This window comes from Cryobacterium sp. TMT2-17-1 (assembly GCF_004402765.1).
GTDB lineage: Bacteria > Actinomycetota > Actinomycetes > Actinomycetales > Microbacteriaceae > Cryobacterium > Cryobacterium sandaracinum.
This window is the reverse complement of record NZ_SOGC01000018.1, coordinates 57,297-100,998: the sequence shown is the minus strand read 5'-3', so window position 1 is coordinate 100,998 and position 43,702 is coordinate 57,297. Positions and strand designations below refer to the sequence as shown.

Here is a 43,702-nt window from a genome sequence, read left to right as displayed (position 1 = left end):
GCCCTCATCGCCCTGGCCATGCTCAGCCTCGGCGGCCACAAACCAGTGCTCCCCGGCCGGGTTTAACCCACAGAAGCAGCAGGAGAGCCAAAATCTCCGTCGAATTGGTTCTACACCGGCTCAGGGGAACCGACGGGTCACTCCGGGGGGTCGTTCGCCTGCTCGGCGGCTGCGGCCAGTGCGGCGCGCTCGCTCTTCGAGAGCCGCGCGACGTAAGCGCGCTTGAGTTCGGCCCAGCGGGGCATCGAGACCTGGTTGGCAGGTACCTGCTGGTCGGAACCGGTGGGAGTGGTGCGGTCGGCCATGGGGTACTCAGCGACGCTCGCCGATTGGGGCGGCGCTCGGCGGGGACTGGCGGGACAGGAACGCTCTCTTCAGGGACGCCCAACGCAGCAGGGAAACGTAGTGGGTAGCGGTGGATCCGGATGTATCAGCCAATGGTTCTCTCAGTCTCAAACGTGGTTTGAACGGCACGCCGCTGAGCCTGGTTCAATAGAAGAGCGATCGAGATTGTCACGGTAGAACATCGGGATCTGTCACGGTTGAGCATCGAGATGAAGACCGGCCCACCACCATCAGCGGACGGGATCGCAATTCACCAGTATACCGCGTCGCCTCTCAGGTCCACTGTCTCTAGCCCGGCATCCGCCCAGACGTTCGGGCTAGAGTCGGCGGATGCAACCGCCTCGCCCTGACGCCGACACCGCCGCCTCGACCCGGAACGCTCCGTCGACCGCACTAGGGAACGCGCCATTCGCGGGCTACGTGCAGGTGCGCGGGGCTCGGGAGAACAACCTCCGGAACGTTGATGTCGACGTTCCCCGGGACGCCATCGTCGCCTTCACCGGGGTCTCCGGCTCCGGAAAGTCGTCGCTGGCGTTCGGCACTATCTTCGCGGAGGCCCAGCGCCGGTTTCTGGAGTCCGTCGCGCCCTACGCGCGTCGGCTGATCCAGCAGGGCCACACCCCGCAGGTTGACGAAATCATGGGGCTGCCGCCGGCCGTGGCCCTGCAGCAGCGCCGAGGCGCGCCCAGCTCCCGCTCGAGCGTGGGCACCCTGACCACCCTGTCCAACTCGCTGCGCATGCTGTATTCCCGGGCCGGCATGTACCCGGCGGCTGCCCCACGCCTCGAGTCCGACTCCTTCTCCCCCAACACCGTGGCCGGCGCCTGCCCGCAGTGCCACGGCCTCGGCACGGCGCACACCGTGACCGAGGCAACCCTCGTGCCCGACCCTGCCCTGAGCATCCGTGACGGCGCCATCGCGGCCTGGCCGGGCGCCTGGCAGGGCAAGAACCTGCGGGACATCCTGATCACCCTTGGCTACGACGTGGACACCGCCTGGCAGGACCTGCCGCGCTCTGCGCGGGACTGGATCCTGTTCACTGAGGAACAGCCCGTGGTGGAGGTCACCCCGCAGCGCGACCGCATCGCCAAGCCGTACCAGGGCCGATTCTGGAGCGCGAAGAGCTACGTGCTGCACACCCTGGCCGACTCCAAGAGCCAGAGTCAGCGGGAGCGCGCGCTGCGTTTCGTCGAATCCGGCCCGTGTCCGCTGTGCGACGGCAGCGGTCTCACGCCCGCGGCCCTGGCGGTCACGGTGGCCGGCCGGTCGATCGCCCAGCTCAACCTGCTGCCGCTGACCGGGCTCGCCGAGCTGCTTCGCCCGACGCTCCGGGCGGGCGGTGCCGAGCGCACCGCCGCGCCTGGTTCCGCGGAGCCGCACACCGCGAGGCCGCACTCCGCGGAGCCCACGGAGGCCGCCGTGACCCTCACCCGGGACCTGCTCGCCCGCATCGAGGTGCTGCTCGAACTGGGCCTCGGCTACCTGAGCCTCGGGCGCGCGACGCCCACCCTCTCCCCCGGCGAGATGCAGCGCCTGCGCATCGCCACCCAGCTGCGCTCGGGCCTGTTCGGCGTGATCTACGTGCTCGACGAACCGTCGGCCGGGCTGCACCCGGCCGACGCCGAACCGCTGCTGCTCGTGCTGGAGCAGCTGAAGGCATCCGGCAACTCGGTCTTCGTCGTCGAGCACAACATGGACATCGTGCGCCGCGCCGACTGGGTCGTCGACGTGGGCCCGCTGGCCGGGGCCGGCGGCGGCGTCGTGCTCTACAGCGGACCCATCGCAGGTTTGGCCGATGTGTCGGAGTCGGTTACCCGGCAGTTCCTGTTCCCGGCCGCGCCGGAGCCGGCCGCGCCAGCCACGCTCCAGCCCGACGCGCCCCAGCCCGCGGCGCTGCGCACACCAGAACGCTGGCTGGGCCTGCACGGTGTCACCCGGCACAACCTCCGAGGCGTCGACGCCGGCTTCCCGCTCGGTGTGCTGACCGCGGTGACCGGCGTGTCCGGTTCGGGCAAATCCACCCTGGTCAGCCAGGTTCTGGCGGATGCCGTGCGGCTCGCGCTGCATCCGGAGTCCGACGTCGCCGTCGCCTCTGATCCGACGGCAGCCGCAGGCGCCATCGACGACGACGGCAACGACGGCGACGACGGCGAACGCGGCGACCCCGAGCCGCGGGCGCGGGTCGACCGGATCACCGGCCTGGAGGCCGTGGACCGCCTGGTGCGCGTGGACCAGAAGCCGATCGGGCGCACTCCGCGCTCCAACCTGGCCACCTACACCGGGCTCTTCGACGCGGTGCGCGCGACCTTCGCGGCCACGGACGAGGCCCGGAAGCGCGGCTACGGCGCCGGGCGGTTTTCCTTCAACGTGCCCGGCGGCCGCTGCGAGACCTGTCTTGGAGAGGGCTCGGTGAGCGTCGGGCTGCTCTTCTTGCCCGGCAGCTACACGCCCTGCCCGACCTGCCTTGGCTCGCGCTACAACCCGGAGACCCTTCAGGTGACCTATCAGGGCAAGTCCATCGCCGACGTGCTCGGCCTGAGCGTCGAGGAGGCCGCCGGCTTCCTCGCCGACGTGCCGGCCGCTGCCCGCAGCCTCGCCACCCTGCGGGAGGTCGGGCTCGGCTACCTGCGTCTCGGCCAGCCGGCCACCGAGCTCTCCGGCGGCGAGGCCCAACGCATCAAGCTCGCCACCGAACTGCAGCGCGCCCGCCGCGGCCACACGATGTACCTCCTCGACGAGCCGACCACCGGACTGCACCCCGCGGATGTCCGCCTTCTCCTGGCCCAGCTGGGCCGCCTCGTCGACGCCGGCAATACGGTGATCGTCGTCGAGCACAACCTCGATGTGGTGGCCGCCGCCGACTGGGTGATCGACCTGGGACCGGCCGGCGGAGATGCGGGCGGCCAGATCGTGGCGACCGGAACCCCGGATGCCGTCGCGCGGCACCCGCACAGCCGCACCGCGCCTTACCTTGCCCGCCGCTTGGCTGATCGCTAGTTCGGCGACGCAAGTGCCATAGATTGGGAAGCGTACGTGTCGGCGCGAAGGAGCACTCATGACTGGTTGGCGGATCCGCGACTTTCACTCGGACGACCTCGACGGCATCCTTCGCCTCTGGGAAGAGATCACGGCCGCCAAGACGGAGCCCGTCTACGGCCTGTCCGAGGTGCTGGCCTCCTGCCAGAAGGATGACGCCGTGGTCGCCCTTGCCGGCGACGAGGTCGTCGGGGCCGCCGTGGGCCGCGCCGCCCACGCCCAGGGCTGGGTCGTCTTCCTCGCCACCGCGCAGCGCTACCAGGGCCGCGGCATCGGCACGGCCCTGCTGGCCGCCCTTGAGAAGAAGATGTCCCGGCACGCGTTGACCAAGCTGTCCGCGCTGATGCCCGAATCGGCCACGCGCGTCGACGCCTTCGTGAAGCGGGGCTTCGAGGTCAAGCAGCACCTGCGCTACTTCGAGCGCCACATCCCGGTGCAGCGCGAGGAGCTGCGATCGCTCAGCGAACTGGGCGGGCGCATCCTGCCGCGCGATCTCTGGGAGGGCGTCGGCGGCATGCGCGCCGAAAAGGAGCTGCTCGAACGAAGGCTCGTCATGCCGCTGGCCAAACCCGACATGGCCGAACAGTACGGCGTCGTGCCACCGAAGGCGGTCGTGCTCTTCGGGCCTCCCGGAACGGGCAAGACCACCTTCGCAAAGGCCATCGCGTCGCGGCTGGAATGGCCCTTTGTCGAGGTCTTCCCCTCGCGGCTCGCGGCTGACCCCAAGGGCCTTGCCGGTGCGCTTCGGGAGACCTTCCTGAAGATCTCCGAGCTGGAGCACGCGGTCGTGTTCATCGACGAGGTCGAGGAGATCGCGGCGCAACGCGGCGGCGAGCCACCCTCGGCGCTGCAGGGCGTCACCAATGAGCTGCTGAAGATCATTCCCGCCTTCCGCGAGCAGCCCGGCCGGCTCCTGGTCTGCGCCACGAACTTCATCCGCGCCCTCGATTCCGCCTTTCTCCGGCACGGACGCTTCGACTACGTCATCCCGATCGGGCTTCCGGATGTCGCCGCCCGCCAGGCCATCTGGGAGCGCTACATCCCCGAGGGCAGGAAAAGCACGGTCGACCTGAGCGCGCTCGTCACCGCAAGCGACGGGTTCTCACCAGCCGACATCGAGTACGCCGCCCGGCGCGCCTCTCAGCAGGCGCTGGAACGCGCACTGTTCGAGGGGGAGGACGAGTCGACGCCCGGCGGCCCGGGCACCGAGGACTACCTGGTCGCGATCCGGTCGACCCGCACGACCGTGTCGGCCCAGGTCGCCAGCGAATTCCTGGAGGACATCGAGCGGCTCGCCCGGCTCTGAGCACGAGGTGCCGGGCAACGGACACCGCGCCAGGCCGGCAACCTCAGGCCCCGAGGCCCCGTTCGGCGCGGCCCGATTCCTGGATGAACTCGGTCAGGGTGGCTTCGATCGTGGCATACGACCAGCGGTACGCGGCATCCTCGTCGCGCGCGAACAGCGCCTCGGCCAGCTGGTTGTGCCGGTGGGCCGACGGCGGCGTGTACTCGGTGATGGTGAAGCGCTTCTCCTCCTCGCGCGTGCGGAGGAGCGCCGCGACCGTGCCGGCGAAGTGCCCCATCACGCTGTTGCCGGAGGCGATCAGGATCAGGGAGTGGAACTCGATGTCGGCCTCGAGGAACCCGCGACCGTCGCCGGCAAGGTCAGCCGCGACCATGCCCTCGGCTGCCGCCCGCACCGCGTCCAGCTGCTCGGCGGTCATAAGGCGCGCGCTCAGTCGGGCGGCCACAGGCTCGATGCCGAGGCGCAGTTCGAGCATCTCGCGCATCTGGGTGAGATAGTCGGTGCCGCGTCCGCGCCAGTAGATGATCTGCGGGTGCATCAGGTCCCAGGAGGTGCGGGGCAGCACCTGGGTGCCCACCCGCTGCCGCGGCTCGACCATACCCAGCGACTGCAGCACCCGCAGTGCCTCGCGCAGCACGGAGCGAGAAACCGCGAATTCCTCGCTGATCACGTCCAGGTTCAGGATGTCGCCGGTCAGGTATCCGCCGTCGACGATCTGTTGGCCCAGCGAGTTCACCACCCGCGCATGAAGCCCTCGCTCACGCCACACTCCTGCGCCCGCCCCACGGTTCATCTCAGCTTCTCCCTGCGGACTGGCCGCGCGCGTCGTCGCGACGTCGCCCATCGTGATCGTACCGGCGTTGGTCCCGGAGTCGCGATTCGTGTGCCACACTCAAATATCTGATTAATCAGATTATTGGACGATGAGGTCGCAGTGAAGCAGCCTCGGAATGGAAATTCAGATGATTCTTCCCTACGCGGCTCCGGTGGTTCCGATTGAACCGGCCGGCAGCGACCTCCAGCTCATCCTCGCCGCCCTCGTCGGCGTCGCGGTGATCATCCTGCTCATCACCTGGCTCAAGGTGCATCCGTTCCTCGCCCTCTCGATCGGCGCCGTGGGCGTCGGCGTCGGGGCCGGCCTCGCTCCCGCCGCCGCCGTCACGAGCTTCAGCGCCGGCTTCGGCGCCACCATGGCCGGCGTCGGCATCCTGGTCGGCTTCGGCGCCATGTTCGGCAAGCTGCTGGCCGACTCCGGCGGAGCCGACCGCATCGTCGACTCGCTGGTGACGCGCTCGAGCGCCCGCACCCTGCCGTGGACGATGGCCCTGATCGGCGGGCTGATCGGCCTGCCGATGTTCTTCGAAGTCGGCCTCGTGCTGCTCATCCCGGTGATCATCCTGGTGGCCCGCCGCAGCGGGCTCTCGCTCATCCGCATCGCCATCCCGGCCCTCGCCGGCCTGTCCGTCATGCACGGCCTGGTGCCGCCGCACCCCGGTCCACTCGTGGCCGTGACCACTCTCGATGCGAACCTCGGGCTCACTCTCGCGATCGGCGTGCTCATCGCCATTCCGACCGTCATCATCGCCGGCCCGATCTTCAGCCGGTTCGCGAGCCGCTGGGTCTCCGTGCCCGTGCCGGCCCTGTTCCTCACCAACGAGGATCAGGGTCTGGGCGAGAACATTCGGCGCCCGAGCTTCCTGATCACCATCTCGGGCATCCTGCTCCCCGTCGTGCTGATGCTCGCCCGATCGATCGCCGACGCGATCGACCCGGGCTCCACCTCGCCTCTCAACGCCACGCTCGACTTCCTCGGCACGCCGATGATCGCCCTCGGCATCGCTGTGATCTACGCGATGATCGTCTTCGGTCGCGGTGGCGGCATGGACCGCGCCGGGGTCGCCAGGTCCCTCTCCGACTCCCTCCCGCCGATCGCGGGCATCCTGCTCATCGTGGGTGCGGGCGGCGGGTTCAAGCAGGTGCTCATCGACACCGGCATCGGCACCGTCATCGCCGACGCCGTGGCCGGCAGCAGCGTCTCGGTGCTCGTGCTGGCGTGGTTCGTCGCCGCCCTGATCCGCGTCGCTACCGGGTCGGCCACCGTCGCCACCGTGACGGCCGCCGGCATCCTCGCCCCCGTCGCGGCCAGCCTGGGCAGCACGGATGTCTCGCTGATGGTTCTCGCCATCGGCGCCGGTTCGCTCTTCCTCTCCCACGTCAACGATGCCGGGTTCTGGCTCGTCAAGGAGTATCTCGGCACGACCGTCGGGCAGAATCTGAAGACCTGGACCGTGATGGAATGTCTGATCTCCGTGGTCGGCCTTGCCGGCGTCCTCCTGCTGAATATCGTGATCTAGCATGTTCGAGACTCAGCAGCCCGTGCTCGTGATCATGGGCATCTCCGGATCCGGCAAGTCCACCGTGGCGGGGCTCCTCGCCGGCCAGCTGGGCTGGGATCTCGAGGAGGGCGACGACCTGCATCCCCAGGCGAACATCGACAAGATGTCTGCCGGTCAGCCTTTGAACGACGAGGACCGCGCGCCCTGGCTCGACACGGTCTCCTCGTGGATCATCGAGCACACCATGGCGGGGGCGCCGGGAATCATCACCTGCTCGGCGCTCAAGCGCCGTTACCGCGACGTGCTGCGCGAGCACAACGTGATCTTTGTGCACCTGACCGGGTCGACGGACCTGATCGGGCGCCGGCTTGCGACGCGCCTCGACCACTACATGCCGACCTCCCTGCTCGATTCGCAGGTGGCCACACTCGAGGCGCCTGACGCCGACGAGCGCGCGATCTCCATCGACGCCGGCCGCGCTCCGGCCGAGGAGGCCGCCGAGATCGTGCGGCGGCTCGGGCTCACGCCCCGGTCCGGCTCGTCGAGCCTGGGCGCGCGAGAACCGGGCAAGTCCTCGGTGCCGGGGTCGCGAGCAATTTCCTGATCGGGTCTGGCGAGTGTCGGCGGCATGAACTACACTCACAGAATCGAATAGATGTTCGAGAAAATCAAGGGAGCCACGCATGCCTCAGATCATTGACGCAGTCGTCGACGTGGAGCTGTCCGTCGACGGCGACCCGCGGGCGTTCATCTGGAACCGGTTCGAACACACCGTCATCGGCCAGCCGCAGGCGATCTTCACCCGCACCCGCTGGTGGGAGAATGCCGGCGGCGTGCCGTCCCGCATCGACACCGAGCTCTGGCGCCTCGATGCCTCGCGCGGCGACGAGGAACAACACCGCTACGACCTGCGCCGCGACACCGACGGGTCGTGGGTGCTCGCGCTCGACTGGGGGTGAGCCCCGGCCCGGGTGTCGCCCCGGACCGAGGCTGCTCCCAGCTGACGCCGATCCGCCCGGTATACCCTGAGGGGGCATCCACGGTGAGCGACAGGCCGACGGAAGCCCAGACCACAGTTCGGACGGAGGCGGCAAGCTGCACACACGCGCTGCGATCTCGCTCCGTGGTGGACGCCGGGTCTTCCACTCCGCCCTGCTCATGATGGCCGCGCTGCTGCTCTGCCTGCTCGCGGCGCACACGGCCGGAACCGGACACGGGCCGGCGCACGGACCGGGCGGCCTGTCCTCGGCCCCGACCGCTCCCGCTCCCTCATCAACAACAGCGTCAACAACCATGACCACTGCGATGACCGCCGACGCACACTCCGCGGCCGGGCACACCGCATCATCCGCCGCGCCTCTCGCTGCATCCCTCGCTGCATCCCTCGCTGCATCCCTCCCCGCATCCCTCACCGGCCCGCTGCTCGAGCGCATCGCGCCCGCGACCGCGACCGTGGTCGCCCTGTCCGCCAGCGCACTCGGCAGCGCCGACACCCACGCGATGTCCGGTCTGGCCACCCTCTCGATGACGTGTTCCCTGCTGCTTGTGCTGGTCGGCCTGATTCTGCTGGCACGGCGCCCGTCGGCCTGCCGTCGCCTGCTCGAGGCCGGCAGCTTCATCGTCGGCTCCTTTTGGGAGATTCCGCTGCACCTGCATCGGCCCCGCCTCACCCTGCTCTCCATCAGCCGCATTTAGGCCGAAACCCTCGCCAGCGCACCCCACCGGCCTGCGCGGCCCGGCCGCACCCCGGCCCCCGGTTTCTCAACCTTTTGTCAACGAATGGAACACCAATGCTCCGCACCATCCGCACCTCGCTGATCGCCGCCGCCGCGCTCACCACGGCGCTCACCCTTACCGCCTGCGGCGACCCGACCCCGGCCGCCGACGCCCCGGCCGCCGACGGACCCACCGCCACCGCGTCCGCCAACGCCAACGCCGCGGATGTCGACTTCGCCCAGATGATGATCCCCCACCACGAGCAGGCCGTCGCGATGAGCGACGACTTCCTCGCCAAGCACGGCACCGACCCGCGCGTCGTCGCCCTGGCGACCAAGATCAAGGCCGCGCAGGAGCCCGAGATCACCCAGCTGACCGATTGGCTGGGCGAGTGGGGCGCCGAAACGGGCGGCATGTCCGACATGAACCACGGCACCGACGGCATGATGAGCGAGGCCGACATGATGACGCTCGGCAACGCCTCGGGCGCAGACGCCGACCGGGTGTTCCTCAAGATGATGATCGCGCACCACGAGGGCGCAATCGCCATGGCGCAGACGCACATCGACGAGGGCAGCAACGCCGACGCCCAGACCCTCTCGGCCACCATCGTCGCGTCGCAATCCGCCGAAATCGCCGTCATGACCGACCTCCTCGCCGCGTACTGACCCATGACGACGTCCAGCAGAACCCTCCGCCTCGGCGGCGCCGCCCTGATCACCGTCGGCCTCGCGGCCGCGCTGGCCGGTTGCGCGCCCACTCCGGCTGCTCCGCCAACCGGCACGTCCGCCCCCACCACGGCGGCTTTTGAACACATTCACGGCCTCGGCGCCGACCCGTCCACCGGCAAGACCTACGCCGGCACGCACCAGGGCGTGTGGCAGGTCCCGACCGACCTGCTGCCCGACAGCTACCTGGCCGGCGCGCCGGAGGCCGGGCTCACCCAGCCCACCCTGAGCGATGGCCCGGCCTTCGACGCCATGGGCTTCACGGTGGCAGCGCCGGGCCTGCTGCTGGCCTCCGGGCATCCGGGCTCCGACGAGTCCACGTTGGTGGGCCCCAACGTGGGACTGATCAGCAGCGTGGATGCGGCAGCCACGTGGTCGAACGTCTCTCTCGCCGGCAAGACCGACTTCCACGACCTCGACGCGGTGACCCTGCCGCCGGGAGCCTTGCGCGTCTACGGCTACGACGCCGCCGCCGGCAGGGTCAGCATCAGCGACGACGATGGGGCCACCTGGTCGCCCGGAGCCGCGGTGGCGCTGCGCGACCTCGCCGCCGACCCGGCGACCCCCAACCGGGTCTTCGCGACCACCGAGAACGGCCTCGCCGTGAGCAAGGATGCCGGGCGCACGTTCGCGCTGGTCCCCGGCGCACCGATGCTGTACCTGATCGACGTTCAGGATGCCGCGGCCGGCGGCGGTGTCGTCGGCATCGACCCGGAGGGCGTGCTCTGGCACGAGGAGGCCGGAAGCGGAACCTGGACCCGCGGAGGACAGACCGACGGCAGCCCGGAGGCCTTCGGCTTCGTCGGCGGGAGCGTGCCCTGGCTCCTCGCCGCCGACCGACGCGGGGTCGTCGCGAGCGACGACTTCGGTCTCACCTGGACCGTGCTCGTTGCGGCCCAGGCCTAGCCCGGTGCGACGGATGAAGCTATGACCACCACGCTCCCAGCCGGTTCCCAGCCGCGCCGGGCAGAACCCGCTGCTCGCCTAGAATGAGCCGGAAAGAATTGAAGGACATGAAGCACACTGGGTTGTTCCGGCGCACGCCACCGGTTGCGGTCGAAACCGGCCGTCTCGCCGATTTCGCTTACCTCGAACCCGGCGCGGTCTACCTCGACTCCGCCTGTCAGAGCCTCCGGCCGCAGCCGGTCCTCGACGCCCTGACCGAGTACTACACGGAGTACAACGCCTGCGGCGGGCGCGTGAAGTACGCCTGGGGCACCCGCGTCGACCGGGAGGTGCAGGACGCCCGCCGGGCCGTGCTCGAGCTGCTCGGCCTCTCCGGCCGGGGTCACGCGGTCTCCTTCACCCTCAACACGACCTTCGGGCTGAACCTGCTGCTGCATCAGCTGCCGCAGGGCCGGTTCGGGCAGATGGTCACGAGCCACATCGAGCACAATTCGGTCTTCCTGCCCACCATGACGGCGGCGACCCGACTGGGGGTGCCCCGCCTGGTGCTCGACCGCGCCCCCGACGGCGCCCTGGTCTACCGGCCGGCCCAGCTCGAACGCGCGATCGTGGTCGTCAACGTGGCCTCCAACATCGACGGGCGTCTGCTTACCAACCTCACCGACCTGGTGCGCGACACCCACGCCCGCGGCGGCATCGTCATTCTCGACGCCGCCCAGGCCATGGCGCACGAACGCACCCTGCTGGCCAAAACCGAGGCCGACGCGCTCTGCTTCTCCGCCCATAAGATGTACGGCGCCAGCCTCGGCGTGGTCGTCGCCACCCACGAGCTGCTCAGTTCCCTCGAGCTCACCTTCGTGGGCGGCGGCATGGTGGCGGATGTCCGCGAAGACTCCTACGACCTTCTCGCCAACGACCCGGGCGCCCTGCTCGAACCCGGGCTGCAGGCCTGGGGCGAGATCATCGCCCTGCGCCGTGCGATCGAGTGGCTGGGACAGGTGCGCCCCGGCGGCCGGCCCGCGGCCGAGCACCTTCAGGGTCTCTCGCAGCGTCTCTTCGAGGGTCTCGGCGACATCCCCGGCCTCACTCTGGTCAACACCGCGGCCAGCCCGGTGATCAGCGCCTACGCCCCGAAACAGGATTCGCACCGGCTCGCAGTGTTCCTCTCCCAGTCCCACATCATGGTGCGCAGCGGCTACTTCTGCGCCCACCACTACCTGAAAGACCAGCTCGGGCTGCCGCCGCTGCTGCGCTTCTCGCTCGGACTGCACTCAACCACGGCCGATGTCGATCAGGCCGCACAGGCCCTCGCGCGCCTGATGAAAGGCCTCTCCTAAGTGTTCTGCATTGCCGCATTCATCGTTCTCGTTCTCATGGGGGCCGTGTCGGCACGATACCGCCGCTACCTAGGCAGGGCGTGGAACTGCACCCTCCGCCGTGTCACGTTCCGCCCCTGCGACACCACCTTCAAGCAGGACATCAAGGACCACCTGCTCGCGCCGCTGGCGGTGCGCCGTCCGAAGCTCGTCGGCCCGGCATCCGTCGCCCTCGAGGTGGTCGCGCTGCTCGTGGTGCTCACCACCGTCTGGAGCGCATACGTCGTCGTCAAGAGCGGTGTGAACCTGTACGTCTACGGCACCTGCAACAAGCAGGATTCCGCATCCTGCAGCCTGGGCGCCGAGGCCTGCTCGATCCCCGACCAGACGCCCACCTTCGGCGAGTCCCTGCTCTCCGGCGACGTGATCGGCGCCTTCGGCAACGACTTCGCCAGCCTCGGCGAGACGTTCTCGGCGATCCCCTCCCGCATGCAGAACTGGGAGGCCGAGGAATACCTGCCCGCCAACGCCAGCTACCTGGGCGTCTACGACGCGAAGAAGGAAACCGCGCTCGAGGTCATCGACCCCGGCTGCACCTACTGCCTGCAGCTGTTCAACAACATCGAGGAGGCCGGGTTCGACGACCGGATGAACCTCACCTACATCGCCTACCCGATCGCCGCCGCCGACGGCTACAAGTTCCAGAACTCGCTGCTCGTCACCCAGTACCTCGAGGCGCTGCGGCTGAACCCTCTCGCCGACGCCGCCACGCCGGTCGACTGGGAGATCCTGCGCCGGATCTACACGGAAGTCGATGACAAGGGCGTTTCCTGGCAGAGCGTGATCAACGGCGCCGAGCCGGCTGTCGCCACCGCGCTGCTGCAGGACTGGTCGGCCGAATTCGGCCTGAGCCAGGAACAGGTCGCCGACGTGGCATCCGTCGCCGCCTCCGACGAGGTCGCGGACATCATCGCCGCGAACACGCGGCTGGTCGAGGAGAGCATCCACACCGTGAAGATCCCGACGATCATCTTCGATGGCCGCCGTCACGACGGCCTGGTCTCGGTGGGCGACCTGGACTAGCCCGGCGAGACTGTGAACGGCTAGACCGGCTTGACCACCATCAGCACGACCACGACCACCAGGAGCAGCGAGACGATGCCCGAGCCCATGGCCACGCGCGAGTAACCGGCGACCTTGGCGCCGGCGACCCGGGTACCGCTGGCGGACTGCTCGGCGAGGAGCTCCGAGACCGACTTCATGGTCGGAACCACCAGGAACAGGCTGAGTACGAGGGCCACCGCGTAGAGCACGATCGACAGCCAGATCCAGGTCGACGCGAGGGAGGCGTTGTCCCTGAAGCCCGCCGCGCCGAAACCGAGGAACACCACCAGCAGCGACAGCAGAGTGAAGAGATTGGTGGACTTCGCCAGTGAGGCCACCTGGCCGGCTTCCCCGGCACGCATGGAGCGCATGGCGGTCATGGGGAGGATGGCCATGGGCCCGACGATGAAGACGCCGGAGACAATGTGCAGGGTGTTGAGGGGTTCCATTTTTCCAGCGTAGGCCCCCGCCGTCCGCTCGCCGGTGCACCGACACGTTTGAGGGGTTGGCGGCCCGCACCTCTCACGGCTGTCGTCTCGAGGCCCGCACCTCGGGGTGGTCGTCGGGCAGGGCGTGCCGGGAGCCGGCGCGCAGCAGCACGAGGTTCTTCCGCTCCCAGTCGAGCACGGCCTGCCGCTGCGGATCGATCGCCCGACCTTCCGCGCAAGCCGCGGCGGCGCGCCCGCAGACGCAGGCCAGCGGCATGCCCTCCACGGCGTGGTGCAGCTGCCCGATCCGCCAGAGCACGGCCATAGCCCAGTCGAGCTGACGGTGCGCGAGCTCGGTCTTCCGCTCGGCGCGCCGCACCAGGTCACTCTCGAGGAGCGCGCGCACCCCGGCGCTCTTCGTGCGGTCGGACTCGCCGGCCACGACGCCGCGCAGCTCCACCACCTGGGCCGTGAGCCCGTCGATCACCGCCTGCTGCTCGGCATCCGCCCCCGCCGACTTCTCGGCGAACTGCCGGTGGTTCTCCTGCTGGTCGGCGTATTGCCCGACCCACAGCTTGATGTGCTCCGCGTCCCGGCGGGTGGCCTTTTCCGCCCCCAGGTGGTGCAGGCAGGATGCGCAGACCACCTGGTCGGTCGCCGAGGTGAAAGTGAACGGCTGCAGCGACTGGCAGCAGAAGCACTGCGCCCGGATGGCCACATACAACGGATACGGGTGGGTCACGGTTGGTCCTTCGTTAGCCTTCTTGAGCCCTATCGCCGAGCGTACCCAATCGACGGGAGGCCGGGGTCACCCGCGGATGGCGGCCATCCGCTCGGCCAGTTGCGCGGGCGTCAGTGGTGCGCCTCCCCCGATGAAGGACCTCCCTGGGCCGCGGGATTTCCTGCTGGGGATGAGGGTTCCGTCCCCGGCCTCCGGGCCGGCCCCTTTTCGCAGCATCCCACCGGGCACACATCCGTCCATGGTCCGAGCGCGGTGAGCGCGCAGCGTTCCGGGGTCGTTGCCGGCGTCAGTCGCTCAAGCAACAGGTCGACGAGCCCCGCCACGAACGCCGGGTGCAGGCCGGGGGTCGACACCCGGGTAAACCCCAGGTCGTGCGCGGCGGCAGTGGCCGCCGCCTCCGTGTCGAGGTCCCAGGAGACCTCCATGTGGTCGGAGATGAATCCGATCGGCACCACGACGACGGCCCGCGTGCCGGCCGCGGCGAGCACGACGATGACGTCGTTGACGTCAGGTTCGAGCCAAGGCATTTCGGGCGGACCCGACCGCGACTGGAATGCCAGAGACCAGGCCGGGGTGGCGTCGGCCACTGTGTCGTCGTCCGCCGCCGCTGAAACGGCGGCCATCACCACCTCCGCGACGGACCGGTGCTGCGCCTCGTAGGCCCCGCCGGCACCGAAGGATCGCTCGCGTGGGCCACTCTGCTCGGCATCCGCCATCGGGATGGAGTGGGTTGTGAAGAGCACGTGAACGTCGTCCGGGGCCAGGCCCTGCCGCGCGAAGTCGGCGAGGGCGGAGCAGACGCCGAGCACGAACGGGGCGACGAAGCCGGGATGGTCGAAGTAGGGGCGAACCGCGTCGATGCGCACGGCGTCGCCGAGCCCGGTGGCGCACCGCGCCTCGGCCAGGTCTTCCCGGTACTGCCGGCAGCTCGAGTAGGAGCTGTACGCGCTCGTCGTGAGCGCGAGCAATCGGGTGTGGCCGGCGTCGACGGCCGCAGTCACGGCGTCTCGCAGGTACGGAGCCCAATTGCGGTTCCCCCAGTACACCGGCACGAAGGTGTCTCGGGCGGCCAGTTCGGTTTGGAGCGCGTCACGGAGCGCCCGGTTTTGGGCGTTGACCGGGCTCACACCACCCGAGGAGCGGTAGTGGGCGGCCACGGTTTCGAGGCGTGCCTCCGGAACTCCGCGGCCCCGGGTGACGTTCCGTAGGAACGGGATGACGTCGTCCTGGCCCTCGGGGCCTCCGAAGCCGAGGAGGACCACGGCGTCGTACCCGGCTGGCTCCGCGGAAGGCGCGGGCACGAGGCCATCCACTGGCTGGGACTCAGGCACCGACGTGGGCGCCGGCCGCGCCGGGCTGGAACGGGCAGGCCGGGTCTTCCCCCAGCGGATCGCCGCTCGACGCGAACGCGCGGGCTCGGGAGCCCCCGCACAGGTCCGCGTACTCACAGCTGCCGCAGCGGCCGGTGAACTCCGTGGCCCGGATCTGTTTGAGTAGCGGGTTGTCCCGATAGATCTCGGCCAGCGGGGTCGTGCACACGTTCCCGAGGCCGAGTGGCAGGAACCCGGCCGGGTAGACCTCGCCGTCGTAGGCCACGAAGACGATGCCCTTGCCGTCGCGGGTCGACGCGGTCTGCGCCCGTGGCAGGCCCGCGGGCGGCCCCATCAGGGCTTCCAGCCTCGCGGACAGGGTGTTGTACGGTGCGCTCATCGGTGCAGGGTCACCGGCGCGTCGGCGGGCGACGATTCGCCGGAAAAAGGGTGCCTCGACCGTGCGCACGATGAAGCCGTGCTGGGAGGCGTCGAAGAGGAAGTGGCAGATGTCTTCGTGCTCCGCTGGGCTGACGGCCTCGGTCGAGACGCCGCGGCCGACCTGGACGAGGAAGAAGACCTCCCAGATAGCGGCGCCGGCGTTCTTGATCAGGGCCGCGACATCTGCGAGCTCGTCGACATTGGCGCGCATGACGGTCGTGTTGACCTGGACGGTCAACCCCGCCGTGGCGAGAGCCCGGATCGCCGCCATGGTGTCGTCGAAGTGGCCCGGGATCCCGCGCACGCCCTCATGGGTCGCGGCGACGGCGCCGTCAAGGCTGATCGACACCGCCTTGACCCCGCTCGCCACGATCCGTTCGATCATCTGCGGAGTGAGACTCGGCGTGACCGACGGGGACAGCGCCGTCGGCAGTCCAAGGCCGGTGGCGTAGTCGACGAGTTCGAACAGGTCAGGGCGCATCAGGCAGTCGCCGCCGGTGAGCACCAGGATCGGGTACGGCCGGCCGAATCCGGCCACCTGGTCAATCAGGTCTTTGCCCGCTGCCGTGGTCAGCTCGCCCGGTAGGGCTTGCATCGTGGCGCTGGCCCGGCAGTGTTTGCAGGCAAGCGGGCAGGCGCGGGTGGTTTCCCAGAACACCAGCATCGGGCGCTGCGCGTAGTCCGGGCCCTTTCCACGGCGGGCGGTCGGCAGGGTCGGCAACACGGCGGTCTCGCCGAGGGGGATGCTGAGCCCGCTCATGCGGGCACCTCGCTCGCGGGACGCGCATCGGTCAGAAGCTGCGCGAGCTTGTCGGCGGTGCGCTCGGCATCGGCCACGCAGCTGGCCAGCCCGACCCCCCGGTAGGCGGAACCGGTCAGGTAGAGCCCCGGCAGCCGACCCAGAGCCACCTCCGCGGCGGCGAGCCGGCCCTGATGGTCGACGATGTACTGCGGCATCGCCTGCAGCCAGCGCTCGATGTGCTGCTCGGTCGGGCGCCCGGTCAGACCCATGGCCTCGACGAGTTCGGCGTGCACCTGGCTGACCAGGGTGTCCTCATCGAGGTCCATCCAGCGCTGGTCGCGGCGCCTGCCCACCATGCAGCGGATGATCATGGTTGTGTCATCGGCGAGGTGCGGCCACTTGGCGCTGGACCAGGTGCAGCCGACAATGAGTTTGCCTTCCTCCGGCGGCACCAGGAAGCCCGTGCCGACGAGGTTGTGGGCGACGGCGGAGCGCGGATAGGCCAGGCAGATCGTGGCAACATCGACGTAGGGAATACCCGCCAGCGCGGCGGCCAGGTCGGGGGCTTCCTTGCGCACCATGTCCGCCGCAGCGAACGCGGGAGTGGCGAGCACCACCGCGTCGGCCTCGAGCACCGTGCCATCGCTCAGTTTCACCTCATAGCCGGCGGTGCCGCGCGACACGGAGACGACCGCCGTACCGAGGCGCACATCGTCGCCCACGACGTGGACGGCCAGTGCGTCGATCAACCGGGCGAGTCCCCCACGGAGGGTGACGAGGACCGCACCTCCTGCTCCGGCGGGCTTGGGTGGGGCATTCCGGCGTCGGCGCCGCAGTCCGAGGTAGAGGCTGCGATTGCCGCGGGCGAGAGCGTCGATGTCAGGCGCGGTGCTCCGAGCACTGAGCTCGTCGGCCCTGCCGGCATGCACACCTCCGAGCAGCGGATCGACGAGGCGATCGAACACCTGCCCGCCCATCCTCGGGCGAACGATTTCGGCGATTGTGGGGTCGTCTGGCAACCCCGCCGGGGCCGCCTTCACGAGGTCCAGGGCAGCACGGGCAAGACCGAGCGGCGACAGCAGTCGGGATTTCATCAGGGGCAGCAGCCGATCGGGGATGCCGAAGAGGGTGCCGGCCGGGAGCCGTCGCAGCTTACCGCGCGACCAGATGCGTGCGCCGGACCCGGCGGGGGCCACGACGAGGTCGCTGACCCCGAGATCCTCGATGAGGGCTGCCACCACGGGTGCCCGCACCATCAGCGCGTCAGGTCCGACGTCAACGAGGTGCCCGCCGAATTGCTCAGTGGAGATCTTGCCTCCCAACCGCGCCCCACCCTCAACCAGAGTGAGACGCACCCCGTCGCCAAGCCGGCGGTGCAGGTAGTGTGCTGTCGCCAATCCGCTGATTCCGCCGCCGACGATGACGACCCGTGGTTGAGCGAGCATTCGACATACCTCCAGTTGCCGGTGAATCCGGGGCAACCGGCAACCTGTGGCAATCCTTGTTACTTCGATCCTACGACCGTCGTCTCCAGCGGCCTCTCGCGGGCCGTCGGTGGCGGCCGCCGATCGGAGCACGAATCGCCGCCCGGACCGGGCCCGGGCCAGCCCTGGAATCAGCCCGGACCACGGCCGTATTCACGCCTTCTCATATTCCGTCGGACGGTTGCGCGCGACCGCCGCGCAGGCCCGTTCGACGGCAGCCACGGATGCGGCGACGTCGTCCGCATCCGTCGACCAGTTGCTCACGGAGACCCGCAGCACATCCCGGTCCTGCCAACGCGAACCCGACATCCAGGCGGTTCCCTCCTTGAGTAGTTCTTCCGTCACCCGTCGGGTGCGCTCGTCGTCGCCGAAGCTGACGCAGACCTGGGTGAAGACCACGTCGTTGAGCACCTCGGCGCCGGTGATGCGACCCAGTCCGTCGGCGATGGCCCGGGCGTGATCGGCCAGCCGCTCCACCAGCATCACGGTGCCCGATCGGCCCAGGGAGCGCAGAGCCGCCCAGACCGGAACACCGCGCGCCCGGCGCGACAGCTCGGGCACCTTTTCGTAGGGGTCACCCGGACCGGTCTCGTCGGCGAACAGGTAGCTCGTGTGCACCCCGAAGGTGGACCGCAGCTCGGCGGGCCTGGCCACGATGGCCATGCCACAGTCGTAGGGCACTTGGAGTGTCTTGTGCGCGTCGGTGGCCCAGGAATCGGCGGTGTCGAGGCCTGCCAGCTGCTCGCGGTAGCGCGGGCTCACTGCGGCCCAGAGGCCGAAGGCGCCGTCGACGTGCACCCAGGCACCATGCTGGTGGGCGAGGTCGGTGAGTTCACCGACCGGGTCGAAGGCGCCGGAGTGCACATTGCCGGCCTGAAGGCAGACGATCGCGGGGCCAGTGCCCTGGTTGAGCGCGGCCGCCAGGGCCTCGGGGAGCATGCGGCCCTGGTCGTCGGCCGGGACGACAATGGGGGCGCCGAGTCCCAGGTAGCGCAGGGCCAGGTCAATCACCGCGTGGCGCTCATCGCCCACGTAGACGGCGACGCGGGGCGCCCCGGCCAGACCGGCGATCGCGACGTCCCAGCCGGCGCCGCCGAGCACATGATCGCGTCCGGCCGCCAAACCTACGAAGTTCGCCATGGTGGCCCCGGTGGTGAAGCCCACGTCGGCGCCGTCCGGCAGACCCAGCAGATCGAGGATCCAGCCGCCGGCGGCCTCCTCGGCGGCGGCCGTGGCCGGGGTCGCGAAGCGCATGCCGGCGTTCTGGTCCCACGCGCTGACCAGCCAGTCGGCTGCCAGGGCTGCCGGCAACGTGCCGCCGATCACCCAGCCGAAAAAGCGGCCGGACGTCATCGCCATCAGCCCCGGTTCGGCCAGCCGGGCCAGCTCGTCGATCACCTCCGCCGGGTCCGTCGGCTGCAGCGGCAGCGGCGCTGCGAAGCCCGCGGCGAGGGTGTCGGCGTCGACGCGTGGCCCCACGGGCCGGGTGGGCAGGGAGGAGAGCCAGTCCAGGGCATGGGCTTTCGCTCGCTCCAGGGCCTGACGATAGTCATCCGGGTCAGCAGACATGCCGAGATTTTATGCCCGCCGGGAGACCACCGAAAGAGCGCTGTTTTCCGGGCGCGGGTCGTCGCTGGCGAGGATGACCCATCGGAGGCGATCGCGACCCCCGTCCCGGCTCCGACGGCGATGCCCCCGTCGGCCTGCGTCGGCGAACACGCGGTCGATGCCCGGTTCCGCGGCGACCGGCCGGTTTTGTTCCGACATGGGGGCTCGTCCAGCCGAAATTCAGCCCATCCGCCGTACCGTGGTCAATGGAGTTCCCCCACTCCAAACGAATCGGCCCCGGCAGATTCCTCGCCTCCCCCCAGGCGCGGTGAAGCCGGGGCTTTTTCGTGGCGGTCAGCGAACTCCCTTGAACAAATCACGGCCGATCGGCTCTCGCGACCGCTCTGAGAATCAGAGTCGCACTTCCCCCGGTTGGGGCGGCTCTGGGGTGACGCGCAGACCGGCGGGTGTGTTCGAGATGCGGACGAGTTACTCCACCCTTGCCCGGTTCAGGAGAGGTTCTTTGCTGCCTTGAAAGTTGAACTGCAACGGGATGGTGGGGTGGATCCAGATGGAGCTGTGGCCGCTGCCAGCCGCCGCCGTGTACTCCCAGGAGAAAGAGAAGCTCTCCCCTCGACGCACCTTGGCGAGGATGACGATCTTGAGCTGCGAGACCCCGATCATCGAACTCGACAATGACAGAGGGATTTCCGTAGACAAATTCGCCCATGATTATTGTCCGAGTCCCACGTCGATGTCGCCCATCATGGCATCGAAGTCCTTCGCTGTTGCCTCTGCGTCCCCGTTTTTTTCCACAGTTCCTTTGATGCCCACTTCCGGCAGCTGCGGAACGGGAAAACGACGTGCCTCCTCTTCTTCACCGTCGCCGACATCGGCGATATCCCTGGCCCCGAAGCCACGGCGGGTGTTGTTCGGGACGCTCCAGCGCCCTGCACGGAGCAGAAGGCCCATTGCGCGAAGCGTAGGGGGCCTCCTGTACGGACGCCGCGTCAAGGGCAGATCCGGTCCGTGCACCGAGTCAGTTAGCGGCGGTTGTCGCGCTCGTCACGGTCGCAGTTCTCACGGCTTCCCGATTTGGCCAGGCCGCGGCTAATCATGTAACCGATGGTGAGGAGCGTGGCGGACAGCCAGGCGGAGCTGGCCCCGAAACCCTGCCCGTCGTCCCCGTTATCGACCATGGCGGAAGCGATGAACGCACGACGAGAATCAGCATTCAGGCGATGAATTCGGTCGTCTTGAAAGCAGCCTTCGTCTCGGTCGAAACGCTCACGGGCTCAGATCACACCGCTGTCTGTGTTCGACGGAACCTGGTTCTGACACACCACGCGTTGCTCCTGCTCGGCGCCGGACCGCACGGACCGACTCAGCGTCCGGCGTTGGCCTCCGGGCGCAGACGGATGAGCCGATGCGGGCCATCTTCCTGCAGCTCGGCCACCTCGCTGCGCGAGGAGAGGAAGTCGGTGAAGGAACGGAAGCCGAGCGGTTTTTCGTTGAACGAGGGGTCCATCCGGCGCATCTGGTTCTTTACCGTGCCGGTGTTCAGCCACTCGTCATCGTCGCCCTTTGCGTGCCCGATCTGCAGGGCACGCACGAGGAGCTCCGACGCGATTGTCTGAGGGTCGATGTCCTCGGCCGGTTCCGGCTCCGGCTCGTCGAATTGCGAACTTGTGGTGTGCGAGAACATCGGGATCGTCGTCAGGGTGCGGGCTTTGACGGGCACCGTCTTGGGCGGCACGGTCGCGGGTTCTGCGGCCTTCCTGCCCGACGGGGGCTTCTGCACGAGCGCCACGGGGGCGGGCGCGGTGGCGGCGACCTTCGCTATGCCGGGGAGAGAGTCATAGTCTTCGAATTCGTCGCACGCAGCCGCGAGGGATGTGCTGGTCGACCCGGCCACTCCAATGCCCACCACGAAGCGACCGAGACGTTTCGACTTCTGGGCGAGGGCGATGTAATCCGAGTCACCGGCGACGATGATGACGTGGGTGAGGTCGGGCAGCCGGAAGAGGTCTTCGACCACGTCGACGGCAAGACGGATGTCCGCCCCGTTCTTCGTTCCTCGCGTGGTCGTGGTGAATAGCTGGGTGAGGTCAACCGCTCGGGACATGAGCTGGCGTTGGTAGCTCGCATTCACGGGCACGGACCAGTCGGCGTACGCGCGATTGACAACCAGCGTGCCGAACGACGCGGCGAAATCAATGATCGCGTTGAAGTCGACCGTCGCGGCGTTCAGCTTCGCGGCAACCTCGGGCTCGGCATCCGCGCTCGATCTGTCGAAATTACGGATGCCATCGCGCTGGAAGGCATTTCGTCCGTGTAGTTGCTGATAGCGAGAGACGACGATGTTGTCGAAGTCGATGTAGAGGCCGACGCGTGCATCATTCGGTTCAGTCATGGTGGGTTCCTTAGCTACCGGGCGGACGAATCAGTCGCAACCCCAGACTCAAGTCTGCTGCGCACGATGCGACGACGGCAACTCGCGGAATCGACTGCGGCGCTCAGTACGCGCGCACCGATCCGCGCCGAGCCTGCCGGGAGGTACACAATGAGGTATGGCCACTGACGATCCATGCCCGGTTTTCTTTCTCTCGGATAGCACCGGAATCACGGCGGAAACGCTCGGGAGCACCCTCCTGTCCCAGTTCCCCACCGTGGAGTTCGACCGCACGACGATCCCGTTCATCCTGAATGTGGACCAGGCCCAGGCCGTGGTCGACCTGATCGACGCTCTGGTGGAGCGCGGCCAGAAGCCGATCGTATTCTCCACGGCCGTGACCAGCGACATCCGCCGCACCCTCGGCACCTGCACGGCCACCCTGATCGACCTGCTCGGAACCTATCTCGGCGAGCTCGAGGAGACCCTGGCGACGCAGGCCAGCAACGAACCAGGGCGCGCCCACGGCCTCGGCAACGCCGCCCGCTATCAGTCCCGCATGACGGCCGTCGAATACGCGATGGAGCACGATGACGGCCAGAGCCTGCGAGCGCTCGAGAAGGCGCAGCTGATCCTGGTGGCCCCGTCGCGCTGCGGCAAAACCCCCACCACGATGTACCTGGCGCTGCAGCACGGCATCTTCGCGGCGAACTTTCCTCTCGTCGACGAGGACTTCGAGCGGGAGGGTCTCCCCAAGCCACTGCGACCGTTCGTGGACAAGTGCTTCGGGCTCACCACCAATCCCCTGCGCCTGAGCCAGGTGCGCACCCAGCGCCGGGAAGGTTCGCCCTACGCGTCCCTGCGGCAGTGCGGGTTCGAGCTGCGCAGTGCGGAGCGACTCTATGCCTCCCACGGAATCCCGTTCCTCAACTCGGCGAGCATGTCCGTGGAGGAGATGTCGGCCATGATTCTGCAGCAAATGAACCTCAAACGCTGACTCACATTCAAAACGCAGACAAGTAAACATGTCAATCAAGTAAACAAATTGCGCTCAGGCCGGATAGACCTGTCACTATGGGAACAGGGCGCTTATCCATGAGGTGAGCCTCCTCACCTCGTGGCCTCACCTCTGGTCGCACACTGCAAGGGAGCAGAACACATGACGACAGACATCCTCTGGTTTTCCGAAATCGGACTCACGGACCTGGACCGGGTGGGCGGCAAGAACGCTTCCCTGGGCGAAATGGTGCAGAATCTGACGTCGGCCGGCGTCAAGGTGCCCGACGGATTCGCCACCACCGCGGACTCCTACCGCCGGTTCCTGTCCGATTCCGGTTTGGACCAGCGGATCATCGAGCGCCTGCGGGGCCTCGACATCGACGACGTCACCGCGCTGGCAACGGCCGGCAAGGAAATCCGCGGCCTGATGCGTGACACGCCCTTCCTGCCCGAGTTCGAGTCCCAGATCCGGGCCGCCTACGCGGCCCTGGTCCTGAAGCACGGCGGCTCCGACGACATTTCCTGGGCGGTGCGTTCCAGCGCCACCGCCGAGGACCTTCCGGATGCGTCCTTCGCCGGTCAGCAGGAGACGTTCCTGAATGTGCGCGGAATCGAGAACATCCTGCCGGCCATCAAAGATGTCTTCGCCTCCCTCTACAACGACCGGGCGATCGCCTACCGGGTGCACCACGATTTCGAGCACGCCGAGGTGGCGCTGTCGGCCGGGATCCAGCGCATGGTGCGCTCGGACATCGGCTCCTCCGGGGTCATGTTCACGATGGACACCGAATCCGGCTTCCGCGACGCGGTCTTCATCACCTCCTCCTACGGTCTGGGCGAGGCCGTCGTGCAGGGCGCCGTCAACCCCGACGAGTTCTACGTCTACAAGCCGGCACTCGAGGCCGGCCGTCCCGCCATCCTCAAGCGCACCCTCGGCGAGAAGGCGCTGCAGATGACCTTCACGAAGAACCGTGAAATCGGCCGCACGATCGACTTCGTTCCCGTGGACGTCGACCTGCGCAACCTGTTCAGCATCACCGATGCCGACGTGGAGGAGCTGGCCCGCCACGCCCTCTCGATCGAGGCGCACTACGGACGCCCGATGGACATCGAGTGGGGCAAAGACGGCATCGACGGCGGCATCTACATCCTGCAGGCCCGCCCGGAGACGGTTCAGTCGCGAGCGACCGCGGTGTCCCAGAGCCGGTTCAAGATGAACGAGACCGGTAAGGTGCTGGTCGAGGGCCGCGCCATCGGCCAGCGGATCGGCGCCGGAAGCGTGCGCATCCTCTCGTCCATCGACCAGATGGCGAGCTTTGCCACCGGCGACGTGCTCGTCGCGGACATGACCGACCCCGACTGGGAACCGATCATGAAGCGCGCCAGCGCCATCGTGACCAACCGCGGCGGCCGCACCTGCCATGCCGCGATCATCGCCCGCGAACTCGGCATTCCCGCGGTCGTCGGCACCGGGACCGCCACCGACATCCTCTCCGACGGCCTCGAAGTCACGGTGTCCTGCGCCGAGGGTGAGGAGGGCCTGATCTACGAAGGGCTGCTCGACTTCGGCATCGAGGAGACCGCGCTCACCACCCTGCCGCCGGCCCCGGTGAAGGTCATGATGAATGTCGGCACCCCGGAGCAGGCGTTCACGTTCGCCCAGCTGCCCAACCACGGCGTGGGTCTCGCCCGGCTCGAATTCATCATCAACCGTCAGATCGGCATCCACCCCAAGGCCTTGCTCAACCTGGCCGACCAGCCCGCCGACGTGGCCCGCGAGATCAACACCCGCATCGCCGCCTACGGCAATCCGCGCGACTACTACATCAAGCGCCTGGCCGAGGGCGTGTCCACGATCGCGGCCGCCTTCGCGCCGGAGACCGTGATCGTGCGGATGAGCGATTTCAAGTCCAACGAGTACGCCAACCTCATCGGCGGACCGGCCTACGAGCCGCACGAAGAGAACCCGATGCTCGGGTTCCGCGGGGCGTCCCGCTACCTCGAGCCCTCGTTCCGGGACTGCTTCGACCTCGAATGCGAGGCGCTCTCATTCGTGCGAAACGAGATGGGGCTGACCAACGTCAAGCTGATGATCCCCTTCGTGCGCACCCTGGACGAGGCCGCGGGCGTTATTGAACTGCTCGCCGAGAACGGGCTGCGCCGTGGGGAGAACGGCCTTGAGATCGTCATGATGTGCGAGCTGCCGGCCAATGCGCTGCTCGCCGACGAGTTCCTGGACTACTTCGACGGGTTCTCCATCGGCTCCAACGACATGACGCAGCTGGCGCTCGGCCTCGACCGCGACTCGGCGATCGTCGCCGGCGGCTTCGACGAGCGCGACCCGGCCGTGAAGAAACTGCTCAGCATGGCGATCGCGGCCTGCAAGGCCCGCGGCAAGTATGTGGGCATTTGCGGTCAAGGCCCCAGCGACCACCCGGACTTTGCCGAGTGGCTCGTCGCCGAGGGCATCGACTCCGTGTCGCTGAACCCCGACACCGTGGTCGACACCTGGCTGCGGCTCGCCGGCGTGACCGCGGGCAGCAACCACTTCGGCACGGATGACGCCGCCACCGACCCCAAGGATGCCTCGGCCGCCTGATCGGGGGTCGAGCTCGCCGAGCCCCGCGGGCGGCGCCCGAATCACCCGGGAACGTGCCACGCAGCTCGGCGCACTCCGGGCATCCGTCGTCGGTGCCTAAACTCGGGGCTTTTCACGACACGCCGCGAGATCAGGCTGGGGTGACCCAGCCGGCGTTTCGGCAATTTCTCCGAGTTTGCGTAGCGACGGATGCAGCGGGCACCGGGCGTCAGAGCGGCCCGATCAGCTTGCCGGCGTCAGTAGACGTACGGCTGGGCGGGCTGGTCCGTGGGCGTGATCTCGCTCGGAACAAGGGCGATGGTCTCATCGCTGCGGATGCTCGGGTTGGTGTTGAAACCGCTCTCGATGGCAACCCAGCTGTCGGTCGGGAATTCGTCCTGCCAGCCGGGGTAGTAGACGGGGATGCCGACCGGCTGCGCGTCGACCGCGCAGCAGGACACGACGAAGCGGGCCACGAAGAACACGTTCTCGGGGTCGCTCGTGTCGGGCGTGACGAACCCGGTCACGGTCGCGGTCTTGTCGGCGAAGAAGTCCTCGCCGGCGCCTTGGCGCAGCAGCGAGGACCAGTCCCGCACGGTGAAGGTCGAGTAGTCGCCGCCGACGAGGTCGCTCGCCTCTTTCTGCGTGATGAGCGAGGTCGAGCCGTTCAGGTCGCGCTTGGCGACCGTGGCCGTGGTCAGGGTCGCCGGCGGCAACACCAGGAGGCCCACGGTGGCCGCGACGATGATCAGGATGCTGCCGGCCGGCCAGAGCCACGCCCAGCGTCCTCCGTCGTCCTCAGGCAGCTCGTGCTCGTGCTCGTCTTCGGCTGCGGGCAGGAGAGCGAATGCGGCCACCACCAGCGCGGCGGCGATCACGGCCATCACCATGGTGAACACGAAGTACCGGGGGTGGATGTAGAGCCCGAGCTGCCCGCTGACCCCCAGGTAGACCGTGGCCACAATGCCCACGATGCTGAGAAGCGCGCCCTGCCAGCGCCGCAGGAGCCGTCTAAACGACATAGTTGATCGCCAATCCGAGAACCGCGGAGCAGAGAGCCACAATCAGGGTGAGCTGCATCAGGGTCTTGGCCGTGAAGGTCGTGCGCAGCAGGGCCAGCATCTTGATGTCGATCATCGGGCCGAAGACCAGGAAGGCCACGATGGCACCGGGCATGAACGTCGCACCGAACGAGAGGACGAAGAAGGCGTCGACGTTGGAGCAGATCGAAACCACGAAGGCCAGGGCCATCAGCGCCAGCACGGACCAGACCGGGTGGCTGCCGAGCGTCACGAGCACCTCGCGAGAGACGGCGGTCTGGATCAGCCCGGCCAGTCCGGCGCCGATAAAGAGCGCCGGCAACATCGCGCTGGTCTCCTTCGTGAACAGGCCGGCGCTGCGCTTGATCTTCCCGTCGGCCGCGTCATGGTGGTCGCCGAGTGCACAGGCATCCTGAAACCGGGGAGCGAGCAGGGACTCGGGTTTCGGGTGCCGGCTGTAGATGTAGCCGATCAGGTTGGCGATCAGGAATCCGCCGGCGATGCGCCAGACCAGGATGCCACTGTCCCAACCGAAGGCCTGCTGGGTGGTGATGATGGTCACCGGGTTGAGGATCGGGGCCGCGAAGAGGAACGTCATCGATTCGCCGACCGTCAGCCCCTTGGCGATCAGGCCGCGCGCCAGAGGCACATTGCCGCACTCGCAAACCGGCAGCAGCATGCCCAGCAGCGAGAGTACGACCTGCCGGGCGACCGGGTTCTTCGGCAGGCGCCGCAGCAGGAACCCCTCCGGCAGCCAGGTCTGCACCACGATCGACAGCACGATGCCGAGGAAGACGAACGGCAGCGACTCGATCACCACGCTGATCGACAGGGTGACGAAGTCGCGGAAGGTGTCCGCCAGGGTGTCGGCAGGGGCCGACGGCGCAAACACGCGCAGCAGGATCACCAGCCCGATGATGACGAGGCCGACGGAGAAGCCGCGGCCGGGCCTCCGGCGCGCGGTGAAGGGCCGCGCGGCGATGGTCTGACTCATGGGTATATCTTGTCCTGTTTCGACTCGGTTGCGCTCGGGACAGGAAGCCATCGGCAGGAGGTTGGCGGGGGTATCCCTCGGTTAGCCGCACCAATCAGGGAGAAAACCGGACACGCTACGGCTGCTGGTGCCGCGGTCGAGGTCTACCAGGGTGGTCGTCATGCCCGAGAACGCGGGCAGGGTCGGGTAGTAGTCGCCGAGGCCGGCCGCCGGGATCGTCTCCACCGCGAGGTACTGGCCGTTCGGCGAGACGCAGAAGTCCCGCACGCGCGACGCGTCCGACGCGGGAGTGAACGCGACGCTCGAGTCGGCGGCGTCGGTGACGGCGATCAGGTAAGCCAGCTGGTTGCTGTCGCCGGTCTCCTGCAGAAACAGGCGGGCGTAGCGCCCCTGCTCGGTGAGGAGCACGAGCTTGCCGGGGTAGGCGCTCGCTTCGAGCAGGCTGGGCGCGAGGTCGAGTGTGGTCACGGCACCGTCGGCGAGGTCGATCGTCGAGCCTTGGTCGGGGTCGGCGACGACGAGCGCGCGGGTGCCGGGAACGAATCCACGCATCTCGTCGTGCTCGCCCAACGGGGTCAGCACGGCGTCGCCGAGCATGTCGATCAGGAACAGAGTCTGCCCGGCGTTCTGCACGACGAGAGAGGTGCTGTCCGGCACGAAGCGCAGGTCCATCACCGTCATCGGCAGGCCGTCCACCCCGGTGACCTCGGCCGGGAGGCCCGAGTACTCGGTCAGGTCGTAGACGAAGGGGGTGCGGTCGTAGCGGCGCCCCGCCGTCTCCGGGGCGCTGGTGAAGGTGTACGCGATCAGGGTTTTCGATGGGGAGGCCGCCAGGTTCTCGATCACGCCCGCGCCCGGCACGGGCACCTGCACGTTGTCCCCGCCCCCGAACGAGACCACCTCGAGGGTGGCCGTGTCGTCTTCGGCGAGCGTGACGGCGGCGAGGTGGTTCTCCAGGGCGACATACTGCTGGATGCGCGGGGCGCTGAACACGATGTCTCCGTCGCCCCGGCCCTGCAGGGTCGTTCGGCGCACGGTGTCGGGCCGCTTCGCACCGGCGTCATCCACCCGGCTGTCGCGCTGCAGCGCATAGATGTCGACGTCCGGGGTCGTGAACTCGTATTCCAGGGTGGCGGTGGCGTCCTGGGTGATGCTCGCGACATCCGTCACCGTCACCGTATAGACGGTGTTGTAGCGCAGGATGCCGGCGAACTCCACCGTCAGGGCGCGGTCGGCGACACGGGCGGAGACCTCTGTAGCCGGGGATACCGCCACCTGGCCGGCTTGGACCTCGGCCAGCGGCTGGTTCGCGGTGAGCAGCAGGCGCGCGTTGCCACGCGTGACGGCGGCGTCGAGGTTGATCTCGGCGGAGGCCAGGCGGGGACCCTGGCTGAAGTTGGCCATCGCGAGGCCCGCCACCAGCAGGACGAGAACCGCGACCGTGACCGAGAAGAGCTGTCGGAAACGCCGGCCCGCCAGCCGCGCGGAGCGCGATCGATTCGCGGACGCGGGTGCGGCCGAGAGCGCGCTCCGTTCGCGGTTCATCCTGCCAATAGTATCGGCCGATTTTCCGGGCGCGCCGGAGACCGGGGGATCAGGGCCGCGCAACCGGAGAAATCGGCGCAACGCCTTCGGGGGCATAGGATCGGGGGGAGTATTCAGGCGTATGCAGTCCTAGCCCTGGTCCGCAGCGTCGTCAATCGCATTCCTCGCCGCGTTGGCGCACATCACGTCGATCCCCCGATCGAGATCGTGATCATTTGACCGCTTCGATCAGACCTCCCACTGTCTCAGGACCTACCAAGCAAGGCATCAGTTATGACTTCTACGCGATTCCCCCTGTCGCGCGCGGAAACGCGCGCCCGGCTCCTGTCCATGCGCGGTGTACTCTTCGACCTCGACGGGGTGCTCACGCCCACCGCCGATGTTCACATGGCCGCCTGGTCGCGCCTGTTCACCCGCTTTCTCGAGGACCAGGGAGTGAGCCCCGCCTACAGCGAGGCCGACTACTTCCAGTACATCGATGGCAAGCCCCGCTATGACGGCGTGCGGTCGCTGCTCGCCTCCCGGGGCATCCAGCTGCCCGACGGCGACCCGACGGACGCCCCGGAGCGCAACACCGTCTGCGGCCTCGGCAACCGCAAGAACGAGGCCTTCAACGAGACCCTCGCCGAAAGCGGCGTCACGCCCTACCCGGGATCGATCGAGTTCCTCGACTACGTCGTGGCCGCCGGCCTCGCCGTGGCCGTCGTCACCAGCTCGCGCAACGGGGAGAAGACCCTCGCGGCAGCCGGCATTCGCGGACGCTTCGAAATCGTCGTCGACGGCCTGCTCTCGGCCGAGCGTGGCCTGGCCGGCAAGCCGGCCCCCGACACCTATGAGCTCGGCGCGGCACTGCTCGGCCTCGATGCGGCCCAGTGCGTCGTCGTCGAAGACGCGCACTCGGGCATCCAGGCCGGCCGCGCCGGCAACTTCGGCCTCGTGCTCGGAGTGGACCGCGGCGTGGGCACGCAGACCCTGCTCGACGCCGGGGCCGACGTCGTCGTTACCGACCTGCACGAGCTGCTCCCCAACGTCGAAACGGAGGCCGGAGAATGAACCGGATCACCGACACGAACGACCCGCTCGACCGCAACCGATTTCCGATCGACGAGTGGGCCCTGGTCGAGAAGGACTTCTCGGGTGACGACATGGGACGCACCGAGACGCTGTTCGCCATCGGCAACGGGTACCTCGGCCTGCGCGGCAACGTGGACGAGGGCCGGGACGGCCACGCCCACGGCACGTTCATCAACGGGTTCCACGAGACCTGGCAGATCCGGCACGCGGAAGAGGCTTTCGGCTTCGCACGCGTCGGGCAGACGATCGTCAACGCGCCGGATGCCAAGATCATTCGCATTTACGTCGACGACGAGCCGCTCGTCCTGACCCTCGCGGATCTGCTCAGCTATGAGCGCCGCCTCGACTTCGCCGGCGGCATCCTCTCCCGATCCCTCGAATGGCGCACGCCCTCGGGCAAGCGCGTGCTGATCCAGTCGCGCCGCCTGGTGTCGTTCACGGAACGCCACCTCGCAATCCTCGAGTACGAGGTCACCATGCTGGACGCCGACGCGTCGGTCGTGATCTCCAGCCAGATCCTCAACCGCCAGGACGGCATCGGCGAGTACGACGCCCCGAAGCCCACCAACGGCAAGGACTTCGACCCGCGTAGGGCCGAGTCGTTCACCGACCGGGTGCTGCGCCCCCGCTTCAAACGGGCATCCGAGGGCCGCTACATCCTCGGCTTCCGCTGCACGAACTCGGGCATGACCATCGCCTGCGCCGCCGACCACCAGCTTGAGACGCTCAATGAGTACGACGAGGCCTCGCACATCGGCGACGACCTCGCCAAGCACGTCTACCGCATCAAGGCCAAGCAGGGCCAGTCCATCCGACTGACCAAGACCCTCAGCTACCACACCTCCACCGGCGTGCCCACGCACGAGCTCGCCGACCGGTGCGACCGCACGCTCGACCGCGCCGTCGCAGCCGGAACCGAGCAGTACGTCGCCGAGCAGCGCGACTGGCTCACCGCTTTCTGGGCGCGCACGGATGTCGAACTCGCCGGCCAGCCTGCCCTCCAGCAGGCCACCCGCTGGAACTTCTTCCAGCTCGCGCAGGCGTCCATGCGAGCCGACGGCCAGGGCGTGTCCGCGAAGGGCGTGTCCGGATCCGGCTACGGCGGTCACTATTTCTGGGACACGGAAGTGTACGTGCTCCCCTTCCTGACCTACACGTCACCGAACGCCGCGCGCAACGCGCTGCGGTTCCGGCACGCGATGCTCGAGCACGCCAGGATGCGCGCCACCGAACTGAACCAGCTGGGCGCGCTGTTCCCGTGGCGCACGATCAACGGCCTGGAGTCGTCCGCGTACTACGCCGCCGGCACCGCGCAGTATCACATCGACGCTGACATCTCCTATGCGCTGACCCAGTACGTGTCGGCCACCGGCGATGAGGACTTCCTCTCCCGCGAGGCCATCGACATCCTGGTGGAGACGGCGCGCATGTGGGCCGACCTCGGCTTCTGGCGCGGCAACGGCAACGACGTCTTCCACATTCACGGCGTTACCGGGCCCGACGAGTACACGACCGTCGTCAACGACAACCTCTACACGAACATCATGGCCCGCTCGAACCTGCGGGACGCGGTCACCAGTGTGCGCAGACTGCGCGAGGTCGACATCGCCTCCTACGACTTCATGGTCGCCCGCCTCGGACTCGGCGAGGCCGAGATCATCGAGTGGTCGTTCGCCGCGGAAGCAATGCACATCCCCTTTGACAAGACCCTGGGCATCCACCCGCAGGACGCGCAGTTCCTGGAGAAGGAACGTTGGGACCTCTCGCAGACGCCGCCCGCCAACCGCCCGCTGCTGCTGCACTACCACCCCCTCGTGATCTACCGCTTCCAGGTGCTCAAGCAGGCGGATGTCGTGCTCGCCCTCCTGCTGCAGGGTGACCAGTTCACGCCGGAGCAGAAACGTGCCGACTTCGACTACTACGACCCGATCACCACGGGTGACTCGACGCTGTCCGACGTCGTGCAGTCGATCATCGCGGCCGAGGTCGGCTACCACGAGCTGGCGCTCAAATACTTCACCTCGGGCCTGTTCGTCGACCTCGCCGATCTGCACCACAACGCGGCGGACGGCGTTCACGTGGCATCCGCCGGCGGTGTCTGGAGCGCGCTCGTCTACGGCTTCGGCGGCATGCGCGACCACGGCGGCAAGATCACCCTCGACCCGCGACTGCCTGAGACCTGGGAGGCGCTGACCTTCCGCGTCACGCTCCGGGGAACCCGGCTGCGCGTGGACGTGCGGCAGAGCGAGGTCAACCTCACGATCGAGGAGGGCGTCGACGTCATGCTGTCCGTGCGCGGTGTTTCCGTCATCGTGCGGATGGGCCTGCCCATCACGGTCGCGCTGACCCACCAGGGCCCGCGCGACCCGGGAGCACCCTCTCGGACCTTGGTCGAGGGCGGGCGACGGGCCGACGGCACCGTCATCACGTCCTCGATCCCGACGATCGCGCACACCACCGAGTTCCTGGAGCCGAACGACTAGTTCGCTTCCGCGGGGAGGGCCACGGCACATCGTCGGGGACCCTCCCTCGTTTCTAGCCCTGGCCCTGGCCCCGGCCCCTCGTCCGTCGCTCTGGCAATAACCAATTCGACGGAGATTTCGCGATAGTGACCGCATTTCACATGAAATAGGTCGATTTTCGTCAAAATCTCCGTCGAATTGGTTCGCGGCGTCGGCAGGCCAGTGCCCGGGGAGCCGGGAACCGGGACTGCTACCGAGTTACAGCGCCGCCTGGATGGCCGCCGCGTAGGCCTGGTAGCCGGCGGGGGTCGGGTGGAAGGCATCCGGACCAGCGAAGTAGACCCACGAGTCGACGTCTCCGATGCCGTGGCCCGCGAAAGCCGCGGACACGTCGACATATTCGATGCTGGAGTTCGGTCGGATTGCCTGGGCCTGGGCTACGACGCCCTGGATGGTCTGGTTTAGCAGCATGGTTGCCCCGTTGAGCTGGGCGATCAGCGGGTTAGCCGAGGGGGCAAAGAGCAGCGGGTAGCCGGTGACGACCACGTGGGCATTCGGGGCGGCCGCCGCGACGCGCGCGTAGGTGTCGGCCAGACGGGCTGTAAGCTCGCCGGAATAGATCAGGGCGCCGGCGGTGGAGATGGCGTTCCCGCACGCGACCGGATCCGCGGACGCGCACGCCGCCGCCACGCCGGCCACATTCAGATCGTTGCCGCCCACGGTAAGTGTCACCAGGGTGGTCCCCCGGTTCAGGGACGACAGCTGCGTGGTGGTCACAGTCCCGGTGGTGGCCAGGCTGCAACTGACGTTGCGCAGCAGGTTCGTGCCCTTCACCGCGTCCAGAAGGGCGGGGTAGCCGTTCGGGCTCTGCAGGCAGCTGTCCACGTAGTCACCGCCGCCTTGCCCGGCCGCGTAGGAGTCGCCCAAGGCGACGTACTTGTTGGCCGCAGCCGTGGGTGCGGCGGATGCCGGTAGAGCACCAGCGGCAAGCACGCCCGAGGCGGCGAGGATGGCGGCGAGGACGCTGGACAGGAGTCGGATTCGGGGTTTCATGGCCCGACTTTACTCGGATCTGCGCTCTAGGTGCAGGGTTGATTTCGGCACGACCTCAGCGACTCCCGCAAAGCGGCCTGGCGCTCAGCCAGCTCGGCTTTCTGGGCCGCCCGTGCTCACGGTGCCGACCTCACCAATTCGACGGAGATTTTGCCGGGATCACCCCGATCGGTGCGAAAAACCGGGTTCCGGAGCAAAATCTCCGTCGAATTGGTTCGCGCGCTCAGGGGATTGAATCGCGCGTCAGGCGGCAAGAACATCAGGCGGTAAGGGGCACGTAGCGGTAATACTCGATGCCCTGGTCGTAGAAGTCGGGGCCGTTCGCGGTGCCGAGGTGGTCGACGACGAACTGGTCCTCGGCCGGGGCCGGCACGAGGTCACCGGGGCGCCCCTCGTGCAGCGCGATGTACTGCGCCTCGGTCAGGTCGACCGGGCCGTGCAGGGCGGTCTCGAAGTTGATGCGTGCGGCGGCGGCCTGCCAACCCTCGGCGACCCGCATCGGGAGAGCCTCGGCGGCGTCGCCGCTGCCGTAGCCGAGCGCCAGCCACTCCTGGCCGGCGAGCTCGAGGCCCTCCGTCAGTGCGTGCTGCAGACCGGATGCGAGCCACGCCGGCAGGGCGGCCGTGTAGAGGTTGCCCAGGTCGCGCATGGCGTCCGAGCCGAGGCCGAGCTTCTCGCTGACCAGGGTGTTCCAGACTTCGGTGCTGCGCAGGTGCTGGCGCAGGCGGCGGGACAGCGGGAAGACGTCACCGATGATCTCGCCGATGTCGGCCCCGTTTCCGTGGAACGGCGAGGGTGCGCACATCTCGGCGAGCAGGAGGTCGGCGTCGATCCCGGCATCCGCGCAGTGCGCGCGCAGCTGGTCGCGGCCCGATTCCTCGTCGGCCGCGAGCGTGAACAGGTAGGCCATCACCCAGCCGGTCGCCGGCATCTGGTGGTACGGGCGGTGCATGAACACCCGGTCGACCTCGTTGAAGTAATCGAGGGAATTGCCGGGGCGCTTTCCCAGCATGGCCGTCATCGCGTGGTGGGTCGCGTCGATGTAGCAGCTGGTCGAGTACCGGCCGTTGAACACGGGCAGGTCCTGCATCTGCCCGTCGTCGCGGGGCGGCTGCCCGCGGAAGCGCGCGAACGGCTTGCGGAAGTCGGCCACCCGGTAGTCGGAGTCGCTGCCGGACCCGGCCAGATTTACTTCCAGCAGTCGGGCCTCGCTTTCCAGGAGCACAGCGACGGCGCCTGCACCTTGGGTGGGCTCGCCGCTGCCGCCGCGAGCGTATTCGGCGATGTCGGCGGAGACGACGATGGCCTGGCGGCCCACGCCATCCGTCGCCAGGTAGCGCAGGGCGGCCTTGATGCCGTAGACGCCGGCGAGGCAGGCCTGCTTGAACTCGGGCACCTCGCAGTCGCGCGCGAGCAGCGGCATGCCATGGGCGGTGAGGGCATCGTTGACCATGCCCTTGACGATGACCGCACCGGCCGAGTTGTCGCTGCTGGATTCGGTGCCGAGGGCCAGGAGGCCGACCTGACCGGGGTCGATGTCGTAGTCGCGGATCAAACGCCACACCGCGTTCGCCGCGAGCGTGTAGACACTCTGGCCTGGGCCGCGCATGCGGAAGCTGCGTCCAACGACGTTCCGGACCTTCCCCCACGGCTGGTCGTTCCAGTCGCACCAGGCTTCGAGCTGCACCCGGTAGGGCGGCACGAACAGGGAGAATCCACTAATTCCAGGCGTCAACAGTTCCCTCTTCAGGTTTGGCGTGGTTGTTCACCCACACCGGGTCTCAAACGCACCACTCCATTATCAACGGATCGGTTGGTGAAAGTGGTGACCAGGATCAGATCGTCAGGCGGAACCGACCCGATCACGGCGGTGCGGCCCCCCGGGAAGCGACTAAAATCGAGTGAACCCGATCGGAGCACCACTGTGGACCAACCCATCGATGGTGGCGCCACCGCCGTGGCCCGCGCGCACAGCAACATCGCCCTCGTCAAATACTGGGGCAAGCGCGACGCCGCCCTGAACACGCCCGCGGTCGGCTCCATCTCGGTCACGCTAGACGCGCTCTACACCGACACCCGCGTCACCTTCACGCCCGGTCTGGTCGCCGATGAACTGTGGCTGGCCGGATGCCGCGTCCCGGCCACGCGCATCAGTCACGTTCTCGATCTGGTGCGTGGGCATGCCGCCAGCATGGGCCTGTCCGCCGCCCGACTGAACGCCATCGTGACGTCGACGAACAACTTTCCGACCGGGGCCGGCCTCGCCTCGTCGGCATCCGGCTTCGCCGCCCTCGCGGTTGCCGCGTCCGGCGCCGCCGGCCTCACCCTGGCCGACCGGGAACTGTCGATCCTGGCCCGGCGCGGCTCGGGCTCGGCCGCCCGCTCGATCTTCGGCGGCTTCGCCGAGATGCACGCCGGCACCGCCGCCGACGGATCGGACGCCTACGCGGAAGAGCTGCTCGACCGGGCGGGCTGGCCGCTGGCGGTCGTCGTGGCGATCACCGAGCACGGCGAGAAATCGATAAATTCCACTATCGGCATGAACGAGAGCAAGGCCTCCTCGCCGTTCTACCAGGCCTGGCGTGACTCGGCCGACGACGACCTCAACGAGATGCGCTCCGCCATCCGTGACCGCGATTTCGCCCGGCTCGGGCAGCTCTCCGAGTACAACTGCCTCAAACTGCACGCCCTGATGCTCACGACCCGACCCGCACTGATCTATTGGAACGCCGCGACCGTCGCCGCGATGCACGCCGTGGCGGGTCTTCGCGCCCAGGGCGTGCCGGCCTATTTCACCATCGACGCCGGGCCGCAAGTCAAGGTGCTCTGCCTGCCCGGCGACGCCGCCGCGGTTCAGCGGGCGATGGTGCTCGTGCCCGGCGTGCTCGAGGCGCGCATCAGCGCGCTCGGCCCGGCCGCCTGCCGGCTGGAATGACCATGGCGACGACTCTGCCGACGCCTCCGCCGAAGCCGACGATCCGGGCGTCCGCGCCCGGCAAGCTCTTCCTGCTGGGCGAGTACGCCGTGCTCGAGGGCGCGCCGGCCCTGCTCACCTCCGTCGACCGACGCGTAGAGGTGACGGTCGACGAGTCACCCACGGGCTCCTGGCAGGTCAGCGCGTCCAATTTGGGCATCCGGAACCTGGTGTTGGGCACGGATGGCGCCCTCCCGGCCGGGCTCACCGACCAGCAGCGCGACCACCTCCGCGTCTTCGACCAGGTGCGCGTCGCCGTGCAGGCCGCTGCGCTGCAGGCGCGGGTGCTGCCGCAGAGTCAGGCCCCGCTCGCCATCACCATCGACAGCAGCGCGCTGTCCCGGGGCGGCCACAAGCTCGGCCTCGGTTCCAGCGCCGCCACCGCTGCCGGCCTGACCGACGCCCTGGCCCGCGCCCTGGGCCTGACGCTCGACCGGGACGAGCTGTTCCGCCTGGCCCACGCCGCCCACCGCAGCGCGCAGAACGGCGCCGGCAGCGGCGGAGACGTGGCCGCGAGCGTGCACGGCGGGTTGATCCGCTATGCCCCGGGTGCCGCAGTGGTGCCTCTGCGCTGGCCGGAGGAGCTCTGTATCTCGGCCGTCGTCACCGGCGAGGGTGCGCTGACCACCCGTCTGGTGGGCCGCGTGGCCGACTACGCCGCCGAGAACCCCGCCCGGCACCGGGCCGACCTCGACCGGCTGAAACACCTCGCCGAACAGGCCGAGGCGGCGCTGGCCAGCCCGGCCGATTTTCTGAGCCTCGCCTCCGACTACTTCGCGGCGCTCACCCAACTCGACGCGCATGCCCAGGCCGGCATCGTGAGCGAGCGACACCGTGAACTGCACGCCCTCGCCCGGCGCAAGGGCGGCATCTTCAAGACCAGCGGGGCCGGCGGCGGAGACGTCGGTCTGGCCTTTAGCTACGCTGGAGAACCCACCGAGCGACTCGCCAGGGCACTCGCCCGGGCCGGGGCCGCCATCGTCCCGCTCGGCTTCTTCGCCGCCGGCCTACAGGGAGGCACCGCGTCATGAGCCGGTCCCGCATCCCCCGCTTCTACCAGTTGTCGGTCACTGAACGCATCGCGCTCCTCCGGCAACGTGGTGTCCTGTCGACGGATGCCGCCGCGCACCTCGCAGACGGAACGTCCGCCCTCGACGTGGAGGCCGCCGACCGGTTGATCGAGAACGTGATCGGCGTCTTCTCAATGCCGATGGGACTCGGCCTGAACTTCCGGATCAACGGCCGGGACCACCTGGTGCCGATGGTGGTCGAAGAGCCCTCGATCGTCGCCGCGGTCAGCTCCGCGGCCCGGCTGGTGCGCCAGGCCGGCGGGTTCACGAGCGTCGCCGACGAGCCGCTGCTGATCGGCCAGATCCAGGTCGTCGACCTTATCGACCCCGAGCGCGCCCGGGCTGACCTGCTCGCGCGCGGCGACGAGCTCGTGGCGTTGGCCGACAGCGGGCATCCGAAAATGGTGGCGCGCGGCGGCGGCGCCCGCGGCATCGAGGTCTTCCTGCGCGGTGCGACGGCGCAGAACGGCGAACTGCTCGTCGTGCACCTGCTGGTCGACACCCGCGATGCGATGGGCGCCAATCTCGTCAACTCGATGTGCGAACGGCTCGCCCCACTGGTCGAGGAGATCAGCGGCGGCCGCGTGTTCCTGCGCATCCTCTCCAACCTCACCGACCGGGCCCTGGTGCGCGCCCGTGCCGTGATCCCGCACGCGCTGCTCGAGACCGCCGACTTCCCCGGCGAACGCGTGCGCGACGGTATCGTGCTCGCAAACGAGTTCGCGGCCATGGATCCCTACCGGGCCACCACGCACAACAAGGGCATCATGAACGGCATCGACGCCGTCGCCCTCGCCACCGGCAACGACTGGCGGGCGATCGAGGCGGCGGCCCACGCCTACGCCGGCCGCGGCGACGGCTACGGCCCGCTCACCACCTGGAGCGTGAACGACGCCGGCGATCTCGTCGGCGAACTGACCATCCCGTTGAAGGTCGGCACGGTCGGCGGCCAGGTGGAGTCGAACCCGGCCGTACGGCTCGCTCACACGATCCTCGGGGTGTCTTCAGCGCCCGAGCTGGCCGAGGTGATGGCCGCCGTGGGGCTGGCCCAAAATCTCGCCGCCCTCAAGGCCCTGTCGACCAACGGCATCCAGCACGGCCATATGCGCCTGCACGCGCGGGCCGTGGCGGCTGCCGCCGGCGCCAGTGGAGCCCGGTTCGAGGAGGTCGTCGAGAGGCTCATTGCCGACGGCGAGATCAAGGTGTGGAAGGCGCGCCAGATCATGCAGGCCCTCGAAGAGAGCAGTGACGGCGACCGGGTTATTGAGCCGGCCGCGCCGGATGCCGGGTACGGCACCGCCGCCGTCGTCGCCTTGCCCGCGGCTCACCCCGCACCCACGGCCACCCTTACGCCCAGCGCTTCCGCCACGTGCGCTGCTGCCCTCACCCCCGGCGCCCCCGGCCCGGATGCCCACCTCGGCTACGGTAAAATCATCCTGATGGGCGAGCATTCCGTCGTCTACGGCTACCACGCGATCGCCGCGCCGATCGGTCTGTCGGTGCGCGCGCAGGTCACCCGCCAGGCGTCGCTCCGCGAACCGGTCATCGCCGACCGGGACGTCGACGGCTCGGTGCGCGAACCGATCCGAGCAGACCTCTCGCACCGGGTGGCGGCGCTGATCGTCACCCGGCTCGGCGTGTCCGACGCCGGCCTTCGGGTCGACGTGTTCTCTCACCTGCCGCGCGCCAGCGGCCTGGGTGCCTCCGCCGCGTTCGCGGTAGCGTTGATCCGCGCCGTCGCCGACAGCTTCCAGCTCACGATCAGCGACGCCGAGGTCTCGAGCCTCGCCTTCGAGTGCGAACAGATCGTGCATGGCACCCCGTCGGGCATCGACAACACCGTCGCCACCTTCGGCCGGTCGGTTCTTTTCCAGAGATCGGATGCCCCGGGCGGCCACACGATCCGCGACATCTTCACTCCCCACCCGATCCCCATCGTCATCGGGCTGTCCGGGGTGGAGTCGCTGACGAAGCAGACCGTGGGCCTCGTGCGCAGCGTCTGGCAGCGCAACCCCGCGCGCTACGACGCGATCTTCAGCCAGATCGACGGGCTGGTGTTGGCCGGGGTAGACGCGCTCCGCCGCGGCGACATCGCCGAGCTCGGCGAACTGATGAACATCAATCAGGGACTGCTCAACGCGCTACAGGTGTCGAGCCCGGAGATCGAGTCACTCGTGGCAATCGCCCGCCGCGCCGGCGCCCTCGGAGCGAAGCTGACCGGTGGCGGGGGCGGCGGCGCCATGATCGCTATCGCCGAACCTGGCGGCACCGAACCGATCATCACCGCGATGCGCAGCGCCGGCTACACGACTTACCTCACCGAGATTCGCTGAGCACCCGAAATTCGAACCTGTATTTGAGGTATTCGGAGCTGGGCATCTTGCCATTCCCGACAGCGATAAAAGGCGATTATGGCAGTCGTCCACAGGTTTCACGCGTAGTTATCCACACCGGGCGTTCCAGTAATTATGCGGGCAAAAGCCACATTTCACTCTGCTGTCCACAGGGTTATCCACAAGGCTGTGGATAGACGTATCTTCGACGTCTGCCAGGCCTGCCTGCCCGCCTCGCGGCGCAGGTCTCAATCGGCGGCCCTACGGCGGGCCCACGCGCCCCGGCCACAGGTCGACACCCAAACCGTTCTCCAGACGGGCCACGGTCGCCAGGTCCGGCCAGGACCGCCCGTGCAGCACCGAGAGCAGTGTCGTGTGGTCGAGCCCGGCATCGCGCGCCGCGGCGCGCACGCTCCGCTCGCCGATTGCGGCCTGCACGTTCACCGCGAACTGACGGGCCACCTCGCCGACGGCGCCCGCCGACGGCACGTCGGGCCACCCCACCACGAGGTCACGGGGAGCAGGTCGCGCCGGTCTGGACATAGCCCGAGCGTAGACGACGGATGTCCCCCTCGGATCGCCCACCCCAACCCGTCAGTCGAATCCACGGTGGTCGGGCTGGTCGAGACCCGGTGAGCCGCTCTCTGAACTTGTGAACAAACCTTCGAGATAAACTCTGAATCGAGTCTCTAAATACTGACAGACTCTCGACTCTGTGTTCGCTTTGAGGTATTCTCGTATCATGATCAATCTCGCGGATGACCTCAGGCAAGCGGCCGATGCCGTCGCCCTGCTGGGTTCCTCGAGTGCCGATTATGAGGCGCTGGCTGATGCCGCGGTATTGTCCGGTCAGAAGCAGATCGCGGCGGCTCGCCGCCTGCTCGACACCCGCGCCGCGTGGATGGCCGGCACCATCGCCCGGCGGTCCCGGCCGGAGTTGGGCCACTCCGGGTTGGCGGCGCAGCAGGGGTTTCTCTCGCCGGAGGCCCTCATCCAGAAGTGGACCGGCTCCTCGAAGGGCGACGCCTACAAAATGGTCGCCGTCGGCACCATGATGGCTGATGCCGAAGCAGCCGAGAAGCAGGTCGAGGCGGCGCTCTCCTCGCCCGACGCGGATGCCGCCGAGGTCGCCGAGTTCGAGGCGAAGGTGCCGTGGCAGGCGCCGATCGCCCGGGCCGTCACCGCCGGCACCCTCTCCGTCGACGCGGCCGAGTCGATCCGCTCAGGGCTCGGCCAGATCGACGCCGCGGTCACCGCCGAGAAGCTCGGTGCGGCACTCGAAGCGCTACTCACCGAGGCGTCGTCACTGAATGCCGACGAGGTCTTCAAACGGGCGAGACGGATGCGCGACCGGCTCGATGAGGCCGGCATCGCCGCCCGCGAGAAGCAGGCCTACGACGACCGCTACCTGCGGGTCTACCGGCTGGGCAACGGCGACGTACGACTCAGCGGGCTGTTCGCGCCCGAAGATGGCGAGTTCGTGCTCTCCACCTTCGACTGAGCAGGTCAACGAACACGGGCCGGCCGAACCCGCCGCTCACGGGCAGATCGAGGGCAGCCCTTTCCCCATCTCCCAGGAAACCATCGACCGGCTGCTCTGCGACGCCGGCACCCGCGGCATCAAATTCGACGACAACGGCCAGATCATCAACGTCGGCCGCGACGAACGACTCTTCACCGAGAAACAGCGCGCCGCGATGGCTGTGCGTGACGGCGGATGCCTCTGAATCGACTGCGACAGATCACCGGCCTGGAGCGAAGCCCACCACACCAACGAGTGGTCGAAAGGCAACGGCTACACCGACCTCGCCGACGGGGTACTCCTCTGTCATCCCCACCATCTGCTGCTGCACAACCAGCATTGGACGATCAGCCGCACCGGAACTCAGCATTGGTTGCGGCCACCGGTGGAGGTTGACCCGAAGCGGACACTGATCGCTCTGCCGAGCAAGCGGGCGAACCTGTAGGGCGGGACGGGTCGCCGGGTCTCGACGGGCTCGACCACCGGAGCTGAAACTACCGGAACGACACAAGGCCCCCAATCTCTCGGGGGCCTTTCTGTCCGAATGGGTGGACGGCAATCAACCCATCGTGTTCGCTGTGGGTAGATTGCAAAACTCAAAACTTCGGCCTGACCCCGTGTGCTGGTTACGTAGTTCCTCGCGATTCTTCTAAATGATCTTGCCGATCCTCTGGCGTTCGACGAAAATCTTCTGAAAATTCATGGAATCGAGGGACACGCCTCCGCTGGCTCCACCGCGCTGTAGCGCCCGCGAGCGCCACGAAAGCTAGCCTTCCTGAACCGCCTACACCCGTGTGTGGTGTGGTGCAGTTTCTGGTCATCGACGATGTCTTTCCCGTCGCGCAGTGACCGGGCGAGGCGGTCGAGCTTGGCGACCACAAGCGTGTCCCCGGCCCGGCATGCAGCCAGCGCTTCTCGTAGTCCTGGCCGCGCCCGGTTCGTGCCGGTCACCCTTGATCGGTGAACGTCCGGCTATCGGGCACCCGGTAGATATAGATCCAGCACATACGTCGGCGACGGACGTCCCAACAGCGAATGCTGGAATGGATGTGCGCCAACTCACCGGTGACGACCTGGAACTCATTGCGAGAGCGGAAGAGGCAATTGATGCCAACGCGGACGTTGAAGGCGGGGTACACACAGTCGGGGCTGCCGTTTGTGATGCCACGGGACATATCCACGTCGGCGTCAACGTTTATCATTTCACGGGTGGCTCCTGCGCTGAGCTCGTCGCGCTGGGATCAGCACGAACCTCCGGAGCGCGCGAGCTCACGGCGATTGTCGCCGTGGGCGACAGTGGGCTTGGCGTGAAAACCCCGTGCGGCCGCGATCGCCAAGTTCTTGCCGAAGAGAAAGCGACAGCTGATGCGGCGAGCTCGGTTGCTGGCTAGTTCGACCATGAGTTGTCACGGGACGGCCGGGTGCCTCACGAACGGATAGCTTCCCATAACGCCGTTGACAGTTCCTGATGAGGCAACCCGACCGAGCTGTGGTTCTGCGGCGTGGACCCGACCTTTTCACCTTGCTGCTGCGTGAGGAAGAATTAGTCTGTACAACCACGATCCGAGACACCAATGGGTCGTGGTGAGAATTGTGCCGCCGAGAGCTACCATTCCTCCCAGCACGATTCCCAGTGCTGATAATCCGAAATAGAAGGACAAGGCCGCACCTGCAAGTAGCACGGTGGACAGCAGGTAGGAAAACCGTCGTGGACTCGGCGTGGGGGGAAGCGCCGGAGCGCGAAACATATGGCGAACGACCAAGTTATAGACCAGATCGAGAATCATGCCACGGGGAAATAGTGCCCCTGTGAGAGGAACGATTGCACCCAATCCAAGAATGATAGGCGACTGCAAAATCAATCCGAGAACGATCAAGACAGTGCCCACTGCCGGTGTGAATCGTAGGGGCCATGCGTAACAAGACTTGGCTTCATCATCGAGGCCTCCGAATCCCTGCTTATCCAGATTGGTCTTCGTTAGTTCTCTCAGTGCCGCCACCTTCGATTCCTTGATGCTGGCCATAGGCAACCCCATTTCGCAGATAGGGGCTATTCGTCTTTTCTTAGGACATCTCAATGTTCCTAGGATATCGAACCCATGCCTCCGGCCCGGCAATGAGTGTTCACTCCTACTCCCGGCACCTACATGGCAATCGACCGTGCCAGTGGCAAGCGCG

General features: G+C 68.0%; 40 protein-coding genes and 1 pseudogene (1 of these 41 running past the window's edge). 21 read left to right on the top strand and 20 right to left on the bottom strand.

Annotated features, from left to right (window positions below; genetic code table 11):
- Positions 1–137: 137 nt before the first annotated feature.
- Positions 138–305, bottom strand: coding sequence for a hypothetical protein (locus E3O47_RS15885; RefSeq protein ID WP_166785321.1), 168 nt, complete (start codon positions 303–305; stop codon positions 138–140).
- A gap of 370 nt (positions 306–675) precedes the next feature.
- Here E3O47_RS15885 and E3O47_RS04590 point away from each other — a divergent pair, with 370 nt between their 5' ends.
- On the top strand, positions 676–3,342 hold the full coding sequence (locus tag E3O47_RS04590; RefSeq protein ID WP_166785320.1) for an excinuclease ABC subunit UvrA: 2,667 nt from the start codon (positions 676–678) through the stop codon (positions 3,340–3,342).
- Between the two features lie 58 nt (positions 3,343–3,400).
- Positions 3,401–4,687 (top strand): GNAT family N-acetyltransferase, encoded by a 1,287-nt coding sequence (locus E3O47_RS04585; RefSeq protein ID WP_104100586.1) that lies wholly within the window; start codon positions 3,401–3,403, stop codon positions 4,685–4,687.
- Positions 4,688–4,730: 43 nt separating this feature from the next.
- Here E3O47_RS04585 and E3O47_RS04580 read toward each other — a convergent pair whose 3' ends face one another.
- Entirely contained in the window at positions 4,731–5,426 is a 696-nt protein-coding gene (locus E3O47_RS04580; RefSeq protein ID WP_158250247.1) for an FCD domain-containing protein, read from the bottom strand.
- A gap of 211 nt (positions 5,427–5,637) precedes the next feature.
- Between E3O47_RS04580 and E3O47_RS04575 the strand changes: the two genes are divergently transcribed.
- The 8 genes from E3O47_RS04575 to E3O47_RS04540 all read left to right on the top strand — a co-directional run bounded on the left by E3O47_RS04575 (position 5,638) and on the right by E3O47_RS04540 (position 12,772).
- Complete coding sequence (locus E3O47_RS04575; RefSeq protein ID WP_241986094.1) at positions 5,638–7,041, top strand: gluconate:H+ symporter; 1,404 nt, start codon at positions 5,638–5,640, stop codon at positions 7,039–7,041.
- Position 7,042: 1 nt separating this feature from the next.
- Positions 7,043–7,627, top strand: coding sequence for a gluconokinase (locus E3O47_RS04570; RefSeq protein ID WP_134419645.1), 585 nt, complete (start codon positions 7,043–7,045; stop codon positions 7,625–7,627).
- Positions 7,628–7,706: 79 nt separating this feature from the next.
- Complete coding sequence (locus E3O47_RS04565; RefSeq protein ID WP_104100589.1) at positions 7,707–7,982, top strand: hypothetical protein; 276 nt, start codon at positions 7,707–7,709, stop codon at positions 7,980–7,982.
- A 199-nt stretch (positions 7,983–8,181) separates the two neighbouring features.
- Positions 8,182–8,718, top strand: coding sequence for a hypothetical protein (locus E3O47_RS04560; protein WP_134419643.1), 537 nt, complete (start codon positions 8,182–8,184; stop codon positions 8,716–8,718).
- 95 nt (positions 8,719–8,813) lie between these two features.
- Positions 8,814–9,407 carry a DUF305 domain-containing protein gene (locus tag E3O47_RS04555; RefSeq protein ID WP_134415768.1) on the top strand — a complete coding sequence of 198 codons (594 nt, stop codon included), beginning with the start codon at positions 8,814–8,816 and terminating at the stop codon, positions 9,405–9,407.
- Between the two features lie 3 nt (positions 9,408–9,410).
- Positions 9,411–10,373 (top strand): F510_1955 family glycosylhydrolase, encoded by a 963-nt coding sequence (locus tag E3O47_RS04550; RefSeq protein WP_134401987.1) that lies wholly within the window; start codon positions 9,411–9,413, stop codon positions 10,371–10,373.
- A gap of 107 nt (positions 10,374–10,480) precedes the next feature.
- Entirely contained in the window at positions 10,481–11,710 is a 1,230-nt protein-coding gene (locus E3O47_RS04545) for an aminotransferase class V-fold PLP-dependent enzyme (RefSeq protein WP_158250248.1), read from the top strand.
- A gap of 36 nt (positions 11,711–11,746) precedes the next feature.
- The gene (locus tag E3O47_RS04540) at positions 11,747–12,772 is read left to right on the top strand and encodes a hypothetical protein (protein ID WP_233191368.1); all 1,026 of its coding nucleotides are present in this window, start codon (positions 11,747–11,749) and stop codon (positions 12,770–12,772) included.
- Between the two features lie 20 nt (positions 12,773–12,792).
- Here the strand turns inward: E3O47_RS04540 and E3O47_RS04535 are convergent, their stop codons facing one another.
- The 10 genes from E3O47_RS04535 to E3O47_RS04495 all read right to left on the bottom strand — a co-directional run bounded on the left by E3O47_RS04535 (position 12,793) and on the right by E3O47_RS04495 (position 21,901).
- Positions 12,793–13,242 carry a DUF2269 family protein gene (locus tag E3O47_RS04535; RefSeq protein WP_134342762.1) on the bottom strand — a complete coding sequence of 150 codons (450 nt, stop codon included), beginning with the start codon at positions 13,240–13,242 and terminating at the stop codon, positions 12,793–12,795.
- Positions 13,243–13,315: 73 nt separating this feature from the next.
- On the bottom strand, positions 13,316–13,963 hold the full coding sequence (locus E3O47_RS04530; protein WP_134342761.1) for a hypothetical protein: 648 nt from the start codon (positions 13,961–13,963) through the stop codon (positions 13,316–13,318).
- 110 nt (positions 13,964–14,073) lie between these two features.
- Positions 14,074–15,264, bottom strand: coding sequence for a ferrochelatase (locus tag E3O47_RS04525; protein WP_241986093.1), 1,191 nt, complete (start codon positions 15,262–15,264; stop codon positions 14,074–14,076).
- A 22-nt stretch (positions 15,265–15,286) separates the two neighbouring features.
- A complete protein-coding gene (locus E3O47_RS04520) occupies positions 15,287–16,474 on the bottom strand; it encodes a TIGR04053 family radical SAM/SPASM domain-containing protein (RefSeq protein WP_134375225.1) in 1,188 nt (395 codons plus the stop codon).
- The gene (hemG, locus tag E3O47_RS04515; RefSeq protein WP_134419639.1) at positions 16,471–17,901 is read right to left on the bottom strand and encodes a protoporphyrinogen oxidase; all 1,431 of its coding nucleotides are present in this window, start codon (positions 17,899–17,901) and stop codon (positions 16,471–16,473) included. The genes E3O47_RS04520 and hemG overlap by 4 nt, the downstream gene beginning before the upstream one ends.
- A gap of 192 nt (positions 17,902–18,093) precedes the next feature.
- Positions 18,094–19,509: an aminotransferase class V-fold PLP-dependent enzyme gene (locus tag E3O47_RS04510; RefSeq protein WP_134419637.1), complete on the bottom strand. Its 1,416-nt coding sequence runs from the start codon at positions 19,507–19,509 to the stop codon at positions 18,094–18,096.
- 468 nt (positions 19,510–19,977) lie between these two features.
- Positions 19,978–20,208: a hypothetical protein gene (locus tag E3O47_RS04505; RefSeq protein ID WP_134342759.1), complete on the bottom strand. Its 231-nt coding sequence runs from the start codon at positions 20,206–20,208 to the stop codon at positions 19,978–19,980.
- A 12-nt stretch (positions 20,209–20,220) separates the two neighbouring features.
- Positions 20,221–20,460 carry a hypothetical protein gene (locus E3O47_RS04500; RefSeq protein WP_134419635.1) on the bottom strand — a complete coding sequence of 80 codons (240 nt, stop codon included), beginning with the start codon at positions 20,458–20,460 and terminating at the stop codon, positions 20,221–20,223.
- Between the two features lie 71 nt (positions 20,461–20,531).
- Positions 20,532–20,687: a hypothetical protein gene (locus E3O47_RS15880; protein ID WP_166785319.1), complete on the bottom strand. Its 156-nt coding sequence runs from the start codon at positions 20,685–20,687 to the stop codon at positions 20,532–20,534.
- A gap of 185 nt (positions 20,688–20,872) precedes the next feature.
- Entirely contained in the window at positions 20,873–21,901 is a 1,029-nt protein-coding gene (locus E3O47_RS04495; RefSeq protein ID WP_134419633.1) for an NYN domain-containing protein, read from the bottom strand.
- Positions 21,902–22,058: 157 nt separating this feature from the next.
- Here E3O47_RS04495 and E3O47_RS04490 point away from each other — a divergent pair, with 157 nt between their 5' ends.
- Together E3O47_RS04490 and ppsA are read left to right on the top strand one after the other, a co-directional pair.
- Complete coding sequence (locus E3O47_RS04490; protein WP_104194700.1) at positions 22,059–22,877, top strand: pyruvate, water dikinase regulatory protein; 819 nt, start codon at positions 22,059–22,061, stop codon at positions 22,875–22,877.
- Between the two features lie 162 nt (positions 22,878–23,039).
- Positions 23,040–25,478 (top strand): phosphoenolpyruvate synthase, encoded by a 2,439-nt coding sequence (gene ppsA, locus E3O47_RS04485; protein WP_134419631.1) that lies wholly within the window; start codon positions 23,040–23,042, stop codon positions 25,476–25,478.
- A gap of 236 nt (positions 25,479–25,714) precedes the next feature.
- Here the strand turns inward: ppsA and E3O47_RS04480 are convergent, their stop codons facing one another.
- The 3 genes from E3O47_RS04480 to E3O47_RS04470 form a co-directional block, all read right to left on the bottom strand.
- Positions 25,715–26,479 carry a TIGR03943 family protein gene (locus tag E3O47_RS04480; protein ID WP_134419629.1) on the bottom strand — a complete coding sequence of 255 codons (765 nt, stop codon included), beginning with the start codon at positions 26,477–26,479 and terminating at the stop codon, positions 25,715–25,717.
- A complete protein-coding gene (locus E3O47_RS04475) occupies positions 26,469–27,491 on the bottom strand; it encodes a permease (protein WP_134419627.1) in 1,023 nt (340 codons plus the stop codon). The genes E3O47_RS04480 and E3O47_RS04475 overlap by 11 nt, the downstream gene beginning before the upstream one ends.
- Positions 27,492–27,572: 81 nt before the next feature.
- Entirely contained in the window at positions 27,573–29,036 is a 1,464-nt protein-coding gene (locus tag E3O47_RS04470; RefSeq protein ID WP_134419625.1) for a hypothetical protein, read from the bottom strand.
- Positions 29,037–29,366: 330 nt separating this feature from the next.
- Between E3O47_RS04470 and E3O47_RS04465 the strand changes: the two genes are divergently transcribed.
- Both E3O47_RS04465 and E3O47_RS04460 read left to right on the top strand, forming a co-directional pair.
- Positions 29,367–30,089, top strand: coding sequence for an HAD-IA family hydrolase (locus E3O47_RS04465; protein WP_104100609.1), 723 nt, complete (start codon positions 29,367–29,369; stop codon positions 30,087–30,089).
- Entirely contained in the window at positions 30,086–32,593 is a 2,508-nt protein-coding gene (locus tag E3O47_RS04460; protein ID WP_104100610.1) for a glycosyl hydrolase family 65 protein, read from the top strand. Before E3O47_RS04465 ends, E3O47_RS04460 begins: the two co-directional genes overlap by 4 nt.
- Positions 32,594–32,830: 237 nt before the next feature.
- On the opposite strand, the gene E3O47_RS04455 is transcribed toward E3O47_RS04460, so the two are convergent.
- Together E3O47_RS04455 and E3O47_RS04450 are read right to left on the bottom strand one after the other, a co-directional pair.
- Positions 32,831–33,625 (bottom strand): SGNH/GDSL hydrolase family protein, encoded by a 795-nt coding sequence (locus tag E3O47_RS04455; protein WP_134419623.1) that lies wholly within the window; start codon positions 33,623–33,625, stop codon positions 32,831–32,833.
- A gap of 259 nt (positions 33,626–33,884) precedes the next feature.
- On the bottom strand, positions 33,885–35,360 hold the full coding sequence (locus E3O47_RS04450; protein ID WP_104100612.1) for a hydroxymethylglutaryl-CoA synthase family protein: 1,476 nt from the start codon (positions 35,358–35,360) through the stop codon (positions 33,885–33,887).
- Between the two features lie 189 nt (positions 35,361–35,549).
- On the opposite strand from E3O47_RS04450, the gene mvaD reads away from it, so the two are divergent.
- From mvaD to E3O47_RS04435, 3 genes are read left to right on the top strand one after another with little or no spacing between them, the layout of a single operon-like run.
- Complete coding sequence (gene mvaD / locus E3O47_RS04445) at positions 35,550–36,560, top strand: diphosphomevalonate decarboxylase (protein WP_241986092.1); 1,011 nt, start codon at positions 35,550–35,552, stop codon at positions 36,558–36,560.
- A gap of 2 nt (positions 36,561–36,562) precedes the next feature.
- Positions 36,563–37,630, top strand: coding sequence for a hypothetical protein (locus tag E3O47_RS04440; RefSeq protein ID WP_134419621.1), 1,068 nt, complete (start codon positions 36,563–36,565; stop codon positions 37,628–37,630).
- A complete protein-coding gene (locus E3O47_RS04435; RefSeq protein ID WP_134419619.1) occupies positions 37,627–40,002 on the top strand; it encodes a hydroxymethylglutaryl-CoA reductase, degradative in 2,376 nt (791 codons plus the stop codon). The genes E3O47_RS04440 and E3O47_RS04435 overlap by 4 nt, the downstream gene beginning before the upstream one ends.
- Positions 40,003–40,263: 261 nt before the next feature.
- Here E3O47_RS04435 and E3O47_RS04430 read toward each other — a convergent pair whose 3' ends face one another.
- The gene (locus E3O47_RS04430) at positions 40,264–40,545 is read right to left on the bottom strand and encodes a helix-turn-helix transcriptional regulator (protein ID WP_134342752.1); all 282 of its coding nucleotides are present in this window, start codon (positions 40,543–40,545) and stop codon (positions 40,264–40,266) included.
- 199 nt (positions 40,546–40,744) lie between these two features.
- On the opposite strand from E3O47_RS04430, the gene E3O47_RS04425 reads away from it, so the two are divergent.
- Together E3O47_RS04425 and E3O47_RS04420 are read left to right on the top strand one after the other, a co-directional pair.
- On the top strand, positions 40,745–41,503 hold the full coding sequence (locus tag E3O47_RS04425; protein ID WP_134419617.1) for a DUF222 domain-containing protein: 759 nt from the start codon (positions 40,745–40,747) through the stop codon (positions 41,501–41,503).
- Positions 41,472–41,729, top strand: coding sequence for a DUF222 domain-containing protein (locus tag E3O47_RS04420; protein ID WP_134419615.1), 258 nt, complete (start codon positions 41,472–41,474; stop codon positions 41,727–41,729). The genes E3O47_RS04425 and E3O47_RS04420 overlap by 32 nt, the downstream gene beginning before the upstream one ends.
- A gap of 611 nt (positions 41,730–42,340) precedes the next feature.
- Here E3O47_RS04420 and E3O47_RS04415 read toward each other — a convergent pair.
- Positions 42,341–42,507, bottom strand: a pseudogene (locus tag E3O47_RS04415) (recombinase family protein); the annotation flags it as partial.
- A gap of 60 nt (positions 42,508–42,567) precedes the next feature.
- Between E3O47_RS04415 and E3O47_RS15875 the strand changes: the two are divergent.
- On the top strand, positions 42,568–42,915 hold the full coding sequence (locus tag E3O47_RS15875; protein ID WP_166785317.1) for a cytidine deaminase: 348 nt from the start codon (positions 42,568–42,570) through the stop codon (positions 42,913–42,915).
- 126 nt (positions 42,916–43,041) lie between these two features.
- On the opposite strand, the gene E3O47_RS04410 is transcribed toward E3O47_RS15875, so the two are convergent.
- Positions 43,042–43,548, bottom strand: coding sequence for a DUF4395 domain-containing protein (locus tag E3O47_RS04410; protein WP_166784794.1), 507 nt, complete (start codon positions 43,546–43,548; stop codon positions 43,042–43,044).
- Between the two features lie 123 nt (positions 43,549–43,671).
- On the opposite strand from E3O47_RS04410, the gene E3O47_RS04405 reads away from it, so the two are divergent.
- On the top strand, positions 43,672–43,702 hold the beginning of the coding sequence (locus tag E3O47_RS04405; RefSeq protein WP_134419613.1) for a hypothetical protein. 296 nt of this gene lie beyond the right edge of the window; 31 of the gene's 327 nt are visible here — the first part of the coding sequence; it begins with the start codon at positions 43,672–43,674; its stop codon lies beyond the right edge, outside the window.

What these genes read in the sequence shown, in the direction of transcription:
- E3O47_RS15885 (WP_166785321.1), bottom strand. Translation starts at nt 305, where the DNA reads ATGGCCGACCGCACCACTCCCACCGGTTCCGACCAGCAGGTACCTGCC.
- E3O47_RS04590 (WP_166785320.1), top strand. Translation starts at nt 676, where the DNA reads ATGCAACCGCCTCGCCCTGACGCCGACACCGCCGCCTCGACCCGGAAC.
- E3O47_RS04585 (WP_104100586.1), top strand. Translation starts at nt 3,401, where the DNA reads ATGACTGGTTGGCGGATCCGCGACTTTCACTCGGACGACCTCGACGGC.
- E3O47_RS04575 (WP_241986094.1), top strand. Translation starts at nt 5,638, where the DNA reads ATGGAAATTCAGATGATTCTTCCCTACGCGGCTCCGGTGGTTCCGATT.
- E3O47_RS04570 (WP_134419645.1), top strand. Translation starts at nt 7,043, where the DNA reads ATGTTCGAGACTCAGCAGCCCGTGCTCGTGATCATGGGCATCTCCGGA.
- E3O47_RS04565 (WP_104100589.1), top strand. Translation starts at nt 7,707, where the DNA reads ATGCCTCAGATCATTGACGCAGTCGTCGACGTGGAGCTGTCCGTCGAC.
- E3O47_RS04560 (WP_134419643.1), top strand. Translation starts at nt 8,182, where the DNA reads ATGATGGCCGCGCTGCTGCTCTGCCTGCTCGCGGCGCACACGGCCGGA.
- E3O47_RS04555 (WP_134415768.1), top strand. Translation starts at nt 8,814, where the DNA reads ATGCTCCGCACCATCCGCACCTCGCTGATCGCCGCCGCCGCGCTCACC.
- E3O47_RS04550 (WP_134401987.1), top strand. Translation starts at nt 9,411, where the DNA reads ATGACGACGTCCAGCAGAACCCTCCGCCTCGGCGGCGCCGCCCTGATC.
- E3O47_RS04545 (WP_158250248.1), top strand. Translation starts at nt 10,481, where the DNA reads ATGAAGCACACTGGGTTGTTCCGGCGCACGCCACCGGTTGCGGTCGAA.
- E3O47_RS04540 (WP_233191368.1), top strand. Translation starts at nt 11,747, where the DNA reads ATGGGGGCCGTGTCGGCACGATACCGCCGCTACCTAGGCAGGGCGTGG.
- E3O47_RS04535 (WP_134342762.1), bottom strand. Translation starts at nt 13,242, where the DNA reads ATGGAACCCCTCAACACCCTGCACATTGTCTCCGGCGTCTTCATCGTC.
- E3O47_RS04520 (WP_134375225.1), bottom strand. Translation starts at nt 16,474, where the DNA reads ATGAGCGGGCTCAGCATCCCCCTCGGCGAGACCGCCGTGTTGCCGACC.
- hemG (WP_134419639.1), bottom strand. Translation starts at nt 17,901, where the DNA reads ATGCTCGCTCAACCACGGGTCGTCATCGTCGGCGGCGGAATCAGCGGA.
- E3O47_RS04510 (WP_134419637.1), bottom strand. Translation starts at nt 19,509, where the DNA reads ATGTCTGCTGACCCGGATGACTATCGTCAGGCCCTGGAGCGAGCGAAA.
- E3O47_RS04500 (WP_134419635.1), bottom strand. Translation starts at nt 20,460, where the DNA reads ATGGGCCTTCTGCTCCGTGCAGGGCGCTGGAGCGTCCCGAACAACACC.
- E3O47_RS15880 (WP_166785319.1), bottom strand. Translation starts at nt 20,687, where the DNA reads ATGGTCGATAACGGGGACGACGGGCAGGGTTTCGGGGCCAGCTCCGCC.
- E3O47_RS04495 (WP_134419633.1), bottom strand. Translation starts at nt 21,901, where the DNA reads ATGACTGAACCGAATGATGCACGCGTCGGCCTCTACATCGACTTCGAC.
- E3O47_RS04490 (WP_104194700.1), top strand. Translation starts at nt 22,059, where the DNA reads ATGGCCACTGACGATCCATGCCCGGTTTTCTTTCTCTCGGATAGCACC.
- ppsA (WP_134419631.1), top strand. Translation starts at nt 23,040, where the DNA reads ATGACGACAGACATCCTCTGGTTTTCCGAAATCGGACTCACGGACCTG.
- E3O47_RS04480 (WP_134419629.1), bottom strand. Translation starts at nt 26,479, where the DNA reads ATGTCGTTTAGACGGCTCCTGCGGCGCTGGCAGGGCGCGCTTCTCAGC.
- E3O47_RS04475 (WP_134419627.1), bottom strand. Translation starts at nt 27,491, where the DNA reads ATGAGTCAGACCATCGCCGCGCGGCCCTTCACCGCGCGCCGGAGGCCC.
- E3O47_RS04470 (WP_134419625.1), bottom strand. Translation starts at nt 29,036, where the DNA reads ATGAACCGCGAACGGAGCGCGCTCTCGGCCGCACCCGCGTCCGCGAAT.
- E3O47_RS04465 (WP_104100609.1), top strand. Translation starts at nt 29,367, where the DNA reads ATGCGCGGTGTACTCTTCGACCTCGACGGGGTGCTCACGCCCACCGCC.
- E3O47_RS04460 (WP_104100610.1), top strand. Translation starts at nt 30,086, where the DNA reads ATGAACCGGATCACCGACACGAACGACCCGCTCGACCGCAACCGATTT.
- E3O47_RS04455 (WP_134419623.1), bottom strand. Translation starts at nt 33,625, where the DNA reads ATGAAACCCCGAATCCGACTCCTGTCCAGCGTCCTCGCCGCCATCCTC.
- E3O47_RS04440 (WP_134419621.1), top strand. Translation starts at nt 36,563, where the DNA reads ATGGCGACGACTCTGCCGACGCCTCCGCCGAAGCCGACGATCCGGGCG.
- E3O47_RS04435 (WP_134419619.1), top strand. Translation starts at nt 37,627, where the DNA reads ATGAGCCGGTCCCGCATCCCCCGCTTCTACCAGTTGTCGGTCACTGAA.
- E3O47_RS04430 (WP_134342752.1), bottom strand. Translation starts at nt 40,545, where the DNA reads ATGTCCAGACCGGCGCGACCTGCTCCCCGTGACCTCGTGGTGGGGTGG.
- E3O47_RS04425 (WP_134419617.1), top strand. Translation starts at nt 40,745, where the DNA reads ATGATCAATCTCGCGGATGACCTCAGGCAAGCGGCCGATGCCGTCGCC.
- E3O47_RS04420 (WP_134419615.1), top strand. Translation starts at nt 41,472, where the DNA reads ATGGCGAGTTCGTGCTCTCCACCTTCGACTGAGCAGGTCAACGAACAC.
- E3O47_RS15875 (WP_166785317.1), top strand. Translation starts at nt 42,568, where the DNA reads ATGGATGTGCGCCAACTCACCGGTGACGACCTGGAACTCATTGCGAGA.
- E3O47_RS04410 (WP_166784794.1), bottom strand. Translation starts at nt 43,548, where the DNA reads ATGGCCAGCATCAAGGAATCGAAGGTGGCGGCACTGAGAGAACTAACG.